Source organism: Paraburkholderia sediminicola, assembly GCF_902859805.1.
Lineage (GTDB): Bacteria > Pseudomonadota > Gammaproteobacteria > Burkholderiales > Burkholderiaceae > Paraburkholderia > Paraburkholderia sediminicola.
This window is the reverse complement of the sequence record NZ_CADIKC010000004.1, coordinates 461,374-518,299: the sequence shown is the minus strand read 5'-3', so window position 1 is coordinate 518,299 and position 56,926 is coordinate 461,374. Positions and strand designations below refer to the sequence as shown.

51 protein-coding genes and 1 pseudogene (2 of these 52 running past the window's edge) are annotated in these 56,926 nt (G+C 62.5%); 28 read left to right on the top strand and 24 right to left on the bottom strand.

Translation table 11 applies throughout. The annotated features are described in order from the left end of the window. The 3 genes from R8871_RS18350 to R8871_RS18340 form a co-directional block, all read left to right on the top strand. Window positions 1-189, top strand: the 3' portion of a protein-coding gene (locus R8871_RS18350; RefSeq protein ID WP_175051707.1) for a molybdopterin-dependent oxidoreductase. 2,733 nt of this gene lie to the left of the window's left edge; the window shows 189 of its 2,922 coding nt (coding positions 2,734-2,922); the start codon falls outside the window, past its left edge; the stop codon is at window positions 187-189. A gap of 92 nt (window positions 190-281) precedes the next feature. After that, window positions 282-1,037 carry a 4Fe-4S dicluster domain-containing protein gene (locus tag R8871_RS18345; RefSeq protein ID WP_175051706.1) on the top strand — a complete coding sequence of 252 codons (756 nt, stop codon included), beginning with the start codon at window positions 282-284 and terminating at the stop codon, window positions 1,035-1,037. A gap of 11 nt (window positions 1,038-1,048) precedes the next feature. Beyond that, on the top strand, window positions 1,049-1,999 hold the full coding sequence (locus R8871_RS18340) for a dimethyl sulfoxide reductase anchor subunit family protein (RefSeq protein ID WP_175051705.1): 951 nt from the start codon (window positions 1,049-1,051) through the stop codon (window positions 1,997-1,999). Between the two features lie 173 nt (window positions 2,000-2,172). Here the strand turns inward: R8871_RS18340 and R8871_RS18335 are convergent, their stop codons facing one another. Both R8871_RS18335 and R8871_RS18330 read right to left on the bottom strand, forming a co-directional pair. Further along, entirely contained in the window at window positions 2,173-4,737 is a 2,565-nt protein-coding gene (locus R8871_RS18335) for an adenosylcobalamin-dependent ribonucleoside-diphosphate reductase (RefSeq protein ID WP_175051704.1), read from the bottom strand. A 390-nt stretch (window positions 4,738-5,127) separates the two neighbouring features. Next, window positions 5,128-5,412, bottom strand: coding sequence for a DUF3331 domain-containing protein (locus tag R8871_RS18330; RefSeq protein ID WP_028197253.1), 285 nt, complete (start codon window positions 5,410-5,412; stop codon window positions 5,128-5,130). A 345-nt stretch (window positions 5,413-5,757) separates the two neighbouring features. Between R8871_RS18330 and R8871_RS18325 the strand changes: the two genes are divergently transcribed. Beyond that, a complete protein-coding gene (locus R8871_RS18325; protein ID WP_175051703.1) occupies window positions 5,758-6,852 on the top strand; it encodes an AI-2E family transporter in 1,095 nt (364 codons plus the stop codon). Window positions 6,853-6,938: 86 nt separating this feature from the next. Here R8871_RS18325 and R8871_RS18320 read toward each other — a convergent pair whose 3' ends face one another. Then, window positions 6,939-7,799, bottom strand: coding sequence for an alpha/beta hydrolase (locus tag R8871_RS18320; protein ID WP_175051702.1), 861 nt, complete (start codon window positions 7,797-7,799; stop codon window positions 6,939-6,941). Window positions 7,800-7,989: 190 nt separating this feature from the next. Next, complete coding sequence (locus tag R8871_RS18315) at window positions 7,990-9,099, bottom strand: OpgC domain-containing protein (RefSeq protein ID WP_175051701.1); 1,110 nt, start codon at window positions 9,097-9,099, stop codon at window positions 7,990-7,992. Window positions 9,100-9,644: 545 nt separating this feature from the next. Here R8871_RS18315 and R8871_RS18310 point away from each other — a divergent pair. Next, window positions 9,645-10,817, top strand: a complete 1,173-nt coding sequence (locus tag R8871_RS18310) for a porin (protein ID WP_175051700.1) — start codon at window positions 9,645-9,647, stop codon at window positions 10,815-10,817. Between the two features lie 82 nt (window positions 10,818-10,899). Here R8871_RS18310 and R8871_RS18305 read toward each other — a convergent pair whose 3' ends face one another. After that, window positions 10,900-11,199 (bottom strand): hypothetical protein, encoded by a 300-nt coding sequence (locus R8871_RS18305; RefSeq protein ID WP_246287617.1) that lies wholly within the window; start codon window positions 11,197-11,199, stop codon window positions 10,900-10,902. 351 nt (window positions 11,200-11,550) lie between these two features. Then, complete coding sequence (locus tag R8871_RS18300) at window positions 11,551-12,138, bottom strand: NUDIX domain-containing protein (protein WP_175051698.1); 588 nt, start codon at window positions 12,136-12,138, stop codon at window positions 11,551-11,553. On the opposite strand from R8871_RS18300, the gene R8871_RS38470 reads away from it, so the two are divergent. The 5 genes from R8871_RS38470 to R8871_RS18280 all read left to right on the top strand — a co-directional run bounded on the left by R8871_RS38470 (window position 12,137) and on the right by R8871_RS18280 (window position 18,287). Further along, on the top strand, window positions 12,137-12,304 hold the full coding sequence (locus R8871_RS38470; RefSeq protein ID WP_246287616.1) for a hypothetical protein: 168 nt from the start codon (window positions 12,137-12,139) through the stop codon (window positions 12,302-12,304). The two genes, R8871_RS18300 and R8871_RS38470, sit on opposite strands and share 2 nt — an antisense overlap. Next, on the top strand, window positions 12,270-13,025 hold the full coding sequence (locus R8871_RS18295) for a DeoR/GlpR family DNA-binding transcription regulator (RefSeq protein ID WP_246287615.1): 756 nt from the start codon (window positions 12,270-12,272) through the stop codon (window positions 13,023-13,025). The genes R8871_RS38470 and R8871_RS18295 overlap by 35 nt, the downstream gene beginning before the upstream one ends. A 446-nt stretch (window positions 13,026-13,471) precedes the next feature. After that, window positions 13,472-16,300 carry a xanthine dehydrogenase family protein molybdopterin-binding subunit gene (locus R8871_RS18290; RefSeq protein ID WP_175051697.1) on the top strand — a complete coding sequence of 943 codons (2,829 nt, stop codon included), beginning with the start codon at window positions 13,472-13,474 and terminating at the stop codon, window positions 16,298-16,300. After that, entirely contained in the window at window positions 16,297-17,028 is a 732-nt protein-coding gene (locus R8871_RS18285; protein ID WP_175051696.1) for a (2Fe-2S)-binding protein, read from the top strand. The genes R8871_RS18290 and R8871_RS18285 overlap by 4 nt, the downstream gene beginning before the upstream one ends. After that, window positions 17,025-18,287: a c-type cytochrome gene (locus R8871_RS18280; RefSeq protein ID WP_175051695.1), complete on the top strand. Its 1,263-nt coding sequence runs from the start codon at window positions 17,025-17,027 to the stop codon at window positions 18,285-18,287. Before R8871_RS18285 ends, R8871_RS18280 begins: the two co-directional genes overlap by 4 nt. 137 nt (window positions 18,288-18,424) lie before the next feature. On the opposite strand, the gene R8871_RS38720 is transcribed toward R8871_RS18280, so the two are convergent. After that, complete coding sequence (locus tag R8871_RS38720) at window positions 18,425-18,559, bottom strand: hypothetical protein (RefSeq protein ID WP_281370239.1); 135 nt, start codon at window positions 18,557-18,559, stop codon at window positions 18,425-18,427. 9 nt (window positions 18,560-18,568) lie between these two features. Between R8871_RS38720 and R8871_RS18275 the strand changes: the two genes are divergently transcribed. After that, complete coding sequence (locus R8871_RS18275) at window positions 18,569-18,985, top strand: hypothetical protein (protein ID WP_175051694.1); 417 nt, start codon at window positions 18,569-18,571, stop codon at window positions 18,983-18,985. A gap of 661 nt (window positions 18,986-19,646) precedes the next feature. Then, window positions 19,647-20,600, top strand: a complete 954-nt coding sequence (locus R8871_RS18270) for a peptidoglycan DD-metalloendopeptidase family protein (protein ID WP_175051693.1) — start codon at window positions 19,647-19,649, stop codon at window positions 20,598-20,600. 169 nt (window positions 20,601-20,769) lie between these two features. Here the strand turns inward: R8871_RS18270 and R8871_RS18265 are convergent, their stop codons facing one another. Then, window positions 20,770-21,588, bottom strand: a complete 819-nt coding sequence (locus tag R8871_RS18265) for an alpha/beta fold hydrolase (protein WP_175051692.1) — start codon at window positions 21,586-21,588, stop codon at window positions 20,770-20,772. A gap of 468 nt (window positions 21,589-22,056) precedes the next feature. After that, window positions 22,057-22,455, bottom strand: a complete 399-nt coding sequence (locus R8871_RS18260; protein WP_175051691.1) for a hypothetical protein — start codon at window positions 22,453-22,455, stop codon at window positions 22,057-22,059. Window positions 22,456-22,908: 453 nt separating this feature from the next. Between R8871_RS18260 and R8871_RS18255 the strand changes: the two genes are divergently transcribed. Genes R8871_RS18255 through R8871_RS18245 form a run of 3 tightly spaced genes read left to right on the top strand, consistent with a single transcriptional unit; the run spans window position 22,909 to window position 26,902 of the window. After that, on the top strand, window positions 22,909-23,364 hold the full coding sequence (locus R8871_RS18255) for a (2Fe-2S)-binding protein (protein WP_054036421.1): 456 nt from the start codon (window positions 22,909-22,911) through the stop codon (window positions 23,362-23,364). Window position 23,365: 1 nt separating this feature from the next. Further along, a complete protein-coding gene (locus R8871_RS18250) occupies window positions 23,366-25,609 on the top strand; it encodes a xanthine dehydrogenase family protein molybdopterin-binding subunit (RefSeq protein WP_175051690.1) in 2,244 nt (747 codons plus the stop codon). A 12-nt stretch (window positions 25,610-25,621) separates the two neighbouring features. Continuing rightward, complete coding sequence (locus R8871_RS18245) at window positions 25,622-26,902, top strand: c-type cytochrome (protein ID WP_175051689.1); 1,281 nt, start codon at window positions 25,622-25,624, stop codon at window positions 26,900-26,902. Between the two features lie 76 nt (window positions 26,903-26,978). Here R8871_RS18245 and R8871_RS18240 read toward each other — a convergent pair whose 3' ends face one another. From R8871_RS18240 to R8871_RS18210, 7 genes are all read right to left on the bottom strand, one after another. Further along, complete coding sequence (locus tag R8871_RS18240) at window positions 26,979-27,635, bottom strand: amino acid ABC transporter permease (protein ID WP_093638600.1); 657 nt, start codon at window positions 27,633-27,635, stop codon at window positions 26,979-26,981. A gap of 2 nt (window positions 27,636-27,637) precedes the next feature. After that, window positions 27,638-28,393 carry an amino acid ABC transporter permease gene (locus R8871_RS18235; protein WP_175051688.1) on the bottom strand — a complete coding sequence of 252 codons (756 nt, stop codon included), beginning with the start codon at window positions 28,391-28,393 and terminating at the stop codon, window positions 27,638-27,640. A 67-nt stretch (window positions 28,394-28,460) separates the two neighbouring features. Further along, window positions 28,461-29,285, bottom strand: a complete 825-nt coding sequence (locus tag R8871_RS18230; RefSeq protein ID WP_175051687.1) for a transporter substrate-binding domain-containing protein — start codon at window positions 29,283-29,285, stop codon at window positions 28,461-28,463. 90 nt (window positions 29,286-29,375) lie between these two features. Beyond that, window positions 29,376-30,449: an ABC transporter ATP-binding protein gene (locus R8871_RS18225; RefSeq protein WP_175051686.1), complete on the bottom strand. Its 1,074-nt coding sequence runs from the start codon at window positions 30,447-30,449 to the stop codon at window positions 29,376-29,378. 49 nt (window positions 30,450-30,498) lie between these two features. Then, on the bottom strand, window positions 30,499-31,395 hold the full coding sequence (locus R8871_RS18220) for an ABC transporter permease (RefSeq protein WP_175051685.1): 897 nt from the start codon (window positions 31,393-31,395) through the stop codon (window positions 30,499-30,501). Further along, the gene (locus R8871_RS18215) at window positions 31,392-32,375 is read right to left on the bottom strand and encodes an ABC transporter permease (RefSeq protein WP_175051684.1); all 984 of its coding nucleotides are present in this window, start codon (window positions 32,373-32,375) and stop codon (window positions 31,392-31,394) included. The genes R8871_RS18220 and R8871_RS18215 overlap by 4 nt, the downstream gene beginning before the upstream one ends. After that, complete coding sequence (locus R8871_RS18210; protein ID WP_175051683.1) at window positions 32,372-33,466, bottom strand: ABC transporter substrate-binding protein; 1,095 nt, start codon at window positions 33,464-33,466, stop codon at window positions 32,372-32,374. Before R8871_RS18210 ends, R8871_RS18215 begins: the two co-directional genes overlap by 4 nt. Before the next feature lie 577 nt (window positions 33,467-34,043). Between R8871_RS18210 and R8871_RS18205 the strand changes: the two genes are divergently transcribed. Further along, window positions 34,044-34,937, top strand: coding sequence for a LysR substrate-binding domain-containing protein (locus R8871_RS18205; protein WP_175051682.1), 894 nt, complete (start codon window positions 34,044-34,046; stop codon window positions 34,935-34,937). A 46-nt stretch (window positions 34,938-34,983) separates the two neighbouring features. Here R8871_RS18205 and R8871_RS18200 read toward each other — a convergent pair whose 3' ends face one another. Further along, window positions 34,984-36,066, bottom strand: a complete 1,083-nt coding sequence (locus tag R8871_RS18200; RefSeq protein WP_175051681.1) for a calcium:proton antiporter — start codon at window positions 36,064-36,066, stop codon at window positions 34,984-34,986. 433 nt (window positions 36,067-36,499) lie between these two features. After that, complete coding sequence (locus R8871_RS18195) at window positions 36,500-36,865, bottom strand: BON domain-containing protein (protein ID WP_175051680.1); 366 nt, start codon at window positions 36,863-36,865, stop codon at window positions 36,500-36,502. A 381-nt stretch (window positions 36,866-37,246) separates the two neighbouring features. On the opposite strand from R8871_RS18195, the gene R8871_RS18190 reads away from it, so the two are divergent. Both R8871_RS18190 and R8871_RS18185 read left to right on the top strand, forming a co-directional pair. After that, on the top strand, window positions 37,247-37,894 hold the full coding sequence (locus R8871_RS18190) for a DNA-3-methyladenine glycosylase (RefSeq protein ID WP_175051679.1): 648 nt from the start codon (window positions 37,247-37,249) through the stop codon (window positions 37,892-37,894). A gap of 269 nt (window positions 37,895-38,163) precedes the next feature. Continuing rightward, window positions 38,164-38,508, top strand: a complete 345-nt coding sequence (locus R8871_RS18185) for a DUF4148 domain-containing protein (protein WP_175051678.1) — start codon at window positions 38,164-38,166, stop codon at window positions 38,506-38,508. 305 nt (window positions 38,509-38,813) lie between these two features. Here R8871_RS18185 and R8871_RS18180 read toward each other — a convergent pair whose 3' ends face one another. Then, on the bottom strand, window positions 38,814-39,257 hold the full coding sequence (locus R8871_RS18180; RefSeq protein WP_054036399.1) for a CBS domain-containing protein: 444 nt from the start codon (window positions 39,255-39,257) through the stop codon (window positions 38,814-38,816). Window positions 39,258-39,491: 234 nt separating this feature from the next. Between R8871_RS18180 and ribA the strand changes: the two genes are divergently transcribed. After that, a complete protein-coding gene (gene ribA / locus R8871_RS18175) occupies window positions 39,492-40,142 on the top strand; it encodes a GTP cyclohydrolase II (RefSeq protein ID WP_175051813.1) in 651 nt (216 codons plus the stop codon). Window positions 40,143-40,513: 371 nt separating this feature from the next. Here the strand turns inward: ribA and R8871_RS18170 are convergent, their stop codons facing one another. Next, entirely contained in the window at window positions 40,514-41,428 is a 915-nt protein-coding gene (locus R8871_RS18170; RefSeq protein WP_175051677.1) for an NAD(P)H-binding protein, read from the bottom strand. Between the two features lie 207 nt (window positions 41,429-41,635). Here R8871_RS18170 and R8871_RS18165 point away from each other — a divergent pair, with 207 nt between their 5' ends. From R8871_RS18165 to R8871_RS18155, 3 genes are all read left to right on the top strand, one after another. Beyond that, window positions 41,636-42,571: an AraC family transcriptional regulator gene (locus R8871_RS18165; protein WP_175051676.1), complete on the top strand. Its 936-nt coding sequence runs from the start codon at window positions 41,636-41,638 to the stop codon at window positions 42,569-42,571. Between the two features lie 105 nt (window positions 42,572-42,676). After that, window positions 42,677-43,771, top strand: a complete 1,095-nt coding sequence (locus tag R8871_RS18160; RefSeq protein WP_175051675.1) for a triacylglycerol lipase — start codon at window positions 42,677-42,679, stop codon at window positions 43,769-43,771. Between the two features lie 4 nt (window positions 43,772-43,775). Next, a complete protein-coding gene (locus R8871_RS18155) occupies window positions 43,776-44,834 on the top strand; it encodes a lipase secretion chaperone (RefSeq protein ID WP_175051674.1) in 1,059 nt (352 codons plus the stop codon). A 28-nt stretch (window positions 44,835-44,862) separates the two neighbouring features. Here R8871_RS18155 and R8871_RS18150 read toward each other — a convergent pair whose 3' ends face one another. The 3 genes from R8871_RS18150 to R8871_RS18140 form a co-directional block, all read right to left on the bottom strand. Next, complete coding sequence (locus R8871_RS18150) at window positions 44,863-45,690, bottom strand: anti-sigma factor family protein (RefSeq protein ID WP_175051673.1); 828 nt, start codon at window positions 45,688-45,690, stop codon at window positions 44,863-44,865. Further along, on the bottom strand, window positions 45,687-46,205 hold the full coding sequence (locus R8871_RS18145) for a sigma-70 family RNA polymerase sigma factor (RefSeq protein ID WP_054036380.1): 519 nt from the start codon (window positions 46,203-46,205) through the stop codon (window positions 45,687-45,689). The genes R8871_RS18150 and R8871_RS18145 overlap by 4 nt, the downstream gene beginning before the upstream one ends. A gap of 144 nt (window positions 46,206-46,349) precedes the next feature. Next, complete coding sequence (locus R8871_RS18140; RefSeq protein ID WP_175051672.1) at window positions 46,350-47,075, bottom strand: anti-sigma factor family protein; 726 nt, start codon at window positions 47,073-47,075, stop codon at window positions 46,350-46,352. A gap of 167 nt (window positions 47,076-47,242) precedes the next feature. On the opposite strand from R8871_RS18140, the gene R8871_RS18135 reads away from it, so the two are divergent. The 3 genes and pseudogenes from R8871_RS18135 (at window position 47,243) to R8871_RS18125 (ending at window position 49,252) form a co-directional block, all read left to right on the top strand. Next, the gene (locus R8871_RS18135) at window positions 47,243-47,509 is read left to right on the top strand and encodes a DUF4148 domain-containing protein (RefSeq protein ID WP_175051671.1); all 267 of its coding nucleotides are present in this window, start codon (window positions 47,243-47,245) and stop codon (window positions 47,507-47,509) included. 114 nt (window positions 47,510-47,623) lie between these two features. Continuing rightward, window positions 47,624-48,715 (top strand): catalase family peroxidase, encoded by a 1,092-nt coding sequence (locus R8871_RS18130; protein ID WP_175051670.1) that lies wholly within the window; start codon window positions 47,624-47,626, stop codon window positions 48,713-48,715. Then, window positions 48,712-49,252 (top strand): annotated as a pseudogene (locus R8871_RS18125) (cytochrome b). Before R8871_RS18130 ends, R8871_RS18125 begins: the two are co-directional and overlap by 4 nt. Here the strand turns inward: R8871_RS18125 and R8871_RS18120 are convergent. Next, window positions 49,249-51,753: a GcvT family protein gene (locus R8871_RS18120; RefSeq protein ID WP_175051669.1), complete on the bottom strand. Its 2,505-nt coding sequence runs from the start codon at window positions 51,751-51,753 to the stop codon at window positions 49,249-49,251. The pseudogene R8871_RS18125 and the gene R8871_RS18120 sit on opposite strands and share 4 nt — an antisense overlap. Window positions 51,754-52,032: 279 nt before the next feature. Here R8871_RS18120 and R8871_RS18115 point away from each other — a divergent pair, with 279 nt between their 5' ends. The 3 genes from R8871_RS18115 to R8871_RS18105 all read left to right on the top strand — a co-directional run. Then, a complete protein-coding gene (locus tag R8871_RS18115) occupies window positions 52,033-52,812 on the top strand; it encodes a DeoR/GlpR family DNA-binding transcription regulator (protein WP_175051668.1) in 780 nt (259 codons plus the stop codon). Between the two features lie 203 nt (window positions 52,813-53,015). Continuing rightward, a complete protein-coding gene (locus R8871_RS18110) occupies window positions 53,016-56,498 on the top strand; it encodes a DEAD/DEAH box helicase (RefSeq protein WP_175051667.1) in 3,483 nt (1,160 codons plus the stop codon). Between the two features lie 375 nt (window positions 56,499-56,873). Then, on the top strand, window positions 56,874-56,926 hold the 5' portion of the coding sequence (locus R8871_RS18105) for a type II toxin-antitoxin system Phd/YefM family antitoxin (protein ID WP_175051666.1). 223 nt of this gene lie beyond the right edge of the window; only the first 53 of its 276 coding nucleotides appear in the window; it begins with the start codon at window positions 56,874-56,876; its stop codon lies beyond the right edge, outside the window.

Here is a 56,926-nt window from a genome sequence, read left to right as displayed (position 1 = left end):
GCCGCGTGGTACGACGTGCGCGTGCGCATCTATCCGGCGGAGGCGGACGCGCGTCATACGCTGCCGCAGTTCGGTGCGATGCCCGCGTTGCCGGGATCGAATGGGGTGATATCGCGGGTCGTGCAGACCTATTTCGCGGGGCGCGGAGAATTCGCGGCACGGCTGCGCGGTGCGGTAGGGCGCAAGTGATGCGGGTTTCGCACGCGAGCAAGGCGAAACCCGGGCGCCGCAGAACCGCGGGCAGCGCGCGAATAACGCAGTAAAGCAGCAAGGAGCCTTTGATGACTCAGATGGCCTTAGTGATCGACCTGAACGTGTGCGTGGGATGCCAGGCTTGCGTGACGAGTTGCAAGGAGTGGAATACGTCGGGTGAGTCGGGCAGTCTCGCCGATCTCAATCCGTACGACGCCGATCCGTCCGGCACCTTCTTCAATCGCGTGCAGAGCTTCGAAGCCGGCAGCTACCCGAACGCCGACACGATCCATTTCCCGAAGTCGTGCCTGCACTGCGAGGACCCGCCGTGTGTGCCGGTGTGTCCGACCGGCGCCAGCTACAAGCGCAAGGAAGACGGTCTCGTGCTGGTCGATTTCGACAAGTGCATCGGTTGCAAATACTGCGCGTGGGCGTGTCCATACGGTGCGCGCGAACTCGATGAAGCGCGCAAGGAGATGACCAAGTGCACGCTATGCGTCGATCGCATTCACGATGAAAACCTCTCTGAGCGCGACCGGCAACCCGCATGCGTGCTCGCGTGCCCGACTTCAGCGCGACTGTTTGGTGATATTCACGATCCGGAGTCGGTGGTGTCGAAGGCAATCGAGGAACGCGGCGGTTATCAGTTGATGCCTGAGTGGAACACGCGGCCGGCCAACCACTATTTGCCGCGTATTACGACATCGGCTTCAGGTTGCGGCAGCGACGGCTGCTCGTGCAAAGGCACGGGGGCGGCCATTGAGGCGCCTGAATCGCTCGACTCACTTGATGCGCAACTCGAACACGGCCAACTGCATCTTGCGTCGATGGCGACGCGTATCTAAAGGACCTCGCCATGAATCCGGCTTTTTCAGTGGTTTTTCTCACGACCTTGAGCGGTGCGGCGCAGGGTCTGCTGATCGCACTCGTCGGCGTGGAGACGGCCGCGCATCTTGGGCTCGTCACGGCGCCCGCGGATGTGTTCTATGTCACCGGCGCGGGCTTGTCGGTCGTGTTGGGTGTCCTGGGGCTGATCGCTTCGTTTTTCCATCTCGGGCATCCGGAGCGCGCTTGGCGTGCGGTTGCGATGTGGCGGACGTCGTGGTTGTCGCGTGAATGTCTGTGCCTGCCGGCGTTTCTTGCCTGCGCGTTTTTTTATGGCGTCGCGCACGGGTTCGGCTCGCCGTGGTCACTCGCGATAGGCTGGCTCGGCGTGCTGGCGAGCGCGCTGTTGTTCGTTTGTTCGGCGATGATCTACGCGTGCCTGCGTTTCCTGCAGGAATGGGCCACGCCGCTGACGCTGGTTAACTTCGTGCTGCTCGGTTGCGCGTCTGGCTTTACGCTGGCGACGGCGCTAACGGCGTGGTTCGCACCCGCGCTGACAGTGGGGTTAGCGATCTGTGCTTGCGTATTGACGCTCGCGGGCTGCGTGAGCCGCTCGGCATCGCTCATGCGCAATGCGCGCTTACGGCCGAAGTCCACCGTGCAGAGCGCAACGGGCATCAAGAATCCGAAGCTCGTGCAGATCTCGCGGGGCTTTACAGCCGGCGCGTTTAATTTGCGCGAGTTCTTTCATGGCAAGTCGGCGGGAACGCTGCGCGGCGTTAAGTGGGGATTTCTGGCGGCCGCGTTTGTTGCACCTATTGTGTTGATCGTGCTGGGCGCGGGACTGCATTCGATTGGTGCGTCGCTCGGCTTGCTGGCGGCTGCGTGTCTCGTGCAATACGCGGGGTTGGTCGCGGAGCGGTGGTTTTTCTTCGCCGAAGCAAAGCATCCGCAGAATCTGTATTACGCGCGAGTCGGCTGATAAGCCGGAAGCTGAACGGGTTCGCGAGGCCATGCGGCCGTGCCTCGCACGATCGAGTTGACCGGCACGCGTCGGTGCCGCGGTACGTTGCCGTGCGCGAGCCAACCTGAAGGGGAGCCGGGTGAGCTTAACCGCCCACCCGGTCGCCGCAGAGGGCGGCTCTCATTTGCTGCTCACCCGCACGCGCCGACTTCACCACACGCAGTACAGAAGTCGCACCCGTCCTTGCGGATCACAGCATTCGCTCCGCACGAACCGCATTTTCGGCCGAGCATGGTGTGCAAGCCTTGCATCCCGCCGGGTTGCAGCAAGGCGGCTTCGTCAGCCTCGCCAGGCGGCGGACGGATGCCGAAATCCGCCGGTAACGCAGTCTCGGCTTTCATTTGCCCGCGCGGCAAACGCGCCAGCATCCGCGACGGCACCTGATTGCCTTCGGCGTCGAGAAAACCGCGCCGATGCAGAATCTGCTGGATCGCAAAGGCGAGCGCCGCCACTTCGGAATCGTGCCAGCGCGGCGTGCGGTGACCGTCGAGACGCTGCACCTCGCCGAGCCGCACCTGCCCGCGATCCCACGACACCTTGCGCATATCCTGCAGGTTGCGCGCGACAAATCCGCCGCGTGCCGCAAGCGACAGCGAACGCATCGTCGCCGTGATCCATTGCTGCGATTCGTCGCGCTGCCCGGTCGGAATGAAGAACTCGATAGGGCGTTCGATCGTGACTTCTTCACCGCCCAGCCGTCCCGTCACTTCGATGAACGACACCGCCACGTAAAGCGACTTCTTGCCGGCTTGCGTCAGATATTCGACCTTTTCGATGATCGCCGGCAATTCACCCTTGGGCCGGTGATCGATCGCGATCCGCAGCGGATCCTGATCGGTTTCGGTCAGCGTATCGTCTGCCTGCTGCGGCGGGCTGACGCTCAGCACCGCGCCGAGCGTTTCATTCGGGCGGTAGGTGGCGAGGCCTTTGAGACCGTTTTTCCACGCGTCGAAGTAGAGGCTTTCGAACGCTTCGAACGGATAGTCCGCCGGCACGTTCACCGTCTTCGAGATCGACGTGTCCACGTATGGCTGCACCGCGGCCATCATGTCGAGGTGGTCGCGTGCCGACATTTCGAGTGCGCTGACGAAGTAGTCCGGCAGGTTTTTCACATCGCCGCCGAGTTCGCGATAAAGCCGATACGCGTAGTCTTCGACATCGAACGACTCGCGGCCGCCGTCGGCCATTACCTTCATGCGTGTGTAGGTCCACGAGAAGGCCGGTTCGATGCCGTTCGAGGCGTTGTCGGCAAACGCGAGGCTGACGGTGCCCGTTGGCGCGATCGACAGCAAATGGCTGTTGCGGATGCCATCCTGGCGGATCGCGTCCTTGATGTCGTCGGGCAGACGCGAGGCGAACGTGCCTGCTTCCAGATAGCGTGCGGCATCGAACAACTCGAACGCGCCGCGCTCGCGCGCCAGTTCCACCGACGCCCGATAAGCCTCGTCGCGCATCAATTGAGCGATACGCACCGCGAAGTCGCGGCCTTCCTGCGAGTTGTAGCGCAGGCCGAGCATCACGAGCGTATCGCCCAGGCCCGTGAAGCCCACGCCGATGCGCCGCTTGGCGCGCGACTCGTCATATTGCTGTTGCAGCGGCCATAGCGTGACGTCGAGCACGTCGTCGAGAAAGCGCACCTGGACGCGGGTGCGCCTGGCGAGGCCGTCCCAGTCGAACGAAGGCTTGCGGCCTTTCATTTGCGCGAACGGATCGATCACGAAGCGCGTGAGGTTCAACGGCCCGAGGTTGCAGCAGCCGTAGGCCGGCAGCGGTTGTTCGCCGCACGGATTGGTGGCGCGGATGGTTTCGACCGCGCGTAGATTGTTGTCCTCGTTCATGCGCGAGATGAACACGATGCCGGGCTCGGCGACGTCGTAGGTCGAGCGCATGATGCGGTCCCAGATCTCGCGAGCGGGACGTTCGCTGTACACCCACAGACCGTCCTCGCGTTGCCGCATGTCGCCGGCCGCGCGCAGCGCCGGCGACGGCTCGCCGCGGTGCACGAGTTGCCAGGGCTGATCTTCTTCGACCGCGCGCATGAATTCGTCGGTGACGCCTACCGACACGTTGAAGTTGTTCCAGCGGCCTTTCGAATGCTTCGCCTCGATGAACTCGATCAGATCGGGGTGATTGCAGTCGAGCACGGCCATTTGCGCACCGCGCCGCGAGCCGGCGCTTTCGACGGTCCGGCACGAGGCGTCGAACACGTCCATATAACTGCACGGTCCGGACGCCGACGAACTGGTGGTATGAACGCGGGCACCCTTAGGCCGGATCGCGGAGAAGTTGTAGCCGACACCGCCGCCGCGGCGCATCGTTTCGGCGGCTTGCAGCAGCGCCACGTAGATGCCGGGCAGACCTTGTTCGTCGACACCCTGAATTGCGTCGCCGACCGGTTGCACGAAGCAGTTGATGAGCGTGGCGGCGATGCCCGTGCCCGCCGCGCTCATGATGCGCCCGGCACCGAGCGCGCCGTGCCGCAGGTTGTCGGCAAAGAGCGCTTCCACCGACTCGCGCAGGGCCTCCGGTTCCGCCTGAGCGACGCCACGGGCGACGCGTTTGAATACGTCGTCGGCCGATTGCTCGTCGCCTTTGGCGTATTTCTCGAGCAGGACGTCCAGCGAGAATTGTTGCGGTGCAACTAGCGGGGCGGGAGAAACCGCTGCGGCGCGGGGTTCGTGCGTGTCTTCTGCCATGGTGTCGCCTCTCGTTTGCCGCGAGACGGCCGCGGCGCGTTCGAATGGGATGCGGGGCATTCATTTAACGCTGCGCGTCTGACCGGTGTGGTGACCTGGCGCAACGGAGATCACCTTAACGCACGTGGCCAAGGGCCGCAATCGGCCTTTTGGAGGCGGGACTGCAGAGTGGCTGCCGACCAATGGCAGAGGCCTTCGCAGCAGCCGTTATGACTACAGGCAGTGAGTTGAAGTTGAAGAGGGGCGCCGGGTGTGTGGGAGAGCGGCTGAAAAAACGGACAGCGCGGCGGAGGACCTGCGCCAGTAGATCGTGAAGAGCGCCTACGACGGCCGGGGCCGAAAGATCACGGCGGCCACATGTCGTCGAGGCAAGGGTAAAAGCAAAAAACTTCAGGCTTCAACCAGTTCGCCCAACACCTCAGCGCAAATCATTGCAGAAGCATTCGAAGGCGCCGGCCGTTCAGCCGGTTTGAACACCGCGTCGCCGCGGCGAATCTTGCGGCGCGTCACGGCGCACGTTCCCGATGTATGCGCCGAGCGCCGCCGCCAACGCTGCTCGCCGTAATGACAGCGCCCCGGTTCGACCCAGCGGATCACCAGCGTGGTGTCGGAGCGCTCGAGAATTTCGATGCGTACGCCATTGGTTCCGTCAAGGGGGATGGACTCTAAGGTCATCATCGTCGGCTCCGTAGTGTGGTGTGCCGAATGTATTCCCGCGCGCGGCAGATAGCCATTGTGTCGCGGTTGAAACACTGTTCCCCAAACAGCAACAATGAAACTTGACATTCACGCTTGCCCGAAACGGCGGGCCTTTGCGGGCGATATGCGCGGTGAATTTGCGATAGCGTGGATTTTTGCAACGCAGTGTTGTACGCAGTGCGACGAGCATGCTGCCTGCGAAGGGCGCCGGTGCTTCCTTTAAGATGTGGTTATTGATGAGCAACCGTGCGACGCAAGTGTAGCGGGTTTGGATTTTTCTGGTCGTCACGCGCGCATATTCACAAGAACTCAAGAGCCCACATGATTTCACGCCCCCCCGAATCGCAGCCCGAATCGTTGCCCGAATCGCCGACACCGCCCGATTGCCTGAAAAAGCAGAAAGCGGCTTCACTCGTCCTGTATGTCGCCCTCGTGTTGCTGGCGCTGTGGGTCGTGCGCGATTTCATTGCGGTAGCGGCCTGGGCGGGCGTCATCGCGATCGCGCTTTGGCCGCTTCTGCGAAAGGTGGAAGGCTACCGCTGGTTCACTGGTCGCACGACGCTGATCGCCGCGGTGCTGACCCTTGCGATTGCGCTGCTGGTGGTGCTGCCGGTCGGCATCGGCATTATCCAGGCGCTGCGCGAAGCCCATGACATGAATGAGTGGTTCAAGGCAGCGCAGGAAAACGGTATTCCGATGCCGGACGTCATCGCACGTTTGCCGTTCGGCGTGCACCAGATTTCAGCATGGTGGCAGGCCAATCTCGCTCAGCCGCTGCGCGATTCGGCGGCAATGAAGGGCTTGCACAGCACCACGGTGATGACGCTCGGCCGCCATTTCGGCGCGCGCGCGGCGCACGGCCTGATGGTGTTCGCGTTCATGCTGGTCACACTATTCGTGATCTTTCAGGCGGGGCCGCGTCTGTCCGGTTCGTTGATGAAAGGCGCCCGGCGCGGCTTCGGCGACGACGGCGCGCAATTGCTCGCGCGCATGGCCGCGGCAGTACGCGGCACGGTGTCGGGGCTGGTGGTGGTCGGGCTCGGCGAAGGGGTGCTGCTGGGCGTCGCCTATTTCGTGACCGGCTTGCCGCACGTCGCGCTGCTCGCGCTCGTCACGGCGATCGCCGCGATGCTGCCGTTCTGCGCGCCGCTCACGTTCGGCGTCGCGGCCCTGTGGCTGTTCTCGCAAGGCTCGGTGGCCGGGGCCATCGGGCTTGCCGTGTTCGGCTCGGTTGTGGTGTTTGTCGCCGAACATTTCGTGCGGCCGGTGCTGATCGGCAACTCGACGCGATTGCCTTTCCTGCTCGTGCTATTCGGCATTCTCGGCGGCGCGGAGACGTTCGGTTTGCTTGGCCTTTTCATCGGGCCCGCGCTCATGACCGTTCTGGTGGTGCTGTGGACTGACCTCGTGCAATAGTTGCATGCACTTGTTTGCACACGCTTGATTGCACGCACTTTTCCGCCGCAATCAGGATTGCTGATTTGCCGGCTTATTTTCCCCGGTTACTTGTCCTGATCGCGCGCCGACTGTTTGACGCAGCCCAGCGTGTATTTCAGCGCGGCAGGCAGCAGCGCGCTCCAGACGTCCCAGGTGTGACCGCCGTCGATGATGCGCAGCGCCGCCGGATTCCCCGCCAGCCGAAGGTGCGTGTAAAGCGATGACGCATCGGCCTGGATCACCAGGTCGTCGTCGCCGGCAGCGATGAACATCGGCAGGCGATACGGCTGGCTCATGTACCGCTCCCATTGCGCCGGATAGTTGAGCGCGCGCCAGACGTGCGGATCGAACTGCCGGTCGCCGAACACGCCGACGCGACGTGCCGCCGAAGCGAGCGGCGGCTCGTTTGCATAGATCGCGGGGCTTAGCAGGAGCGCGCCGCAAAACAGCTCGGGTTGCGTCATCGCATAGCGCAACGCGCCGAAACCGCCCATTGAAACGCCGCCGATCATCCGCCCGCTACGCTGCGTCGCGACCGCGTAGCGCGTTTCGATCTCGGGCAGCAAATCGCCGAAGAAGGCCGTTTCCATCTTCTCCTTGCGATCGACATACCAGTCTGTGCCGCCCTGCGGCATTACGATTGCGACCGGTGGTATCTCCTTGTGCTCGATCAGTGCGTCGGCGGTGGTTTGCAGGTGGCCTTGCGTGAGCCAGTCGTTGGCGTCGCCGTTGTTGCCGTGCAGGAGGTAGAGCACGGGAATGCGTGCGGCGTCGTGGCGATAGCCGGTAGGCAGATAGATCGTGTACACCCAGTCGCGGCCGAGCGCTTCCGAATGGAAGCTTCGGCTGATGACGGTGCTGGCGCTCGCCGGCGCGCCGACAGCGGCGCATAGCGCGAGGAGCGCGGAATGTAGGAATAGACGCATGTCAGAGTAAGAGGCCGCCGCGCAGATTGCGCGCGGCCGTCATGCTATCAGGATCGGCGGTGAAAAATTGGCAAGCGGTAGCGGGTTAGCGGCGCTGCGGTAGTTGTGCGGTAATTCGTCTGGCACGCAAGCGGCAAACAGCAAGCGGTAGCACAGCAAAAGCTCGCGCGCGCATGGGCACGCCGCTCGCTCAGGGCGACGTTCCGAGACGCAAGCTCCAGAGGTGCGTCACGAAGCGCTTGAGTGGTTCGGACGCTCTGGCGACGGCGAACAGCGCGCCGACCGCACATGCATCCGCTATCAGCCCGAGCGGATAGTTCAGATAGCCGTCGGTCGCCGCATACAGCACCGAATCGACGACCAGCGAAATCACGGCGCCCGCGATAAAGCACAGCAGCCCTTTGCGCCCGATCATCCCGACCCATGGCATCCATTGAGCGAGCTTCCTGGCCCAGCCGAGCTGGATCAGGTTCGCGACGAGCCAGGCAATCGCCAGAAAATTGACCGCGCGCAGATAGGAGAGATTTTGCTTAAAGCTGGCATCGAGCGGCTCGCGTTCGATAAAGAGCTTGTAGTAGGCCGCGGCGGCGACCACGGCGAACGCCAGCACGCTGACCAGCCAGCCGAGACGGTGCGCGCTGATCCGCTGATAAACCGGCTGGCAACGTGCCAGCACGCCGAGCACGAACAGCAATTGCCAGGCAAACGGATTGAAATCCCAGTGCATGTCCGGCGCCGCGGGCAGGTAAGCGTCGATCGCCGGCGCGCCTGCCCACAACGCGACGCTGCCGGCCAGCAGCAGCCACGGCTTGCTGCGCGCGAGTGGCAGGATCATCGGCACCAGCAGCGCGAAGAACGCGTACATCGGCAACACGGAAGCGAGATAGGGCTGGCGGCGGAACAGCAGAATGTCGCGCAGGGCGGCCACGGGGGTGTCCATCAGATCGTCGAGATCGGTGGTGGCGAGATTCGGGCCGTCGATGCTGAACGCGCTCAGCACCGCGCTGACCAGCAGCATCAGGCCGGCCGTGATGAGGAAGGCGCGATAGATTTCGAGCGAGCGGCGCAGGAAGCGGCTGCGCGCGGTCGCCTCGTTACGCCGTTCGGCGAGCGCCGCGTAGGCCGTTGCGGTGGCGAAGCCGCCGAGGAACACGAAGACTTCAGCCGCATCGCACAGCGCATAAGCGTGCAGCGTGACGCGCGACAGAATGCTGCCGCCGATGTGATCGACGACGATGATCAGGAGGACCAGCCCGCGGAAAAAATCGAGCTCGATCAAGCGGGATTGCGACTTTTGCATTGTGTGGTGCCAAAAGCAGCCCCGTGCGACGGCGCGCTAGTTCAGCGCAGCAGGCGTCTCACAAAGCTTTTTGAAATTGGATTAGGTGGCGGAGCCGGGCCGCCCGCGGATGCGCAATCCGTGGGCCGAGCCGCCGCGTAGCCGCTTGCACCGGCCATGCGAGGCGCGGCGCAGAGGCCAGTAAAAATGACCCGTTTGAGGGCGTAGAGTTCCGCTGCAGCGCCGCAAAAGCTTTCGATTATATTTCCTTCCATGACAAAACCGCTTCGAAACGCGCAAGGCCGGCGCGGCTAATGCGGCAGCCAGCTTAAGTCCCGGCGCCGCCGCGCCGTTTACCTGAATAAGCGTCGCGAAAGAAGGGGCCGCCCTAAGCAGTGGAGATTTCGCAACGTTTTGAGATATGCGCGCGACACCTGATGGACGGCGACGTAACGGCGTGTGAGGATTTCTTCAAAGCGCGTCGGGGTCGCCAAACGCCTCGAGAAGCGTGAATAAGAAAGCGGTCGGATCGAGTTGTCCCATTACTCGAGCTCAGGGAGATCTTCATGAACAAGCAAGTGTTCGCGCTGGCTGTCTCCACTGCTTTGTCCGCCACTTCGTTAGCGATTTTCTCCCTGCCTGCCTTTGCCCAGACGAGCGTGACGCTGTACGGCGTGCTCGATGAAGGCATCAACTACACCAACAATGTCGGCCGCGGCCATGTCTATGAACTCGCGAGTGGCTATGCGCAAGGCAGCCGCTGGGGTTTGAAGGGCGCCGAGGAACTGGGCGGCGGCCTGAAGGCAATCTTCCAGCTGGAAAACGGCTTCGACGTCAGCTCCGGGCGGCTTAATCAGGGCGGCCGGATGTTCGGCCGCCAGGCGTTTGTCGGTCTGAGCTCGGAGCCATACGGCACCTTGACGTTCGGTCGCCAGTACGACTCTGTGGTCGACTTCCTCGCGCAGACCACGGCCAACGGCAACTGGGCCGGCTCACTGTTCTCGCACCCGTACGATAACGACAACACCGACAACTCGTTCCGTCTCGACAACAGCGTCAAGTACACCAGTCCGTCGATCTCGGGCTTCCAGTTCGGCGGCGTCTACAGCTTCAGCAACGACACCGGCTTCGCCAACAATCGCGCGTACAGTTTTGGCGGCCAGTACATCTACGGCGGATTGCTGGTGGCCGCGGCCTATCTGCAGGCCGACAACCCCGGCAACGGCTCAAACGGCGCGATCACCGCGAACGACGCCAGCTTCATCGCCGCCCGCATGCGCGTGTTCGGCGGCGGCATCACTTATACCTTCGGCCCGGCCACGGCCGGCTTCGTGTACACCAACTCGAATTATCTGGACCCGACCGGCAACGGCTATCTTGGCGTGACGCCGCTCGTGCAGCCGGGCGTGTTGTTGAACTCGCTGAAGTATCAGAACTTCGAGGTGAACGGCAAGTATCAGATTTCGCCGATGCTGTTCGTCGGCGCGCAGTACGTGTACACGATGGAGACTTATGACGCATCGAGCGGCGGCGTGAAGCCGAAGATTCATTCGTTCGGCCTGATGGCGGACTACAACCTGTCCAAGCGCACCGATGTGTACATTCAGGGTGAATACCAGCAGGTAACCGGCGACGCTACCTATTCGATCCTGGACGATGCCTTTACACCCGGCACGCAGTCGCCGTCATCGACGTCGAAGCAGGTGGTGGTGCGTGCGGCGATACGGCATAAGTTCTAGGGGGCAGGGCGTGCCGGCAGTGGGCTGAATGATGACTGTAGTGCCCGGTGTGATGGATATCGCTTTCTCGCATGAAGGAAGATCAATTCATCACGTAGTTCTGAATCAGAATCCCCACTACCACGCCGGCGGGAATGCCGAAGGTTCTGCCGCGAATAGTCGCGGTGAGATCTTCATCGAGTACGAAGCTGCAGCGGCGTTCACGCCAGACGGTCTTATAAGCCAATGGTTTTGCATCGACGACAACGATCGAAATGAGCGCGGTCAGGATGACCTGCTCCAAAGCATGCAGTTTTGCGATAAACGGCGAAAATTCACCGGCATTGCACAGCAATACCATTACGACTGCAGCGATCAGGGCGCCGAAAAAGAAACCACCCATGAATCTGTTCGCTGAATTAAGAGAATCCACTTAAACCTCAAAGCATTCGCCGGCTTTTTGAAGCTGACGAAGTAAAAAATATACTGACGGAAATGGTTTGCCCGTTTAAAGACTGGCCTCGCGGCGAGCGCGAGGCAGGTAGGCTTTAAAGGGACCCGTAAGGATATTTTCTTGACGTTCGTCGGCATATCGTCCGTTTCCCAAAGTCGCGTGGGATCAATCTGAAATGCCGCGGCTTGTGGCAAGGCCGCGGAGAGAACGGCCGTAGCGGGAGCGGGGCGCTCGCCACATTGCGCGTCAGTGGCCATGCGCGCCGCTGGCGATCTCGCCGGACGACGCGCGAGCCGACACTTACCCGCCGAACAGATTCAACTTTGCGTACTGCAACAGCATGATCGTCTTCCCGTCGACGATTTCGCCGCGCTCGACCATCGCGAGCGCTTCGTTCACCGGCAGCTCCAGCACCTCGATATCTTCGCCTTCGTCGGCAATACCGCCGCCCGCGCCGACCTTCGCCACCGCATCATATTCAGCGACAAAAAAGTGCAGCTTTTCCGTCACCGAACCCGGGCTCATAAAGGCTTCGAATACCTTGCGCACGTCGTGTACGCGGTAGCCGGTTTCCTCTTCAACTTCGGCGCGAATCCGTTCTTCGGGCGAGGCTGTCTCCAGCAGACCCGCCGGCGCCTCGATCAGCATGCCGTGATGACCGTTGACGAACGCCGGCAGACGGAATTGCCGCGTCAGCACCACCGTGCGGCGGCGCGGGTCGTATAGCAATAGCGTTGCGCCGTTGCCGCGATCGTAGGTTTCGCGGCTCTGGCGTTGCCAGTTGCCATCCGCTCGTTGATAGTCGAAGGTGGTTTTCTTCAGCACGTACCAGTCGTCCGATAGCACTTTCACGTCGATGATCCGCACCCGTCCGGCGATTTCGTTCATGGCTCGCATCCTGTTCCATTTGTTCCATTGGGAAGCGCGGTCTGCACCGCATGCGATTCATGGTATCGTGCAATATCGTGCAAAAACAAGAAATTTCGTGCAAACTGGCGAAATGCTTTCGGACGGCCACCATGCTCACATCGCAAAGAAAACAGTTGATCCTTGAAGCGCTTAAGCGCGATGGGCAGGTGATCGCCAGGACCTTGAGCGTCGAGTTCGACGTCTCGGAGGACACCATCCGCCGCGATCTGCGCGAGCTCGCCGCCGAGGGGCAGCTTCAGCGCGTACACGGCGGCGCCTTGCCGGCGTCGCCGGCGGCGGTGGACTTTGCCGGGCGCGAGCGCATCGAATCGGCGTCGAAAGCGGAGATCGGCCGGGCGGCGGCGGGCATGATCACGCGCGGGCAGATTGCGTTCATCGACGGCGGCACGACGGCTGTGCAACTGGCGCGTCACCTGCCGCGCGACTTGCGGGCGACGATCGTCACGCACAGCCCGAGCGTCGCCGTCGAACTGGCGGAGCATGCGGAGCTCGAGGTCATCATGATCGGTGGGCGTCTGTTTCGGCATTCAATGGTCAACGTGGGCGCAGCGGCCATCGAATCACTCAGTCACATTCGCGCCGACTTCTATTTCATGGGCGTCACGGGTGTGCATCCGCAAGCGGGCCTGAGCACCGGCGATATGGAGGAGGCTTACGTGAAGCGCGCGCTCGTGGAGCGTGCCGCGGAAACGGTGGTGCTGGCGTCGGCGGAGAAACTCAATGCGGCGTCGGCGTACAAGATCGCGGACGTGTCGGCGGCCAGCACGATCGTCGTCGAGCGGAACACGCCAGAGATGCTGACCAAGCCGTTCGAAGCATTGGGGATCACGATCCTGCGTGCTTAATGAAATACGTTTTAGCAAGTACGCTCGCGACAAAATAGCGGCTATCGCTGATCAGCGACAGATAACAAAAAGCGCAATAAACCCGCTGTTATAACGATTCATACCCAATCCGTTATTTGCGAGATAGCTGACAAAAAATGACGCACCGTGCGTCTAAACAGCGAGATAATCCCGGCCCTTGGCCCCCTGTAGGGCAGGGAAAAGGCAACTCACGGTAGTTCCAGGTAGATCAGATCGACTGCGGCATCGCCGAAGGAATGGCCGCTGCACGTCGCCGGTACGCCCGCGCGCGCAAGCGCCTGCAGCTCGAACATCTCCCTCGTGGTTTACAGCCATTCAGCGCAGGTCTGCCGCGTATAAGCTGAAATGCGGCCGCGCTGCGATGGCTTGTGTTTCGCGTTTGTCCTGCCATTGGGTTGCCGCTGTGTTCACTAAAGGAGAAGTCCATGGGGAAACTCGACCTTTCGCGTCGTAGTTTTCTGAAGGCCAGCGTATTGGCGGGTGTGTCGGTGTATATCGCGCCGATGGGCAGCCGCGCATTCGCTGCGTTGTTCGAAGAAAAAATTCTGACGCCGGTTCAGTGGGACGCCGCCAACGGACAGGCGAAATTCCGCATCGACGGTATCGCCAAAGTGACGGGTTCGAAAGTGTTCGCGCGCGACATCCGCGCCACCGACATGCCGCACTGGCCGCAGCAGCAATCGCACGCTTTCATCCTGCGCACGACGCAAGCCGACCGAAGCTATGAAGGCTTCGACCTGTCGCTGCTGGGCGACGACTTGAAGCCTGACCGCGTGGTGACGGCGGCCGATCTGACGCGCGACGGTCTGATCTTCCCGGCCTTTTACGGCGACGACATGTTGCTGCCGCCGGGCAAGACGCCCGCGTATCTCGGCCAGGCGGTCGCGATCCTGATCTATCACGACTTCGCGCGCTTCCGTTTCGCGAAAGACAAGCTCAAGTTCCAGGATCAGATCATCCGTTACGGCGCGCCAACCGGGCCGCTCGAGCGCGATCCGTGGGGCACGTTCCGCTTCGTGCGCGTCGGCGGCAAGACGCCGTATGACGACGACATCTTCTCCAGCCTGAAAGACGCGCCGGTGTTCCCGAGCATGATGCGCAAGCACCAGCCGGTGTGGCCGGACGGTGTCGAACACGGCAAGCTCGACGAGCAGGGCATGTTCCACGCGGGCCAGATCCAGCAGGAACTGGATCATCCGTCGGCGGACTGGCTCGTCATGGAGCGCGAGTACAACACGCAGTCGATCGACACGGCCGCGCTCGAACCCGACAACGCGAACTGCTGGTACGACGCGGCGACGCAGTCGCTGCACATGGTCGTGCCGACTCAGGCGCCGTCCGAAGTTGCCGACAGCGCGGCCGGCATGGTCGCGAAGTGCGCGTTCCCGGTGAAGAATCTGTTCATTCACCCGTGCTACACGGTGGGCTACGGTTCGAAGGATCACTTCAACGTACCGTTCTACGGCCTCGTCTGCGCGATGTATGCGGACGGCCGTCCGGTGCGTCTTGCAAACGATCGTTACGAGCAGTTCCAGACATCGTTGAAACGCCATGCGTTCAAGATGAACTACCGGATCGCCGTCGATAAGAACACCGGTCTGATGCAATCGTTCAAGGCCGCGATGGAAGCAGACGGCGGTGGTCGCTGCAACTTCTCGCCGTCGGTGGCGATGGTCGGCGCGACGGCCGCGCAATCGATTTATTACTTCCCGAAGAACGATCTCTCGGCGGTGGCGATCGCCTCACGCGCGATCGACGCCGGTTCGGCACGCGGTTACGGCACGCTGCAAAGCATGGCCGCGACCGAGATGATGGTCGACGAAATCGCCGCGCAACTGAAACTCGATCCGATCGACTTCCGCCTGAAAAACGCGCTGCGTTCGGGCATGAAGAACACCCAGGGCGCGGTGCCCGCAGGCGCGATTCGTGTCGACGACGTGTTGCAGAAGGCGAAGGTTCATCCGTTGTGGGTGAATCGCGCGAAGCGTAAGGCCGAGTTCGAAGCCGCGCATCCGGGCAAGCGTTATGGCGTTGGCTTTGCCTGTGTGCAGAAAGACTTCGGCACCGGCGCGGAAACCTCGTTCGCCAAGGTCGAGTTCAGCGCGGACGGCAAGATTGGCTTGCAACATACGGCGGCCGAAATTGGCACGGGCATGTCGACCTCGCAGGCGATCGCTGTCGCGAAGTGGCTCGGCAAGCCGGCCACCGACGTGCATGTCGCGATCACCGATTGGCCCGATCTGCCGGTCGTCACGAGCGGCGATCCGTACATGATGTCGCAAGCAGACCAGGACAAGCTGGCCGCGAATCCGCGCTGGTCGCCGGGTTATGCGTCGCCGTCGAGCGCGACGAATTCGGCGTTTTACTTTACGCACAGCACGCGCGAAGCGGCACGCGTCGTTTTCGCGCACGGCTTGTGGCCGGCGGCGATGGCGATCTGGAGCCAGGGCGGCGGCGGCGGTCAAGCTGCGCCGCTGGTGGTACGCATGGAGGACGCGCGCTGGGTCGACGGCAAGCTGTCCGCCGCGGGGCTCGAAGCGCTGCCGTTCGAACAACTCGCGAAAAAGGCGCATGAGCTGGGTCTGGTCACCGGTGCGACCGTGCACGTGTTCAATCGCTGGCAGTGGACCGAGTCGGACTTCGAGATCGACGGCAATGTCGAGCGGCTGCCGCTCGATGGGCTTGCGCTTCGATATGGCGACAACGCTTCGGCCGATAAAAAGAAACTGCAAACCACGCCGAATCATTACCGCGTGCTCGATCGTCAGCGCGTGTTCATTCCGCCGGTTCAACGTAACAACGCCGCCGTGACGTATTACAGCGCGGTCGGCACGCTGGTCGAGTTGTCGGTGCATGAAGCGAGCGGCAAGGTGGACTTGCTCGCCCACCACTCGATCATGGAATGCGGCAATCAGCTCTCGCCGCAACTTGTGTCGGGCCAGCTGCAAGGCGGCCTCGCGATGGGCATCGGCCATGCGCTACACGAGTATCTGCCGCTCTATGAAGACGGTCCTGGCAACGGGACGTGGAACTTCAATCGCTACCACTTGCCGCGCGCGACCGACGTCGCCGTCTGGACCCAGACCGGCGAAGTGCTGCCGCCGCTCACCGAGACCGACCCGCCGAAGGGCATCGCCGAAGTGGTGATGATTCCGGTGGTCGGCGCCATCGTGAACGGTATCGCGCACGCGATCGGCCATCGCTTTACCGACCTGCCGGTCACCCCGCAACGTATTCAGGAGGTGCTCGCATGACGGCCACCACTCAAACTTCCGCTAACGCCGCGAGCGCCGTTGTTGCCTCGGGCTCTGTTTCTGGCGCTTCCGCTTCTACCGCAGCGGCTGCGGCCTCCGGTCCCGCGGGCGCTGCTAGCGGTAATGCGGGCGCTGCTGCCGGCGCGCCGGCAGCAATCGTAGTCGAGCGTCCGTTGACGCATTTCCGCACGCTGCCGGTGTCGGTCAAGGTGAACGGCGAGATCGTCGGCCCGACCGACGTGCCAGCCGGTCTGATGATGATCGACTTCCTGCACGAGTATCTGCACCTGACCGGCTCGCGCCTCGGCTGCGGCCAGGGCATCTGCCACGCGTGCGTCGTGATCGTCGACAAGCCGGACGGCACCAGCGAAGAAGTGCGCACCTGCATCACGGGCGCGAATTTTTTCCACGGCAAAACCATTCGCACAATCGAAGGCCATGCGAAGCGCAACGAAGCGGGCGAGGTCGTCGAACTGTCGCCGATCCAGCAGAAGTTTCTCGAGCACTTCAGTTTTCAGTGCGGCTACTGTACGCCCGGTTTCGTCAACGCGGCGACCGTGCTGATTGAACGTCTGAAGCGTCAGCCGATTGCCAGAGACAAGGTCGAGCAAACCATCACTGAGGCGCTGAACGACCATATCTGCCGCTGCACGGGCTACGTGCGCTACTACGAAGCCGTGAAGGAGGTGGTGATGACCACGCCTGGCCTCGTAAAGGACGCGGCATGATGACTCCTTCGATGAATGTGCGCCGCGCGCTGCTGTTGCTCGGCACGGCCGCTTTGCTAAGCGCCTGCGGTAAGCACGACGACTCTGCTGCTGCGATGCAGGCCGCTGCCGCAATGGGCCCGCAATCCACCGCGGCCGATCCGCTCGCGCGCGGCCGCTACCTCGTGAAAGCCGCCGATTGCGCGGCATGCCACACCACGTCGGATGGCGCGCCGTTCGCCGGCGGCGTGAAGCTGGCCTCGCCGTTCGGCACCTTCTACGGCACCAACATCACGCCGGACAAGGACCACGGTATCGGCAACTGGAGCGCGAACGATCTCTACAAGGCGCTGCACGATGGCGTCACGCCGACGAAGCAGTTGTATCCGGCCATGCCGTACACGTCCTACCGCCAACTGTCGCGCGCGGATAGCGATGCGATCTACGCGTACCTGATGGCGCAGAAGCCGGCGGCCGTGGCGAACCACGAGCCCGAGTTGTCGTTCCCGTTCAACATGCGCTTTGGCGTGCGCTTCTGGAACTGGGTGTTCCTGAAGGACTCGTTGCCGGATGCATCGAAAGGGCAGTCCGCAGACTGGAATCGCGGACGCTATCTGGCGAGCGCACTTGGCCATTGCGCCGAATGTCATACGCCGCGCGGCAAGTTCGGCCAGCTCGACGGCGCCAGGCCGTTGACGGGCGCGGCGCTCGGCAGGATCGCCGCACCGGACATCACGCCGCATGGTTTGGCCGCACGCGGCTGGACCGCCGCGGACCTGCAGACGTTCTTCGCCACGGGCATTGCGCCACAAGGCTCGGCTTTCGGCGAGATGTATCCGGTCGTGCACCTGAGCAGTCAGTACATGACGCATGACGATCTGCGCGCGATGTCGACCTATCTGCTGGGTGACCAGGCGCCGGCGCCGCAGCCGTTGCAATCGGTCTCCGCCGATGCCGCGCAACTCGAGGCCGGGCGCAATGTGTATCTCGCGGTGTGCGCCGGCTGTCACGGGCTGAGCGGCGAGGGCAAGCCGCACGTCGCGGTGCCGATGCACGGCAACTCGACAGTGCGTCAAAGCGATGCGCACAACCTGATCGTGGCGATGCTCGACGGTATCGGCGCGCAGGACTTCCCGGGCCTCGAGCGGATGCAGGAGATGCCGGGCTTCGCCACGCAACTCAGCGACACGGAACTCACGCAGCTCGCGAACTATCTGCGCGCGACGTATGGCGGCCAACCCGCCGACGTGACGGCCGATGTGGTGAAGGCGTTACGCTGAAGCATGCCATGCGCTGGGCGCTGGAAATGAAGCGCTTGTCGTTATGCAAGAAAGAGCCGGTGCCGATAAGGGCACCGGTTTTTTTTATGTGCTGGCCGGTGAGCCACCAGGCCGCCAGGCCGATGATTGACGTCGCTTCACGCTGATCCTCGTGTCTCCCGCGAATGACGCGCAATGAACTCACGCGTAATGGTCTGCTCAAACGGTATCGCGCCGTAGTCGTCCGGCGGCGCGCCGTATGTTCCGCCGTAGACCGATTCGATGTCCTTCACGGAGACTTCATGAGCAATCTCGCAACGCAGGTTCTTCCTCATCATAGTGACCCTCATTCGGTGGGCGCGCCGCTGGCTTGCGTACAGGGTACGATCAGCAAGGTGTTCCTCAGCCCGGAATTTCACCACGCCGCCGATCACCAGCAATTCGTCATCAAGATCGACACGGTCGTGAAGTTCGACGGCGGCACGCAGAACCTGGTCGGCACCGAAGTATTCGTTGCCGTGCGCTACGGCGACAGCGAAGGGCTCGCGCAGGAAATCCCCGGTCTGCAGGTCGGGCAGCCAATCGAGGCGCAAGGCGAATACATCGCTCAAGCCAGCGCCTATCCCACCGCCGATAACAACAACCCTGTTCTGCCGGTGCTGCATTTCACGCATCATCCGGTCGGCTTCGTGCTGTACCAAGGTCATACCTACAGCTAGGTCATACCAGTCGCTGCGGCCGGGCGGGCACACGCCTGTCTGGCCGCACGCCTGCGCATTTCCCCATCTCAGCTCCGCGTTTCGCGTACCAGTAATTCAAGTTTTCACAGTGTTCTGCCGATAAGCAAACGTAATCGTCCGGCCGTCGGGCGGCGCGGCCCTCTGCAGTCTTCGCGATCATGCGCGTAGAGACGCGAGGCCGGCACCGCGCGTGAAGCACAGACGAAGCTGTTGTGCAGGCTAATGCCGCCAGCGCGGCGGCAACTGAACCAGGCAGGGACCACCACGGCGCAGCGAAGGCTCCGGGACCCTCAGAGCGGACTGGTTGCGCATGCAACCGTGTCTGCAACACCGTACGTAAGGTTTGTATCTGTTTGTGTGGACCGGGACGTTTTTTGCAAAACGCACTTTACAATTCCGCGTGAATTTTAATCGGCAATCTGGCCCTTTTCGCGGAAGATCGGCTGTTTTCAGGCATCCGGGGGTCTGGCATCTGGGCATCCAGTAGGGCGAAAGGGATTGGGTTGGACGGCAGGGCACGGGTGGGCGCCGCACGAGGCGGCCTCGCTGTGTCGCGGCAGAAAGCAGCGCTTCGTCAGAATGCGCGCATCGCACGCGACAGGGCAGCATCCGGCTCGCCAACAATAAGCAGGAGTCGAACATGTTGGGAAAGCGTTTCGACAGAACAATGATGGCCAGTCTGGCTGGCGTGTGGGTCGCGCTGGCGGTCAGCGGTTGTGCGAATGTGGGACAGCAGGACGCACAAACTGGCGCGGCAGCGGGCGCATCGGCTGCGTCCGGTGTGCCGGCTGCGGCTGCCGCGCCGGCTTCCGGTGCGCTCGCAGGTTCGTCGGTCCAGTTGGCCGCCGACGACGGCACGCCGCTTAAGAAGTCGCCGCCACTGGTGTATCGCGTCAAGCGTGGCGACACGTTGGCGCGCATCGCGCAGCATCATCATTGCAGTGTCAGACAGTTACAGGCGTGGAACGGGCTCAAGCCGTCCTCGCGATTGAAGCTTGGGCAGGTGCTGCACGTCGCTTCGCCGGAAACGGTGCGGGCCGCAAACGCGGCAGCCGCCGCTGCGAAGGCTGCCGCTGCGTCCGCGCCAGCGGTTCCGCCTGTCGCACAGCAGGCGCCGGCGGCAACCACGTCGCAGGCAACGGCGCAGTCCGCCACGCTATCGCCCGCGCCCAGCGCCGCCGAGGCACGTGAAGTCGCGCAGCAAACTTCGCGGCATGCGAACGGCGTGTCGCTGGCATGGCCTGCAGGTGGCCGCGTAGTCGAAGCATTCCAGCCGGGCGAAACGCGCGGCATCGAAATCGGCGGCAAGGTCGGTGATCCGGTGCGGGCCGCGGCCGACGGCAAGGTGATGTACGCCGGCACCGGTTTGAACGGCTACGGCAGTTTGATCATCGTTCAGCACAACAAGGACTTTTTGACCGCGTACTCGCACAACCGCAAGCTGCTGGTCAAAATCGGCGACATCGTGCGGCAAGGCCAGCAGATTGCCGAGATGGGCGACGAGAACAACTCGCGCGTGTCCGTCGGCTTCGAGTTGCGCCGCGACGGCAAGCCGGTCGATCCGATGCCCTATTTGCCGCAAGGCCGCGGCTAGGCGCGCCTAAGAATCAGCCGGCGATTTTTCGCCAATACCAAACAGGCAGCGATCCCGGTCATTAATTTGCCAGGGTCGCTGCTTCGTCACATCCTCGCATTCGAGTCCTCCGAGTCCTCCGCGCCTGCTCCCGGGCAGATCAGATCGTCTACCCGTAACGCGCCTTCGCTCAATCGAACCAGCGCAGCGCCGCTGCGACGATCGCTTCGGGCGCATCTTCCTGCACCAGATGACCGGCCTTGGGCACCGCCTGGAAGCGCGCCTCGGGTATGACCGCCGCCAGTTGCCGGCCGCGTTCAAGCGGAATCCATTGGTCGTCTTCGCCCCACAGGATTTGCGTCGGGCAACGCATCTGCGAATAACGTGTTTCGACCGCGTCGGTGTAGCGCTGATCCATCTGGGCGATCTGGCGGTAGAACGCGGCTTGTCCCGTTGCGCCGAGCCACGGTGTCACATAAGGCGCGAGTTCCTCGTCCGGAATGTCGCGAGCAATCGCGCCGCGCACGTAGGCCTTCACAACCGCTTCGTGGATATAGGGCGGCAGCCCGGCAAACGCTGCGCCATGTTCGCGCACGTGCTGCACAAAAGGCGAACCCCATGGTGCGACTGCCACCGGATCGATCAGCGTGAGGCTGCGATAGTCGCACCCGTCAATGAGATGCGCGCGCAGGGAAGTCGCGCCGCCGAAATCATGCGCGACGATGTCCGGATTCGTGAGGTCCCAATGCGCGAGCAATTCCGCCAGCAGCACGTTCTGCACGCCGAGCGAGACGTCCTGAGCGTCGCGTTGCTCGGATTGGCCGTAGCCAAGCAGATCGTAGTAATACACGGTGCGTACTTGCGCGAGATGCGGGGCGATGCGATGCCACACATACGAAGAAAACGGCGTGCCATGAACCAGCACCAGCGGTGGGCCGTCGCCGGTCACGCGAAAACGCACGGTTTGATCACGGAACGTATAGCTTTCAGGAAGCGGCCAGTTTTGCATGATGATGAACGTCGCGAGAAAGTCTGCTTACCTTAGCAGGGTGCTCCGAAGCGCGCTGACCGGCTTTTCGTAACACGCCCGGAAAGCCTCCCGCAAAAGCTCACCTTTGTTTTATTCAGCAAAGCCAGGCAAATTCAAAAGATCGTGCCGAACGGCGTTGCCGGATTGAAGGGTGATTGACGTGGATATCGCGCACTGTTACGAAACGAGCATAAATCACCTTGAAACAAGGTATTTTTGTGTCGGCTGGATTCGGGGAGCCTGGTAATCATCGAGGGCGCGTCGAATCAGTATCCAACGAAACGACGCGTGATCGACCAGAATGTGCGCATGGCAATGGTGAGCGAATTCGGGAGCCGAAGGCGCAATCAATACCGGATGCCGCGCTGCCACGCTTCACTACAGCGACAGCCTCCGGCTAACGCCAGCGAAGCCCAACGAGCCCCAGGCGTAGTAACGCGCCGCCGGTTACTTCGCTTCAGCGCCGCGCAGCAATTGCGAAACCTGGCCGTGGTGATGCAGGATCGCCGGGTCGACTTGCAGGAGCGGCAAGTAGCGCGGCAGGAATGCGTTGTTGGGCTGGTCGGGAGAAAAGAGGCCGGAGACGGCTTCGGCTGCGGCGAGCCGATCGGCGGCGTCCGCTTCCTTGTCGTCGAGAATTTCGTCGACGTTGGCGATTACCGTGGAGAGCGGCGTGAGCCAGCGGAACGCCGAGCCGTTAATGAGCACCTGCAGGAAGGCCGCCGGAGTCACAGGGCCGAATTCCTTTTCATACGCCGCGCGCTCGTGATCGAGAATCGACTTGTGCAGCGCCAATAGCGGTTTGCGAATCTCCGAGAGGAATTGAATGCATTGCTGGTCGTTCATCGTGCCGCTCCTTCGGATAGTCATGCCGGGCAAAGCCGGGCGATCGGGTCAAGCCAGATCCATGCTAACAAAATCGCTCGCAGATCCATCAATAAGATTGATGCGCTCACGCGAAGCGCATCAGATCAAACCAATGCCGCAATGGTAACGCATTGATTTGAATCTCGTTTCACTTCCAGCAAGCATCGCCGCGAAGTCCTTTTCGCCGTGTGGATGCGCACGCGATCATTTCACGCTGTCGGCGAACTTCTTTATCCACGGCTACAATTTCCAGGTCCCTTCCAGTGCACGCGCGCTGCGCATCATTTACTGTACTCATTGCCCTGCAATTGAACTGTAGCCGCATGACGTATTAGCACGGCGTGTCGAATAAACACGGCAAGTCTTTGCGTTTTGGTTCGACGTCTCTGTCTAAACAGTCTGATAAACAATAAACCCCACCCGGAGCCGCCCATGACAACGTTCAACATCAACGGCCAGACGCATACCGTCGACGCACCCCCCGACATGCCCCTCCTGTGGGTTTTGCGCGACCTCGTCGGTTTGACCGGCACCAAGTTCGGTTGTGGTATCGCTCAATGCGGCGCGTGCACCGTGCATCTCGACGGCGTCGCGGTGCGTTCGTGCGTGCTGCCGGCGGCGGCTGTCGGCGATAAGAAAATCACCACCATCGAAGCAGTCGGCAGCACGCCGGCCGGGCAGAAGGTGCAGCAGGCGTGGCGTCAGCTGGACGTCGTGCAGTGCGGCTACTGTCAGTCCGGGCAGGTGATGTCGGCGGCTTCGCTGATCGCGAGCAACCCCAATCCAACCGATGCGGATATCGACGCCGCCATGGCCGGCAACATCTGCCGCTGTGGGACGTACAACCGCATCCGCGCGGCGATCAAGCAAGCCGCGAAGGGAGCCTGACATGTCCCAGGGATTGCTCGATTCACAAAACGGCGCGCAGCCGTTGAACGTGCGCAAGGGCGGCATCTCGCGTCGCACCTTCCTCAAATTTGGCGTCACGGTGGGCGCTGCAACCGGCGGCGGCTTGCTGCTCGGCTTCAGCATGCCGGCCGCGAGTCAGGACCAGAAAACCGGCAAATCGGTGATTGGCGGTGACGCCGACGAAGCGCCGCAAAACGGCGTGTTCGCGCCGAACGCGTTCATCCAGATCGACACCGCGGGCAAGGTCACGCTGGTGATTCCGAAGGTCGAAATGGGACAAGGCGTCTACACGTCGATTCCGATGCTGATCGCCGAAGAGCTTGAAGTGCCGCTCGATTCCGTCACGCTCGACCATGCACCGCCGAACGAAAAGCTTTTCATGGATCCACTGCTCGGCGGCCAGCTCACTGGCGGCTCGACGTCGATCCGCTATGCATGGGAGCCGATGCGCCGGGCTGGCGCGACGGCGCGCACCGTATTGATCAGCGCTGCCGCGCAGCAATGGCAGGTCGATCCGGCCAGCTGTCATGCAGAAGCCGGTCAGGTGATTCATGCAGCGAGCAGTCGCAGCATTGGCTACGGTCAGCTGGTGACGGCCGCAGCCAAACTGCCCGCACCGCAGAACGTCAAGTTGAAAGATCCGAAAGACTTCAAGGTGATCGGCACGGCGGTGAAGCGTCTCGATTCGCCGGAGAAGGTCGACGGCACGGCGATGTTCGGACTGGACGTGCGCGTGCCCGACATGGTCTACGCGGCCATCGCGAACTGCCCGGTGTTCGGCGGCACGCTTGCAAGCGTCGACGATACCAACGCGAAGAAAATTCCCGGCGTGCGCCAGGTTGTCAAAGTCGATAACGCGGTCGCCGTGATCGGCGATCACACGTGGGCCGCCAAACGCGGTTTGCAGGCGCTGGATATCAAATGGAACGAAGGCGCGGGCGCGCAGGTCGGCATGAAGCAGATCGTCGACGATCTGGCCAATGCGTCGCAGCGCAACGGCGCGGTGGCGCGTAAAGACGGCGACGTGAACAACGCGTTTTCAAACGCGAAGACACGCGTCGATGCCGTGTATCAGCAGCCGTTCCTCGCGCACGCCACGATGGAGCCGATCAACTGTACGGTGCACGTGCGGCCCGACGGCTGCGACGTCTGGCTCGGCTCGCAGGTGCCGACGCGGGTGGTGGACGCCGCGGTTGCCGTCACCGGCTTGCCTGCCGACAAGATCGTCGTGCACAACCATCTGCTCGGCGGCGGCTTCGGCCGGCGGCTCGAGTTCGACATGGTCACGCAGGCGGTCAAGATCGGCAAGCAGGTGTCGACGCCGGTGAAGGTGCTGTGGACGCGTGAGGAAGACATCCAGCACGACATGTACCGGCCGTACTACTACGACAAGATCTCCGCGGGCCTCGACGCGAACGGCAAGCCGATCGCGTGGCAGCACCGGATTGTCGGTTCCTCGATCATGGCGCGCTTCGCACCGCCCGCATTCAAAAATGGGCTCGATCCGGACGCAGTGGAAGTCGCCTCTGATCTGCCGTACGACCTGCCGAATCAACTGATCGACTATGTGCGTCAGGAACCGCATGCAGTGCCGACTGCGTTCTGGCGCGGCGTGGGGCCGACGCGCGGCACCTTCGTGGTCGAGAGTTTCATCGACGAACTCGCCGCGCAGGCGAAAGTCGATCCGGTCAAATACCGGCAGGATCTGCTGGGCAAAACGCCGCGAGCGCTGAACGTGCTCAATACTGCAACGCAGGCGGCGAACTGGGGCAGCGCGGTGCCGAAGGGGCAAGGGCGCGGCGTGTCGGTGATGCATGCGTTCGGCAGCTTCTTTTCGATCGTGGTCGACGTTGCGGTCGATCAGGGCGAGGTGGCCGTGAAACGCATCGTGTGTGCGGTCGATTGCGGGATGGTGGTGAATCCGAACACGATCGAAGCGCAGGTACAGGGCGGCATCATCTTCGGCATCACGGCGGCGCTCTACAGCGAAATCACGATCAAGGACGGTCGAGTCGAGCAGAACAACTTCACCGACTACCGGATGCTGCGCATCGATCAAACACCACCGATCGAGGTGCATATCGTGAAGAGCAGCGAGGCGCCTGGCGGCATCGGCGAACCGGGCACGGCGGCGCTCGCGCCGGCTCTGACGAACGCGATTTTTGCGGCCACCGGCAAGCGGCTGCGGCAATTGCCGGTCGGTAGCCAACTACAAACCGCCTGACTGGAGCCCGACATGAAAAACACACTCAAGGGTTTCAGCGCGGCGTTATGCGTGGCATTGCCATTCCTGACGCAAGCCCCGGCGCAGGCAGCCGATCAGGCGCTGGTGCAGCGCGGCGCCTATCTGGCGAAGGTCGGCGATTGTGTCGCTTGCCATACGGCGCCGAAAGGTAAACCGTTCGCAGGCGGCCTGCCGATGACCACGCCGATGGGCCAGATCTACACCACCAACATCACGCCGGATCAGCAAACCGGCATCGGCAGTTACACGGAAGAGGACTTTGCGAAAGCGATGCGCGAAGGCGTCGCGAAAGACGGGCACAACCTGTATCCGGCGATGCCGTATCCGTCGTATGCAAAGGTCAACGACGACGACATGAAAGCGCTGTACGCGTATTTCATGAGCGGCGTGGCGCCCGTGCTGCAGGCGAACCGCGAGCCGGACATCAAATGGCCGTTGAACATGCGCTGGCCGTTGAAATTCTGGAACATGGTGTTCCTGGAGAAGGGCGCCTATCAGGACAAGCCGGGCAAGGATGTCGCGTGGAATCGTGGCGCGTATCTGATCCAGGGGCTGGGGCACTGCGGCTCGTGCCATACGCCGCGCGGCATCGCGTTCCAGGAGAAGGCGCTGGATGAAAGCGGCAGTGCGTTCCTGACGGGCGGCCTGCTCGATGGCTGGTTCGCCGCGAACCTGACGGGCGAGCATAACGTCGGTCTCGGTCGCTGGAACGATCAGGATCTGCAGGCGTTCCTGAAAACGGGCGCCAATCGCCACGCGTCGGCATTCGGGTCGATGACCAGCGTGATCAACAACAGCACGCAGGGCATGAACGATACCGACATCGCCGCGATGTCCACGTACCTGAAATCGCTACCGCCGGCGGGCGGCAGCGGTACGCCGCCTTATACGTACGATCCACAAGCGACGAAGGTATCGCTGAACCGTCCCGCGAACGATGCCGGTGCTCGCGTTTATACGGCGTATTGCATGCACTGCCATGGTGTCGATGGACGCGGGTTTGCGCCGATGCTGGCGCCACTGGCCGGCAATCCGAACGTGCTGGAGAAGGATCCGTCTTCGCTGATCAACGTCACGTTGAACGGCACGGAGGACCTGGTGATCGGCGGCATTCCCGCGCCGTATCCGATGCCGAAATACGCGCCGGTGCTCAACGATCAGCAGATCGCCGATGTGCTGACCTTCGTGCGGGCCGGGTGGAATAACGGTGGGTTGCCTGTCACGGCGGGCGACGTGGCGAAGTTGCGGAAGTCGACCCAGGCGGCTAGATAAAAACGCCGGTCTGATAACGAAAAAACGGCAACCGTGCGAAACGGTTGCCGTTTTTTTACAGGCCCGTAAGACGGCGTTATCGGTGCTGCCCCACCTTCTGCCGCTTCTCCAGTACCCGCGCATACCACGTCAACGGAAAACACATCGCGAAGTAAATCATCGCAACCATGCCGTAGATCGGGAACGGACGGAATGCGGCGTTGGTGATCATCGTGCCGGTCTTGGTCAATTCCGTGAAGCCGATGATCGACGCGAGCGCCGTGCTCTTCACCACCTGCACAAGGAAACCGACCGTCGGCGCCACGGCGATCTTCAGCGCCTGCGGCCAGATGATGTAGCGCAGTTGCTGGCTGAACGTCATGCCCAGACTTGCGCCCGCAGCCCACTGACCACGCGGCACGGCTTCGACGCAACCGCGCCAGATATCGACCAGATACGCGCTGGTATAAAGCGTCAGCGTGACAGTTGCCGCAACCCAGGGCGACACATCGACACCCAGCAAGGGCAGGCCGAAGAACGCCAGAAACAGCTGCATCAGCAAGGGCGTGCCCTGAAACACTTCCACATACACCACCACGATCCGCCGCAACCACGGCAACGGCGACACGCGCATGGCGAGCAGGATCAGCCCGACAATGCCGCCGCCGACAAACGCGATCAACGACAACAGCACCGTCCAGCGGGCGGCGAGCAACAGATTGCGGGCGATGTCCCACAGCGTGAATTCGACCATGATCAGCGCTCCGTCGGCAAAGTGCGGGCGGCGGCGCGCCACATCAGGCGGTCGCGCCAGTTACGCGGCGCGCTGTCGCTGCTGCCGCCGCGAGCCGCGCGGCCCGCGAACAGTCCGCGGCCGAGCCGGTTCATGAGTTGCCGCAACACGATCGACAACACCAGATACGTCGCGGTGATGATCACGTAGCTCTCGAACGAGCGGAAGTTACGCGACTGGATGAAGTTGGCCGCATAGGTCAGATCGGGCACCGAGATCTGCGAGACCACTGCCGAACCGAGCATCACGATCAGCACCTGGCTCAGCAGCGCGGGAAACACGTTGGCGACCGCCTGCGGCAGCACGACGTAGCGAAACACCTGCCGCCCATGCAGGCCAAGCGCTTGCGCCGCCTGCACCTGGCCGCGCGGAATCGAGTCGATGCCGGCGCGCACGATTTCGATCGCGTACGCGCCGAGATTGACGGTCATCGCCAGAATCGCGGCCTGCACTTCGTCGATATGAATACCGAGGCTCGGCAAGCCAAAAAAGATGAAGAACAACTGCACGATGAAGGGCGTATTGCGGATTAACTCGACATAAGTCGCAACCACCCAGCGCGCCCACTTCGGTCCGGCCACCGCAATGCTCGCGCCGCCAATTCCGACGAGACCGCCGAGCAGGGTGGACACGGCGGTCAGCCCCAGCGTGACGGCGACGCCGCGCGCGAGCAGCCCCGCATAGAGGCCGAAGCCGCTGAAATCGAACGCATAAGTCATAGCGTGGCGCTCATCGTGAGGTCAAACTCCGGCGCGGGCCGGCCAGGCCGGTCCGCGCAATAAAGGTTCAGAGGTCGGCCGGCAGCGGCGCACGCAGCCATTTCTGCGAAATCGCGTTCATGGTGCCGTCCTTGCGGGCCTTGGCAATCGTTTCGTCGACTTTCTGCTTCAGACGCGGCTCGTTCTTGTTCAAACCGACGTGATCCGGCGAGCTGAACAGCGAGAACTTCTGCTCCGGATCGTTTGCCGGATGACGCGCCAGAATGGTTGCGCCGACGTCGTTGCCGACTACCATCAACTGTACCTGACCAGAAAGAAACGCCGAAATTGCGCCGTTAGGATCGTCGAATCTTTTTATGGTCGCGCTAGGCGGCGCGATTTTGGTCACGCTCAGGTCTTCCAGCGTGCCGCGCGCAACCGAAATCGACTTGCCGGCGAGGTCGGCGGCGTTCTTCACGGGCAGCGTCTTCGGGCCGAAGACGGCGAGGTAGTAGGGCGCGTAAGGCTGCGAGAAGTCGATTACCTTTTCGCGTTCCGGCGTCTGGCCGACTGAAAGCAGCATGTCAGCCTTGTGGTCGGCGAGGTAGGCCATGCGGTTGTCGCCGGTCACCTGCACGAGTTCGACCTTTGCATTGAGCGCCTTGCCGATCAGGTTGGCGACGTCGATGTCGTAGCCCATCGGCTTCATGTCCGGGCCGATCGAGCCGAACGGCGGGTAGTCCTCGAATACGCCGATGCGTACCGTGCCGGACTTGGCGATGTTGTCGAGCGCGTCCGCATGCGCGGCCGACGAAAAGGCGCACAGTGCGCCAAGGCCGGTGAAGGCGAGCGTCGCTGCGAGGGTGGCGAAGACACGGCGCGCGTTCGATTGAGCAACTTGGGGCTGATTCATGGTCTTTCCTCTGTCGAAAACTCGGTATTGGAATGGGTTTCTGTGAACGCTTCAGCGACGCGTTTCGATGCCTTGCGTCAGCGACACGTTTCAGTGCGCCGCACGGGCGGCGATCAGTTTGCACGCGTGCGGTGGCAATTCCGCGAACACCGGCATGCCGAGCGTAAGGCCCGGCGTTTCGCGCGGCGTGGTCGCGGCAGTCAGCGTGAATCCTGCGCAATCGATCGTGGCTTCCAGCGACGCCCCCACGTCACGGATAAAAGTCACCGTGCCGGCGAGCCGGTTCTGCCCGGCATCGCCGGACGCTGTTTTGACGCAGACATCTTCCGGCCGGATCAGCAGACGGATATCGCTGCTGGACTCCGGCATCCGCGTCGGTTGCGCAACCGCAATGCGCGTTCCGCCCGGCAGACTGACGCTGCCCGCGCCGTCGTAGCTGACCGGCAGGATGTTGCCGAGGCCGATAAAGTCAGCGACGAATTCGCTGACCGGATCGCGATAAATATCGAGCGGCTTGCCGACTTGGGCGATGCGGCCTTTTTCCATTACGACGATTTCGTCGGCCATCGTCATCGCTTCGCGCTGGTCGTGCGTGACCATGATCGTCGTGATGCCGAGACGCTGTTGCAGCAGGCGGATTTCGACCTGCATCGCTTCGCGCAGCTTGGCGTCGAGCGCGGAGAGCGGTTCGTCGAGCAGCAGCAGTTTCGGTTGCGAGGCGATCGCGCGGGCAATCGCCACGCGTTGCCGCTGGCCGCCGGAGAGTTGGGTGACCGGGCGGTTCGCCATGTGCGGCAACTGGATCAGCTCCAGCAGTTCGGCGACGCGGCGCGCTTGCGCGTCTTTCGCGGTCTTGCGCAGCTTGAGCGGATACGCGACGTTCTGCGCCACCGTCATATGCGGAAACAGCGCAAGCGACTGAAACACCATGCCGAAGTCGCGCTGGTTCGCAGGCAGATGCGTGATGTCGCGGCCGGCAAAATTGATGCTGCCCGAGCTCGGTGTTTCCAGCCCGGCGATCATCCGCAAGAGAGTGGTCTTGCCGCAGCCGGACGGCCCGAGAAAGCACACCAGCTTGCCGTCGGGCACGCTCAGATCGACGCTGTCGACGGCATAGGCCGCGTTGAAGCGTTTGGTCACGGCCTGCAAGGTCAGATGGGTCATCGAATGCTCCAGCAAGAAGGCGTCATCGCAGCGCGAATCGAACGGGTGGTCAAAGCGCCACCCCTTCGTCGCCGATCAGCTTTTCGAGCAGCCAGATCAGCGCAAAGTCGATCGCGACGATGAATACGGCGAAACAGAACACGGTCGGATCGAGCGACGACACCGTGCGGCTGTAGAGCCACACCGGCAGCGTCATCGTGTCGATGCCGTACAGGAAGAAGGTCACCGTGAATTCGTTGAACGAGACGATGAACGCGAACAGCATGCCGGCGAGAATGCCGGGGCGCATCAGCGGCAGGATCACGTCGATCAGCGCGCGGCCTGGGCTCGCGCCCATCACGCAGGCGGCTTCCTCGAACTCCGGGCCGATCGAGGCCACCGATGCCGCGCAATTTTTCACGGTGAACGGCAGCGCCAGAATCACGTGCGCGATGATCAGGCGGAACACGCCGAGTTCGACCGGCAGCACGTTGAACACCAGCAGCAGCGACAGGCCGAGCATCACCAGCGGATAGACGAGCGGCAAGGCCACCAGTTGTTCGACGGCGGGTTTGCCGCGAAAACGGTAGCGGCTCAACGCATAAGCGGCGGGCACCGAGACGAGCGTGGCGATGACCATCGTCGAGAGCGCGACGATCAGGCTCGTGCTGAGCGCGGCGCCCATCGAGAGCGAGTCGCTTGCGTCCGGCGAGACGAAGCTGTGCCACGCCGCGCGGTACCAGTGCAGGCCGTAGGCGTGCGGCGGGAATTCGAGCGTGTCGCCCGCGCTGAACGACATGGTGATCATCGTCAGGATCGGCAGTGCGGCGAGGAACAGCACGATGGCGGCGAGCAGCGCGGTGGCTTTGCCGAGCTGGCCGGGCATGGTGGTCGGCAAACGCGGCAGGCGCGGGGGACGCGGTGAACCCGGCCGACGCGTCAGGGGAGTCTGGATCGGCGTGCTCATGCGTGAGGCTCCTCGGCGAGACGTTGCGTGCGGCGCACGAGGCGCTGCGACAGTGCCATCACGGTAAGCGTCGCGACCATCAAGACGACGCCCGATGCGGAAGCGGCCGGCCAGTTCAGCAGGGGCGCCACCTGGTCGTGGACCAGCACGGCGAGCATCGGCACACGGCGTCCACCGAGCAGCAGCGGCACGGCGAAGGCGCTGGCGTTGTACGCGAACACGAGCAGCGCGCCGGACACGAGACCCGGCATGGCGAGCGGCAGCAACACATGACGCAGCGTTTGCCAGCGCGTTGCGCCGAGCGTGGCCGCGGCTTCTTCATACGAGCTCGACACCGCGCGCATCGCGCTCGACAACGGCAGCACAGCCAGAGGAAACGCCGTCTGGATCAAACCGAGCAACACGCCATGTTCGCGATACAGCCACATCACCGGACGGTCGACGAGGCCGCTGCCAAGAAGCGCGTGATTGAGCAAACCGGCCGGCCCGAGAATGATCAGCCAGCCATAACCTTGCAGCAGCAGATTGACGAGCAAGGGCAGCAGCACGCCCGCGAGCAACAGCCGCCGCGCAAGCCGCGACTTGGTGCGCGCCATCGCCAATGCGACGGGAATGGCCAGCAGCACGGCGCAAACCATGCTTTGAAAGGCGAGCCTCAACGTGAGCCACAGCGACTTCAGGAAATAACCGTCGAGGAGATCGGCATAGTTCTGCAGCGTGAAGCCGCGCCATTCATTGCCTTGCGTACCGAAGCTCATGCGCAGCACGACGAGCGCTGCCGCGCCGAGAATGGCCAGAAACAGCAGAATGGGCGCGAGCAGAATCCAGGGGCGCGCTTTCGCGAGCGCCGAGGATGCCTGCTCCTCCGGCGCGCGGGAAGCGGCGCCGGGCGAGCCGGAAGCCGCGCCCGACGCATCAGCCGACGCGGCGTCCGACACCGATGAGGCACGCCGCGAAAAACGCGCGAGCATCGCGGTCATGCCGAGAAAATTTCGGTGTAGCGCTTGATCCACGCAGGCTGCACGACGGCGAGCGCCTTGTCGTCATGCAGGATCGCTTTCTCGGCGATCTGCTGCGGGCTCGGTACGAATGCGCGGCTCTCGGCGGGAATCACCGCCTTCGAATTGACCGGTCCGTTCAGCACGTCGGCAGCCATGCGGCCCTGCACGCCGGCATCGAGCGAATGGTTGATGAAGGCGTGAATCAGATCGCTGTCGGCGGGATGCGACTTCGGGATCACCGTGAACATCAGTTGCGTGGCGAAGCCTTCTTTCATGCCGTAGGTCACGCCCATCTTGTACTCGGGCTTGCGGATCTGGTCCGGGAAAAAGGCCGGCGAATAGATGCCGCCGATATCGAGTGAGCCGGTGCGGAACAGATCGGCCACCTGGTTCGGGTTCTCGCCGAGCGTCATCACGTGGTCTTTCAACTGCATCAGCTTCTTGAAGCCCGGCTCGATGTTCTGCTGCGAGCCGCCGTTCATTTTCGCGGCAATGATCGCGAGGTCCACCGCTTCGGCCCACTCGGGCGGCGGCAGGAACAGGCGTCCGGCGTACTTCGGGTCCCACAGTGCTTCGTACGAAGACGGCGCCGTCTTGACCGTCGACGTGTTGTAAATCAAGCCGTCGGACCACAGCAGATAACCCACGCCGAAGCCGTTCGCGCCCGTGCGGTATTGCGGCGCGACCTCCTTCAGGTTCGGCAGCTTGTCGAGATCGGGCTTCATCAGGAGACCCGCGTCGCCGAGCCCCGCCGCGCCGACGCCGGCCAGCGTGATGACGTCATAAGTCGGGCGGTCGCCCGCGGCCTTGACCTTGGCGACCATGCCGGAGGTGCCGTCGGCGCGGTCCGCGATCACCTTGGCGCCGGTCTTCGCCGTGAAGGTGGCGGCGATGTTGCGCAAGGCGGCGGCGCCGGTGTCGTCCGACCAGGTCAGCAAGCGCAGTGTCTTGCCGGAGAAGTTGTGCTCCTGTGCCCGCAGATTGACGAACGGCATCGGCAAACTGGACGCCGCGAGTGCTGCGCCGATTGCCTTGATGGCCTGCCTTCTACCCCGTTTGATCTCTTGCATGGCGGTCTCCTGTGTTGAACGCCTGTTGCCTGGTGATATTCGCTCTGACCGCTGCCGCTGCATCGCCCATTTGCGCTGCCTGGTTTGCCCGACTGAATTACTCAACCCCACGTACCCAACCTCACGCGATACCGGATGCGTTGCGTGTTGATGCACTCTAGGTTTGCCAAAATCCCTCAACAAACGAAATATGCGCATGGAGCGCATGACTGAATCTCATGGGCCGGCGCTTGTGGGACGCTAGCGGCGGCTTGGCTGTGGTGCGTGGGAACGCCAATCCAGTGGCGTATCGGGGTTAACGTCCATGATTTTTTCGCGCGTGCGGCCCGCCAGGAGGTATGAGGAAAGCTCGGTTCTGGTGCGATGGCTGGCGGCATCTGCCCTGAGTCGGTGCAAGCGGGCGCGGCCACGCCGGAATTGACAGCCGTGTCATGAGCAAAGTGCATGCATATTCGCTCGCGCGCAACGCGTGAAAAATATTCTTATCGCGTATCCTGTGGGTTCAAGGGGCGCGATGGCGCACAACGCCAGCCGCCCACGCAATGACTTTTCCTGATCCCTGACCGGACTCAACCAGATGCGACGTCTCCCGCCGCTCAATGCGCTGCAGATTTTCGAAACCGTGGCGCGGCACCGCAGCTTCACGCGCGCCGCTGACCATTTATGCCTGACGCAGGGCGCGGTAAGCAGGCAGATCATCGCGCTCGAGGATTACTACAAGTTTCCGCTCTTCAAGCGCCACGCGAAAGGCCTGACGCTGACCGCAGAAGGCGAACTGTTGCTGCCGGCAGTCAAGGAGAGCTTCGCGCGTATCGAAGAGATATCGCTGCGCCTCACGCGTCAGCGCACCGATCTCGCGCTGAAAGTGCCGACCTGCGTGATGCGCTGGATGTTGCCGAAGATCATGCGCTTCCAGGCCGAGTATCCCGAGCTGCATGTTCAGATCACCACTACCTGGCAGCACGACGTCGACTTCCAGCTCGAGCCGTTCGACGCGGCGATCATCTATGGCTCGTCACCGGGCGCGGATGTGCAGGCAGTGCCCTTATTCGAGGAGCGTCTGACGCCGGTGTGCGCGCCGGATCTGTTGAAAGACAAACCGTTGAAGGAGGTGGCGGATCTGGCGCGCCACACGCTGCTGCATCCAACGCGCGACCATCGCGACTGGAAGATGTGGCTCGCCAGGGTGACCGAGATGGATGCCGCGAATGCGCCGGCGATCGACGCTGAACACGGCCCGAGCTTCGACACGCTCGACATGGCGACCAACGCCGCCTTGCAGGGCTTCGGTGTCGCCATCAGCGATCTTGCCCTGATCGACGAAGACGTCGCGGCCAAGCGTCTCGTGCGGCCGTTCGATACGGTGCTCAAAACCGGCTGGCGGTATTACTTCGTGTATCCGGATTCAGTCGCGCATCAGCAGAAGCTGAATCTGTTTCGCGACTGGATTGCGGAGCATTGGGAAGAGTAAGGAGCGGGACCGCTCGTTTGCGTAGAGCGTGGCCCGAGCCTTATCGTCAGGGTGCGAAAGACAGAAACAGATAGGCCGCGAACAGCGAAAGATGCACGGCGCCTTGCAGGATCGTCGTGCGTCCGGAACTGAGCGTCAGGGTGCCGACGATCAACGTGAGCATCAGCAGCACGGTTTCCTTGCCGTCGATACCGAGTATGAGCGGCTGAGCGGTCCACAGGAAGACGGCCGCGACCGTCGGAATAGTCAGCCCGATACTGGCCAGCGCCGAACCGAGCGCGAGATTCAGGCTGTTCTGCAGACGATCGGCGCGCGCCGCGCGCACGGCAGCGAGCCCTTCCGGCAACAGCACCAGCGCCGCGATGATAATGCCGACCACCGCCGGCGGCGCACCCGCGTTCTTGACCGCAGTTTCAACCACCGGCGAGAGCACTTTCGCGAGCAACACCACGGCGACTAGACACACTACCAGCAAGCCGCCGGCGGCCAGTGCGACACCAATGCTCGGCGGGGCCGCATGGACGTCCTCGTCGGGCACGCCGGCAAGAAAGTAGTCGCGATGCCGCACGGTCTGGACGAACACGAACACCCCATACAGCACCAGCGACGACACCCCCGCGAACGCCAGTTGCGACGACGACAGAAGCGGGCCCGCACTGGTCGTCGTGTAGTTGGGCATGACCAGAGTCAATACGGACAGGGACGCGAGCACCGCCAGCGCCGCCGCCGCTCCCCGGCTCTGAAAATCCTGCTCGCGATGCCGGATGCCGCCCACCAACAGGCAGATGCCCACGATTCCGTTACAGACGATCATGACCGCGGCGAACACCGTGTCGCGCGCAAGCCCGGCCTTTTCCGGCCCGGACGTCAGCATCACCGAAACGATCAGCGCGACCTCGATCACCGTGACGGCCACCGCCAGCACCAAAGTGCCGAACGGCTCGCCGACGCGATGCGCGACCACTTCCGCATGGTGCACGGCCGTGAACACGGCGGCGCACAGTGCGACTCCGATCAGCGCGAGCAGCAGCCCGTTGCCCGGCACGGCATACGCGATGCCCAGCACGATCCAGGCGACGAAGGGCGCGGCGATGGTCCAGCGGGGCAAAGCGGTCGCGGGAGCGGTCATTCAGGACTTCCTTTAGTTACGTGTTCTTGTTGCTTATACGGATTGATACGACATGCGCGCAGGAGTGTCGACAAGACCTTGGTGTGAGCGAAAATGCTAAACCATTTCGTCAACAATTCACTCTAACGCATTAAATTATAAAGGATAATTCACGGCTGACAGGATTTTGTCAGCCCTCACTACAGATTGTGCCGACGCAGTGGCGAAGATGACAAGGCAACCGGCGGCTGTTCTGCATCTGAAGGATTGAGTGACGCTGGATCGCGCGGATGATGCGGCGCGGTTTCGATGGGCGAAACGCCATCAGCAGATTAAAACTGCCGGGTTGGCAGCGTCAGGCGTCAGGGAAAGAAACCGGGTGTTTCGGTCCGGACGCGCCGCCTCGTGATGAAGCGATGCGTCCGGGTATAGCGTTACAACCGACCGACGCGGTTTATTGGCCGACCGGACGGATCGAGAGGGCGTTCTTGACCGACGTCACGCCCGGCACAGCTTGCGCGGCCTGGGTTGCCAGGTCGACTTGCGGCTGCTCAGGCACTGTGCCGGCCAGCGTCACTGCGCCGCCACGTGCGCGCACGGTGATGTTGGTCACGCTCAGGCCCTTGGTCTTCGACAGCGCGCTACGCACTTTACGACCCAGTGCGCGGTTGGCCGCCTTGGCAGACTTGGCGCTCGTTGCTGAAGAAGCAGCCGTGGGAGCCGCCGGAGCTGCCGCGTCGCTGCTTTGCGCGTACGCATTGATGGACGCCAGAACGATCAGCGCACCGCCGACCATCTTGATTGCCTGGAATGCTTTCATTCAACTCTCTCCTATTGTCATGAATACGACGGCCCCGGGATGGGCCGGTGTACTGCACCAGCGGGTACTTCGGGATCAAATCTGAATGGAACGTTGCTGCGGTCATGCGACTTCTTGCAATCTGTAAGCGGATCAGGCGCGCTTAAGCACACGCATGCCGGCAAAGGCTGTCCTGCAAGCCGGAAACACACGATACTCCAATTAGTGCCATGGTGAATGCGTCGGTGCCTGGAAATGAGGTTTTGGTACAACGAATGGGCCGATGAAGGCAGGCCGATGGCGCTCTACCGCTTGATGCAGCGCGGGTGGCGCGCCCGTTGGCGTGTCCGCTGCGCATCTATCGAACCCAGCGCGTTGCGCTTAAAGACCCGTCCGGATTGCATGCCGAATCAGCCTCTTCCCATCCTCCCATTGCTTCGTGACGATTTACCGCTCGATACCGTCGCGCTGGCGCGTTTCATGATCGGCAAATATCTGGTGCACGAGCTCCCCGAAGGCCGTATGAGCGGTCGCATTGTCGAAACCGAGGCATACCCGCTCGGCGATTCGACCAGTCACGCGTTTGCAGGCCGCCGTCCTTATAACGGTTCGATGTTTCTCGCTCCCGGCCACGCCTATATCCGGCTTACGTACGGGCTTTCGTACATGCTGAACATGTCCGCGGAAGCGGAAGAGGTCGGCGCGGGCATTCTGATTCGCGCGATCGAGCCGCTGGAAGGCTTGCCGCTGATGGAAGCACGGCGCCCTGGCGTGCCGCTGCGCGATCTCGCGCGCGGTCCCGGCCGGCTCACGATGGCCTTGGGCATCGACCAGTCGTTTGACGGCCGCGATCTTTGCAGCGGGCATGGCCTGTGGATCGGTGTGATCGAGACGGGCGATGTGCCGATCGGCGTAACGACGCGCATCGGCTTGTCGCGCGAGATGCATCGGCCGTTACGGTTTTTCGAGCCCGGCAGCGCGTTCGTCAGCGGACCGCGAAAATTGCTTCTGCCGCCGCATGCCGATGCGTTGGCGAATACGCAGAACTGACCATCAGCGTCAGACAACGTGGCAAAACACGCTCATGGGGACGTATTTTCGAACCATCAGACAGAATGGTTACGATCCCGACAATTATTACGGTAAAACGAAGCCTTCAATCAAGTTTGACGGTAAGTTTCGCCACACTCTTGCGTTTTGAACAATTATCTATCTCACAATTAAGGGTTTTCCCGCGATGATCGGGTGACTAGACTGAAATCACTCGCTTCTCACATGGTGTGGCAAGCGAAGCAAAAAACCAGATCTGGAGGTTAGTCATGAAATCGCTCATCAAGGCAATCGCTATTGCAGCCGTTCTCGCCGCCCCAGTTGCTTCGTTCGCTCAGTCGAGCGACCAGCCCACGACCCGCGCAGAAGTCCGCAGTCAGTTGATCCAGCTTGAACAAGCCGGCTATAACCCCGCCGCCAGCAACGACACGAACTATCCGGGCGACGCTCAAGCTGCCGAAAGCCGTGTGCAGGCGCAAAATCCGGCAGTCGCGCAAACGCAGGAACCCGTCGCGGATACCAGCGGTTACGGTGGCGCGGTGAGCGGTTCGTCGCAAACGGGTGGCGTCTTGCAACCGTCGTCCGGCCCGAAGTCGGTTTATTTCGGTAACTAAATTTTAAGTTTGGAGGCCGGCTGGTCCGGCCGGCAGTTGGTCTGATCGAAGCGGGGCGTGCATAAATCAGCTGAGTCAGCTGAGCGCACGTTCCGCGTCTCGCAAGCAATCAGCAGTGTTGGCGGCGAGGCACATGCGCGCTTTATGCAGCGCGCATTCTCCCGGTCCACAATTCAGGAACCTCCGCTGCCGAAAGGTAGCTTCGCCCAACCTTTTTCAAGGATTGGGCTTTTTTTGCGCCACGTTTCGGGCCCGGCCGTGCGCGACGCCCGGCGCGTGGCGCGACTCGCGATATGCCGCGAACCTCAGGGGCGTTCGCCGTGGATATAGAACTCGAGTTGCTGGATGGTGAACTGCTGCTCGGCGATGATGTTCTTCACCAGGTCGCCGATCGACACCATGCCGACCAGGCGGTCGTTTTCAATGACCGGCAAATGGCGCATGCGCCGTTCGGTCATCAGGGCCATGCAATCATCGGTGGTCTGGTCGGGGCGGACAAAGCGTACGGCTTTGCTCATGATGTCGCGCACCGGCGTCGCCTTCGACGAACGGTCCATCAGGACGACCTTGCGCGCATAGTCCCGCTCCGTAACGATTCCGGCGATGCTGTCGCCGTCCGTCACGACCAGCGCGCCGATACCTTTTTCAGCCATCAGCTTGATCGCGTCGTAGACGGAATCGTCGGCCCCGACGGTGAAGACGGTGGTGTTGTTCGGTTTAGTTTTAAGAAGCTGTGCAACGCTTGTCATGGAGCAACTCCGTTTCGCAGTGCAGCACGCCGACGCGGCGCGCTGTCGTGAGGGACAGGCTATTCCAGTATAGGCGCGGCGCGCGGCGGAAGGACCTCGGGAATACCTGTGGCGCGCGTCGGTTTCGTACGCGGCATGCGGGCATCCGGGCGCGGTGTGCCGATTAGCGGTAAACTGCCGGTCCATACCGCATCCCAATTTTGCGGGTTCATGTCAGCACCATTGTCCAACGCCATGCTCACGTCTCACGATCCGTTGCAAGCAACAGACGGCGCACCTAGCGGCGAGTGCGTCGTCCTCGACGCTACCGCCACGCTCCCCACGCGCTACGGCACGTTTACCTCCTACGTGTTTCGCGTGGCCGATAGCGGCGCCGAACATCTCGCGCTCGTGATGGGCGACGTCGCAAACCAGTCGTCCGTGTTGACGCGCCTGCACTCCGAGTGCCTGACGGGCGACGTGCTCGGCTCGTACCGCTGCGATTGCGGCGAACAGCTCGATCTGGCGCTGCGCTACATCGCGGCTGAAGGATGCGGCGTGCTGCTGTATCTGCGTGGCCACGAAGGCCGCGGCATTGGCCTGTCGAACAAGATTCGCGCGTATGCGTTGCAGGAGCAGGGCCGCGACACCGTCGAGGCCAATCTCGATCTCGGCTTGCCCGACGACTCGCGTGAATACGATTCCGCGGCCGGCATTCTGCGCACGCTCAAGGTGACTTCGGTGCGCCTGATGAGCAACAATCCGGAAAAATTCGACACGCTGTCCAAGCATGGCATTCCGGTATGCGAGCGGGTCGCGCTGGCGATTCCGATGCGCGAGGAAAACGAGCGTTATATCCGTACCAAACAATTGAAGTTTGGGCACTACTTCGACGAAAACGAATAACCGACGCATGCACGCCGGCCACCGTTTGCAAACGGTGGCCGGCGTTGTGGCGTCGGTTTTGTCAATGTAGTGCGGCGTACCTACGGCGTACGTATGGCGTATCGAGCCGAGTGGAGCCCGATTCGATTCGAGCCGCGCAGAAAATCAGAACAAGCCAAAGTCGTCGTTGCTATCCGGGATTGCGTTCAGCACTTCCCGAAGCGCTCGCCAGCCTGTCAGTCCCGCAAGACTTGCGCGGATCGCCATCCAGTAGCGAACGCTCGTGGTCGCGCGCGTTCGCGAGATTCGATGCGCCACGATTTTCCGCGATTCCGTCGATGCGCGTAGCAAAGGGCAGGTATGCATGTCATTCCTCCTGATACGGATGCCGTCTAGCGCGCATCTGCATTTACAGCTGAAGTTTCAGCGGCACGTGCCAGGATCGACGCAAACACGCTCTCCAGCGCCGTAGCGCCGTAGCGCCGCTCGCTGATCTCGGTTTCGACGTCGATGCGGCCCGCGTTATGCGCGTCGTAAAGATCCGTGATGAGACGCGCGTGGTTCTCGCTGAGTCCCGCGCCATGGAGCATGGCGGCCCATTCGCCGCGCGGCACTTCGTAGGCCGTGATCTGACGGTGCGCCAATGCACCGAGCGTGCGTGCGACGTCGAACGGGCTGACCCGCGTTTCGCCCTCGATACTCACCACCCGCGGCGATACCTTCGCCGGTCTGTCGTCGAGCAATAGTTCAGCGGCCAGCAGTCCGACATCCTCTGCAGCAACCGTCGGAAACAGCTTGCTCAACGGATGATGCAGGCTCGGCAACACGCCTCTGGCGAGCGCGATCGGCAGCACGCGCGCCCAGTTGTGCATGTGTTCGGCTGCGCGTAGAAACGTCAACTGCGAGTCAATGGGCGCGAGTTGCGTTTCGAGGAGGTGAAACAGCGTCGTGATGCCGGTGCCGCTCGGGTGTTCCGCGCCGTAGTCGGACAGCGCGAGCACGCGTTGCGGCGGATTGGCGCGCAATGCGTTCGCGCTCACGTCGATCATGCGCCGCATTGCGGTGGCGGGATCGGCGTCGGCGTGCGGCAGTGGGCACAGTATCTGTACCGCGTACGCTCCCTCGATAGCTTGCGCGACCGAAGCCGGATCGAGCAGATCGGCGATGGCAATTTCACAGCCGATTTCCGCCAACGCATCGCCTTGCCTCGCGTGGCGCACGACCGCGCGCACTTCGCGGCCCGCCCGGCGCAACGCTGCCGCACTCACTCTGCCTACATTGCCTGCTGCTCCAAAGATCACGAACACGTTGAGCTCCTTGCTGGATCGGTATGCGGCCATGTTAGGCAGACGTGGACGGAGAAGCGCGCGGGCACGGATCGTCATGCGCAGATTCGGATGATTGTTTTTCTTTGTGGCGGCGCAGCAGGTGTACTGAGGCGGTGCAAGCCAAGCGAAAGAGCGAAAAACGCAGCACAATGCACACAGGTTGGCCGCCATCCACGAGGAAAAGCAATGAACGCCGTGACACCGATACCGCAGCCGCACAGTGGCTCCCGCATCACGCTTCTCTCGAGCAGGACGCTCGGCTGGCAGGGCTTCGGCGCGGAACTGGTCAACGTGTCGGCCGGGCTGCACCGGATTCCGGCGTTTAAGTATCATCGCGTGGGTGTGCATGTCGGCGCGCCGGTCAAGGCGCGTTGCATGTGCAATGAGCGCCGCTATTCGCGGATTCAGGCGCATGGCGATGTAGATGTGATTCCCGCAGGCCTCGACGGACAGTGGACCGATGAAGCCGCCTGCACGATTTTCAGCGTATGGATCGGCGAAGACTTCGCGCAGCGGACCGTCGAACAACTCGAATTGAAGACGAGCGAAGCGCGGCTTCGTCCGCAGTTCCAGATGCGAGACCCGCGTTTTCAGTATCTGGCCTGGGCGTTGCGCGCGGAACTCGAAGCGGACGATGCATCCGATCCGCTCTACGCCGAAAGCCTGTGTACGGCGATGGTGGTGCGCCTGATCGGCAGCGCGCCGACGCTCGACAAACTCGAGAATAAACGTCGCACGCTTGCGCCGAAGACGGCCGCTCGCGTGATCGAGTTTATCGAAGCGCACCTCGATCAGCGTCTCACGCTTGACGAACTGGCGGTGCACGCTGAATTGAGCGTCCCGCATTTCAAAGTGCTGTTTCGCGAAACGCTCGGTACGCCGGTGCATCAGTATGTTGTGCAGCGGCGCGTGGAGCGGGCGAGAGCGCTATTGCTTCAAGGCACGCTGAGCGCGAGTCAGATCGCGTTGGAGACGGGCTTCGCGCATCAGAGTCATATGGCGCATTGGATGGGACGATTGTTGGGGGTTACGCCGCGAGAGCTGGTCAAGTCAAGCGCGAATTCAGACAGCATTGTCGAGCTCGACGCCTTCAATGCCCGTCGCATTGCAACACCGCGATAGACTTTAAACACGCACTGCAGCATAAGCAGTTTGGAGTACCGGCTCTATTGCCCTCGATCGATTTGTATAGCTAAATACGCGGACTTCGCAACCGGAGGCCGTCACATGTCGAAATCGAAGGGTTCTCGCATCGTCGCCTGGGCGATCGCGGCCGCTGTCGCCAATGCGCCACTCGCTGTGCTTCTCACAATCGCCACACCCGTTGCCATCGATCACGCAGTTGCCGCGACGTCGGCAACCAGTGCCGACGATTATGCGGCAACCCGCTATCCGATCATCCTCGTCCATGGTCTCACCGGGACCGACAAATATCTCGGCGTGCTCGACTACTGGTACGGCATTCAGTCCGACCTCCAGCAGCACGGCGCAAACGTGTATGTGGCGAACCTCTCGGGCTTTCAGAGCGATGACGGTCCGAACGGGCGCGGTGAACAGCTACTCGCCTATGTGAAGCAGGTCCTGGCCGCAACCGGCGCGCAGAAGGTAAATCTGATCGGACACAGCCAGGGCGGGTTGACCTCACGCTATGTTGCGGCCGTCGCGCCGGAACTCGTCGCTTCGGTCACCACGATCGGTACGCCGCATCGCGGCTCGGAGTTCGCCGACTTCGTGCAGGACGCGCTGCAAAAAGATCCGACCGGACTTTCGACACCGATCATCGGCGCGTTCGCGAATATATTCGGCATCCTGACGAGTAGTAATCACAACACGAATCAGAATGCGGTAGCCGCGCTGCAAACGCTGACCACGGCTAACACCGCGGCCTACAACTTGCGTTATCCGAGTGCCGGCCTCGGTGCGCCAGGCTCCTGCCAAACGGGCGCCGCGACTGAAACCGTCAACGGCAACACGCATCTGCTGTACTCGTGGGCGGGTAGCGCGATTCAGCCGATCTCCGTGCTGGGTATCCCCGGTGCCGCCGACACCAGCGTCGCGCCAATCGATTCCGCCAACCTTCTGGATCCTTCGACACTCGTCCTGTACGGCACCGGCACGATCATGCTGAGCCGCCAGTCGGGGCAGAACGACGGACTCGTCTCGGTGTGCAGCGCGCTCTACGGCAAGGTGCTCGGCACGAGCTACAAGTGGAACCATCTCGACGAGATCAACCAGTTGCTCGGCGTGCGCGGCGCGAATGCGGCCGACCCGGTGGCAGTGATTCGCACGCAGGCAAATCGCCTGAAGACGCAAGGAGTGTGAACGAATGCGGCGATTGGATCGGCAGCGGGGCAGTGCGCGGAGTCAGTGGCTGGTTTTCGTGGCGGTGGGTGCGGTGTCAGCGGGCGCGGCATTGTGGCTGAACCGTCCACCGCCCTCGCATGATGCGTCAGCGCTGCGTGCGGTAAAGGCAGCGAGTTCCGCGCAACTCGCGCTTGCTTCGGGCAAGGACATGGTGGCCGGCGCGTCGATGGCCGGGGCATTGCCTGCTTCGCTCGACGGTTCGTCACCACCGCTTCTGCCAACCGATGGTCGCGGCCACCTCGCGCGCACGCGTGCGGTCCGCGATTTCTTCGATTACTTCCTGACGACGCAAAACGAAATCTCTCCCGCGACGCTCGATGCGCTGGTGCGTCGCCAGATCGCTGCGCAACTCGACAGCACGCCGGCCGCCGACGAAACGGTGACTGTCTGGCAGCGTTATAGCGCTTATCGCACGGCGCTCGACCAGTTGCCACAAACCTCGCCAATCCAAAGCCAAAGCGGCGCAAAGCTGGACCTCGACGCGCTGCAACTCTCGCTTGACCAGCGCGACGGCTTAGGCGCCCGTTTGATGGGTGAATGGAACGAGCCGTTCTTCGGCGCTGAATCGCAGCAGCAACATACGGATCTGGCGCGCCTGCGCATCGCGTCAGATGGCTCGTTGAGCGCCGCTCAAAAAGCGGCGCGTCTTGCCGCACTAGACGCGGCACTGCCGCCGGAAACACGCGCAGCCCACGAACGGGCACGCCAGCAGCAGGCCGCACTCGACGCGATCAGTCAGGCGCAGAAGCAGGGCGGTTCGCTCGATACGTTGCGTGCGCAGATCACGCAGACACTTGGGCCTGAAGCGGCGCAACGCGTCGTGCAGATGCAGCAGGCTGACGACGCCTGGCAAGCCCGCTACGCAGACTATTCAAGCCAGCGCGCGCAGATCGACAAACAGGGTTTGCCGCCTCAGCAACGCGACGCGCAGATTGCGCAGTTGCGCCAGCAGTTCTTCACCAATCCGAGCGACGCGATGCGCGCGGCGTCGCTCGATCGCGGCAGCGGTTCGGCAAACTGAACCCGCTATCGCAGTGTGGCGCGACCTCTCAACCCGGCGCGGCGCCCGTCAATTGCGAGTACACGTCATGCGACAGTTGCAACAGCACCTTGCGATCGATCCCGCCTGACACCGCATAGCCAAAGTCGCCGTCGACCCAGTAGAACACGTTCACCGGCCCGTCCTGATACAGCTTGAACGCCGTGGTATTCGAATTCACCTGACGGTGCGAAATGCACAGCGTCACGCGTTCGCCATTCGGCCCGCGATACATGAACTGCGCGGTCGGTCCATCGGCGCCCGGCAGCAGGCGGCCGCCGGAGAGGTTGAAACCGCTCTTCGAGAGCATTGGCGGATGTACGTTGGTGCCGAGCCGGTTGGACAGCCACTGCACGAAATCCTGTTCGTGATCCGCAGTCATTTCGGCTGGACGGTCGACGGCGGGCATATAGACCACGTGCGCCACCGCGGCCTGCCGCGCAAACATTTCCGAACTGTCCGCACTGACCGGGCGCGTGTCCGAGTGACCGGCGACTGGCGCCACGACATCCTGCCCCATATGCGTGCCGACGCCGATGCCCACGCCCAACACCAGCGCTGCCGCCATCCCGGCGAACTGCGGCCAGTTGGCGGCTATGCGCCAGCGGCGCCCAGTGGCCAGAGGCGTTTGCAGACGCCTGGGTACGGGCTCGCTCAGCACGCGGTCATAGCGTTCATGAAACATGCTGTTCAGCGAGAAATAATCGCTGACGCGTGCGGCCAACTCGGGGTTCTGTTCGAGCGCGCGCTCCACTTCCACGCGTCGTTCGTCGGACAGCGTGCCGTCGACGTACGCGTGCAGGTCTTCTTCGCCGATCGGCGTGTGTTGCTCGCTCATCGCACCACCTGTAATTTTGCACCGGGCTGCGTGCCCGCCATCAATGCCCGAAGCCGCTCACGCCCACGCGAAAGGCGCGACATCACCGTGCCGATCGGAATGTTCAGCGCCAACGCCACGTCGGCGTAGCTCATTTCCTCGAGACCGACCAGCAGCACGACTTCACGCTGCTCCATCGGCAGGCGCTGCAATGCGTAGTCGAGGTCGCGCATTTCCAGCGAACGGGTTTGATCGGACGGCACGGCAAATTCGCTTTCGTGGACGCTGTCGTCGTCGACCGCTACGTGAACCGCACGCGCCGAAGCCTTGCGCGCCTGATTGGCGAACACGTTGTGCATGATCGTGAACAGCCACGCGCGCAAGTCGGTGCCGGGCTGGAACATGCCGGTACGGCCGAGCGCGCGTTCGAGCGTGTCCTGCACCAGATCGTCGGCGAGATCGCGATTGTTGATCAGCGCTCGTGCATAGCGCCGCAAACGCGGCACATGCTCCATCAACTCGTCACGGACATCCATTTTTCATCCCAATCGTGGGGCTTCTCGTGGGGCGCCGGGTGGGCGGCCGTCGATTGAACCACCACGCGCATTTGAGGTGCAAACACGCGTGGGCGCATTTTATTCCGTTGTTTTTGTCGTGTTGCGAAAAAATCTGACGACGGCCTAGTGCATCGTCATCACGTCGGCGGCGCGCATCAGGCCGTGGGTGCGGGCGTCCCCGGCGACCACGAAGCGCTGGCGCTGCGCCGTCCAGGTCAGCAGCCTGATTTCGCCGATGCGCAGGGCGGCCCACTGCGGCTGGGCGGGCGCCAGCAGCGCCAGCGTGGAAATCAGCACGACAGGGCGGTTGTCGCCGTTCAGATAGATGAATTCGCTGGCGCGTTGGAAGGGACCGAGTGATAGGACCCTTTGATCCACAAGCCGCAATCCGATGGAAGCGAGGTTGGGCGCGGACGCATCGGTTCGCGTCGGCGAAGCCGCGGAATACCGTGCGGCGTCGGTTTCCGCCAACGCCATCACGGCCGCATTGTTGAGCGCCTGCCGGGACACCTGGGTGGCGGCGAGCCAGCCGCTCGCGGCTACCAGCGTCAGAACGAGCGCCCCGAGAGCATTCACCAACTTGCCCGGGCGTTTCCCGGTCTTTAGCCGCTCGAGTACGCCGCGCCATCCCTCCGCGCGGGTCGAAACGGGTTCTTCAGTGGCCTGGAAGGCCTGCTGCATCTGCGCGTTGAGCCTGCCGTAGAACGCCACGCGGCGTGCTTCCGCCGGATCCTTGCCCAGATAGTCCTGCAGAAACGCAGCGCGCTCCGGCGTCAGCGTGCCATCGGCATAGGCCTGAATGTCGGCTTCGGAAAGCGGCGAATCGGAGGGCGGGGTGGTTGAGGTCATGGTTTCGGCATTCGTCGGATTTCAGCTATCGAGTGGCGAACACACGCAGGTATGAGTTTATTCCACCTTCGAAGTTTGTTTTTTACGAAGCGCGAAGGCAGGAATAAAAGCCGCGAACCCCTGGTTATCCCTCATGCAAACCCGCACAAAACTCTCTGGAGTTCATCATGAAGAAGATCGCTGTTGCCGCATTGTCCCTCGTCGTTCTCGCCGCTTCGTCGAGCGTTTTTGCAGAAGGCAAGACACGTGCTCAGGTGTACCAGGAATTGATCGAAGCTCAACAGAATGGCCTCGACTATGTCACTGATACATCGTATCCGGAAGTCAATCCCATCTTCGCCCAGCAGGTCGCGCACAACAAGGAAGCACTCGCCGCCAAGGCGGCCGCGAACCATGTCGCGAGCGGCGCCGCGACGGCCGGCAGCGTCAATTGACCTTATCGATAGCCGGCGCGCACGCGGAACGGACGCGCCGGACGTCGAATGGAATAGATCGCCGGATTCGGTGTTTGCCGATGAGTGCATCTATCCGAGAGTCAAGGAGTCGTCGTGACAAAACCATCCGTTCCCAACGCTGCGCCTCCATGCGTGCCATGCCGGCTCGCGGCAATTGGCGCAGTCGTCGCGGTGCTTGCCGGCGGCTTTGCCTATACGGCTGGCTGGCTGACACCCGCGCGGCTCACTGCGCCGCGAATCATCAATACGTTCGAAGCGGTGGCCGGCCAGGCTCATCCCGGCTATCGCCGCAATCATGCCAAGGGCTTATGTGTGGCGGGGTATTTCGACAGTAGCGGCGACGGTTCGGTGCTTTCACATGCCGCCGTATTCGCGCCGGGCCGCACGCCGGTCATCGGCCGCTTCGCGGTTCCCGGCGGCAATCCGTCCGCGCCCGATACGAGCTCGCCGGTGCGCAGCATGGCGTTGCTGTTCCAGTTGCAGAATGGCGAGCAGTGGCGCACAGGAATGAATTCGACACCCGTATTCGCGGTTCATACGCCCGAGCAGTTCTATCAGCAACTGGTCGCGGCGAAACCCGATGCCGCGACTGGCAAACCGGACCCCGCAAAGCTGAAAGCGTTTTATGCCGCGAATCCGGAGACCAAACCGTTTCAGACATGGGTGAAAGCGCATCCGCCGTCGTCGAGTCTGGCGAACGCTGCGTACTACAGCATCAACGCATTCCAGTTCACCGACAGCACGGGCAATACGCGCGCCGTACGTTGGGCGATGGTGCCTGAAACGCCGTATGCACCGATCACCGATGCGCAAAAGGAAGAGAAGAATTTCCTCGAAGCCGACCTCGATCAGCGTCTGCAAAATGGACCGTTGCGCTGGCATCTGATCCTGACGGTCGCGCAACCCGGCGACCCCATCGACGACGCGACGATGCAATGGCCCGACGATCGCCAGCATATCGACGCCGGCACGCTGGTGCTCGATCACACGACGTCGCAGGAAGATGGTGCCTGTCGCGATGTCAATTTCGATCCGACCATTTTGCCGGCTGGTATCCGGCCTTCCAACGATCCGTTGCTCGCCGCGCGCTCGGCTGCGTACGCGCTGTCGTACAAGCGCCGCACGCGCGAAGAATCGTTGCACCCCGAGGTTCATCAAATGAAGTCGAACGGAGAGCGTTCATGACACAGACGCGTACCCATTTCAGTCCGCTCGCGCGACTCCTGCACTGGACCATGGCGCCACTGATCATCGCGATGCTGTTTATCGGCGTGGGCATGGTCGCGACGGTGTCGCGGGCGCATACCACGCTGATCGCGATTCACAAGCCGCTTGGGATAGCGCTGCTGCTGTTGGTGATACTGCGCGTGGGCGTGCGTATCCGGCGCGGCAGTCCGCCATTGCCGGCATACATGCCAGCGCCGCAGCGTATCGCCGCCAGGCTGTCGCATCTCATCCTCTATGCGCTGATGATCGCGATGCCAGCTGATCGGCTGGGCGATGCTATCCGCGGCGGGATATCCGGTCACGCTATACGGTCCCCTGCATTTACCGCCGATCGCGCCGCATAACACGGAGTTGTTCGCGCTACTGCGCGCCTTGCATACATGGCTTGCATTTGCGCTGTTTTCTACCGTGCTGTTGCACCTCGCGGCGGCGCTGTTTCATGGCCTGATCCGCCGCGATGGGGTGTTTTCGAGTATGGCGCGCGGAGGGCGTTAGCCCTTCACCCGTTCCGAGCGCGGATCATAAGGTGCCTTCAGATACACAGTGGCCGGCAGCAGATCGCCGGCGACGTCGATCATGTATTGACCGCCGTTCAGATATGCGGCATCGGCGACGCCGTCCGGATTGTTGATATAGCCCATCGCCACCGGGCAGCCGAGCGTGTGCCCGAACGCTGCCGAACTGACGAAGCCGACCGGCTTGCCGTCACGCAGAATGGCTTCGCCACCCCACAGCATGCGATCGGCGGCGCCGTCAGCGGTGAGCACCACCATGCGGCGGCGCAGTGGCTCGGCGCGCAATTTCAGCAACGCATCGCGGCCGCGGAACGGGATGTCCTTATCGAGCTTGCAGGCGAACGACAGCCCCGCTTCGAACGGATTCGTATCCGGCGTCAGTTCGCGGCCCCACGCGCGGTAGCCTTTCTCGATGCGTAACGAGTCGATCGCGTAGTAGCCCGCATTGACGAGATCGAACGCCTTGCCAGCCTGTTGCAAGGTTTCGTACACGCTGACTGCGAACTCGACCGGCACGTACAGTTCCCAACCGAGTTCGCCGACGTAGGTGAGGCGGGTGGCGCGCACCGTTGCGTAACCGAGATCGACTTCGCGGCTCTGGCCGAAGGCGAATGCCTCATTGCTCCAGTCCGCCTTCGACACGCTTTGCAGCAACTCGCGTGAACGTGGGCCCATTACGGCAAGCACGGCGTACTGGCCGGTGACGTCGACCAGTGTGCAGTGTTTGTCGCGCGGAATTGCTTTTTCGATGGTGTCGAAATCGCGTGTGGTTTGCGCGGTGCCGGTGACCAGCAGGTACTGATCGTCGGCGAGGCGCGTGAGCGTGAAATCCGATTCGTAGGTACCGCGCTCGTTGAGCATGCCGGTATAGATCGTGGTGCCAAATGGCACCGCTACATCGTTGGCGACGATGCCTTGAAGCACGCTTTCCGCATCGCGCCCTTTGACGAGAAATTTGGAGAACGACGTCATGTCGAATAGCGCGACGCCTTCGCGACACGCACGATGTTCGGCGCCGCTCCATGGCAGCCAGTTCTGCTGGCCGAACGCGTAGTCGATCTGTGCTTCTGCGGGTGTCGGTGCGAAAAAGTTGGCGCGCTCCCAGCCCATTTTGCTGCCGAAGCAGGCGCCATCATCGCGGAGCAGCGAATACAGGGGCGAGCGGCGGAACGGCCGTGCGCTATCCAGTTCACGGTTCGGCCACGGCATCGCGTAGTGCAGGCCGAGCGTTTCCTTCACGCGATCATGCAGCCACGTGTCGTTGCCGTTAAAACGCGCAAAGCGGCGGATGTCGACCGGCCACAGGTCCATCGTCGGTTCGCCTGCGACGATCCATTCGGCGAGCGCCATGCCCGCACCGCCTGCTGACGCGATCCCCATCGAATTGAAACCCGCGCCGACAAAAAAGCGCCGCAATTCCGGCGCTTCGCCGAGCATGAAGTTGTTATCTGGCGTGAACGATTCCGGGCCGTTATAGAACTGTTTCACCTGCGCCGTTTCGAGTGCGGGCACGCGTTGCAGCGCATTTTCCATCAGGATTTCGAACTGGTCCCAGTCGTCGGGAAGCAACTGGAATTCGAAGTTGTCCGGAATGCCGTTCATGCCCCACGGTTTCGCGTTCGGTTCGAAGCCGCCCATCACGAGACCGCCCACTTCCTCCTTGAAGTAGATGAAACCATCCGGATCGCGCATCACCGGCAGATCCGGATGCACGCCGGCAATGCGTTCGGTGACGATGTAGTAGTGCTCGGCCGAGTGCAAGGGCACCGTCACGCCGCACAGGCGGCCCACCGCTTTGGCCCATTGGCCCGCGCAATTCACGACGATGTCTACGCCGATCGTGCCTTCTTCTCCGTCCTTGTTGCGCCATGCGAGGCCGCTGACTTCGCGTGCGCCCGCCGTGCTGTTTGCCTTGTCTTCGAGTGCGGTGCGCGTGTGAATCGCCGTGACGCGGGTGTTCTCGACGATGCGCGCGCCACGCGTGCGGGCGCCGCGGGCGAGGGCCTGGGTCAGATCCGTGGGATTCGCTTTGCCGTCGCCGGGCAGCCAGACGGCGCCGAGCAGGTCGTCGGTGCGCATCACCGGCCATAGATCGCCTGCTTCCTGCGGACTGATCACGTCGCATGCCACCCCGTAGGCGCGCGCGACGGCCGCGGTGCGCTTGAGCTGTGTCATCCGCTCGGCCGTGCGGGCCACCGAGAGCGAACCGCATTGCTTCCAGCCGGTCGCGAGGCCGGTGTCGGCCTCGAGTTCGGCGTAAAGGGCGGTCGAGTAACGGATCAGTCTGGTCATGCTTTCCTGCGCGCGCAGTTGGCCGACGAGGCCGGCTGCGTGCCAGGTCGTGCCGCACGACAACTGACCCTGTTCGAGCAGAACCACATCGGTCCAGCCCAGTTTGGTCAGGTGATAGGCGACCGAGCAGCCAATGATGCCGCCGCCGATGATGACGACACGGGCGTGGGTGGGGATAGATGTGGACATGTGTGGGAATTCTTTGGGTGAATGCGCACAGCTTGCCGCAAAAAAACACAGAATGCAACGATTCCGTGGATTCGTTGGGATAGCGCTTGCGTCACAAATTGGTCATGGCGAAGCGTTATGCGGCATGCGTTAAAAGGTCGTTTACATTGCACAACTGCATTAGCGGGAACGGGTCTAGCGAATCTCGATGTGTGGTTTTAATTGGCAATGTGTGGATATTCATTCCGCTAAAGTGTGCGTTTTTGATAGACTCCGTCCGTCAGTCATCGCCTGAACCTTATGTTCTCCACCCAACGCCAAGCCGAAATCCTGCGACTCGTCCGCGAGCAGCGCACCTGCACGATCACTGATCTCGCCGGCCGCTTCGAGGTTTCCGACGAGACCATCCGCCGCAATATCAAGCCGTTGATCGCGGACGGCCTGCTTATCAAGGTCCACGGCGGCATCATGCTGCCCGAGCGGCTCGATGAGCCGCCGTTCCAGCGGCGTATGGTGGTAAGCCGTGAAGGCAAGCAGGCGATTGGCGCTCGCATCAGCGAGCTGGTGCGGGACGGCGATTCGTTGATCCTCGAGGGCGGCACCACCTGCCTGCACATCGCTCAGGCGCTCGCCGTGCGCTCGCGGCTCACGGTGGTGACCAATTCCATCGAAGTCGCCCGTGTGCTGGCGCCGCGCAACGGCAACCGGGTGTTCATTGCGGGTGGTGAACTGCGTGCCGACGACTCCGCTGCCGTCGGCGAAAGCGTGCTCGCCTTCCTGCGGCAGTTCCATGTGCGCTATGCAATCGTCTCGGTCACCGCGATTGACGCGCAGGGTCGTTTCATGGACGCACTCCCCGCCGACGTCGCTTTTTCGCTTGCCGCCTTCGCACAGGCCGAGCGGCGCGTGGTCGCGGCGGATCATGCGAAATTCGGTCACAGCGCGCTGGTACATGCTTTCGGCCCGGATGCGGTCGATCTGCTGGTCACCGATGAGGCGCCAACGCCGGCGCTCGCACAGGTGTTCGCGGCGACAGGACTGGAAGTGAGCGTCGGGGCATCCAGCGACTCAGAGCGCTGAGCGAAGCCAGGCCACCTGTGCCCCTGGCACCGCCTTCAAAGCCGTCTCCACAGCGAATTGCGTCCAACGCGTAAAATGGCCGGTTACCACGGGCAACCTATGCCGGGCTGAAACTGCGCGGGCAGTCGCCATTCATCGCCTGCCGCCCCGATTCTGCGTCCGCGTGCAGTTGCCGCCGCCGGCTTGAAAAGGAATGGACCCTGATGTCGTCAGTTTTCTTCGATCGGGAACGGATTACAGAATGGCTTGGAGATCAGACTGTCGCCAAGGCGCGTTCGGTCGGCGCGGTCACGAACGTGAAATGGGACGGCGCGAGGCTCAGCGGCTATGTGCAGGGCTCACGGGTGCTGCCCTATCACACGCAGGTGCGGTTCCGTACTGATGGCGGCAGACCTTGGGCGCAGAGCGAATGCAGTTGCCCGGTCGGCCGCAATTGCAAGCATGTTGCCGCGCTGCTGCTCGCCGAGCTCGAGTATCACGACGAGATGGACCACATCACCAACGTCGACACTGGCATCGACTCCGATGAGCACCCGTCCGCCGATTACCTGCAGGCGCCGTCCGGAACAGCGATGCAGCAGCCGTCCGGCGTGCGTCCCGAACTGGTCAGCTGGCTCGAGCGTTTTCGCGCGCGCGCCGAGGCCGCCGATGCGGTCGCCCAGAAGGCGGGTGCCGCGCGCACCCAAACGCTGGCCTACCTGCTGAACTGGTCCAGGTTCCACATGCGCCACGAAGTCGTGCTGTACCGGGCGCACTGCAATCCGGACGGCACGATTGCCGAAGTCGACGAGCCTTGGGGCAATGTGGAAGCTGCCTTGCTCAAGCAACCCAGATTTGTCTCCGACGAAGACCTGTCGATCCTGCGCGGCCTGTGGCTCGGCCGCTCGCGCGAGGATTTCGGCCAGTTCATTCTGCGCGGCACGAGCGGCGCGGAGATGCTGCAAAAGCTGATCGCCACCGGGCGCCTGTTCTTCGAGTTCAAACCGGCGCCAGGTCACGAGGGGCCGACTCCGTTGTCGCGCGGCGCCACCCGGCCTGGACGGATCGAATGGGAACCGCTGGCGGATGAACGCCTGCGGCCTGTCTTGTGCACCGAGCCGCGCGCCACCATGGTGCTGCCTACGGAGCCCGTCTGGTATGTGGACGGCGTCGCGAATGAAGCGGGCATCGTCGAATCGTCGTTGCCGTTCCAGCAGTTGCCCGATTACCTCGCCATGCCGCCGATCTCGCTCGCCGAAGCGCCGCTGGTCGCCTCGGTGTTGCGCGAGATCGCGCCCGATTTGCCGCTGCCGCCCACGCACGACGCCTCCGCGATCCGCGTGATCGACGTCGATCCTGTGCCAGTGCTCACGCTCAATAGCCACGCGCTGCCGTCAACGGCCAAGACTGGGCAGCGCAAGTCAGAGGCGGTCGAGCTGGCAGGCGTCAGCTTCGATTACGACGGCGTCAGCATCAATGTCGACAGCAGCGTCACCCTCGTGCCCATGCCGGGCGGCGACGTCATCCATATCCGCCGACGCTACGAAGCCGAGAAGAAGCGCTTGCTCGAGCTGCGCAAGACCGGGCTGCAGAAAGTCCCGACCAGTCGCGTGTACGCATCGCGGCTTTTGCCTGACACGATGCTCGGTCTGCCCGATGCCGAATCCTGGTCCGCCTTTGTCAACGACGCCGTGCCTGAGCTCGTGAGCAAAGGCTGGCGCGTGACGATGGCGCCGGAGTTCCGCTACAACATCATCGAGATCGACGCGATCGACGGCACCGCGCAGCAGGCGGGCGACGGCTGGTTCGATCTGGAGATGGGCATCCGCATCGGCGAGCGCAATGTGCGGCTCGAGCCGCTGCTTGCCGATCTGTTCCGGCGCGACCGGCGCTGGCTCGGCGGCGCGCTTGAAGCCATCGCCGACGACGAACCGATCGAGCTGAAGACCGAAGAAAACAAACGCCTGCGTTTGCGCGCCGACCGGCTGAAACCGGTGGTGCGCGTGCTGGTCGATCTGTTCGACGCACTGGGCGGCACGTTGGCCGAAGGCGCGCCGCTGCGCGTGCCTTCCGTCGATGCAGGCCGGCTCGAAGCATTGAACAGCACCGGTCGCTGGCAATTCCAGGGCGACGATTCGATCCGCCAGCTGGCGCAACGTCTGCAGGCCGGCCCGGGCTTGCACGAGGTGCCGGTGCCACGTGGGCTGAAGGCGGAGTTGCGCGCGTATCAGCAGCAGGGCCTGAACTGGATGCAGTTTTTGCGCGAACATGATCTGGCCGGCGTGCTCGCCGACGACATGGGTCTCGGCAAGACCGTGCAGACGCTCGCCCACATCCTCGCGGAGAAGGAAGCCGGGCGGCTCAACCGTCCCGCGCTGATCGTCGTGCCGACCACGCTCGTGCACAACTGGCGCGAAGAAGCGCGGCGCTTCGCGCCCGAACTGAAAGTGCTGATACTGAACGGCCCGCAGCGCAAGGAGCGTTTCGAGAAGATCGGCGAGCATGACCTGATTCTCACGACTTACGCTTTGCTGTGGCGCGATCAGAAGGTGCTCGCCGAGCATGACTATCACCTGCTGATCCTCGACGAGGCGCAGTACGTAAAGAATGCCACCACCAAAGCCGCGCAGGCGATCCGCGGATTGCGCGCGCGGCATCGGCTGTGTTTGACGGGGACGCCGCTGGAGAACCACCTCGGCGAACTGTGGTCGCAGTTCGACTTTCTGTTGCCGGGCTTCCTCGGCAGCCAGAAAGACTTCACCAAACGCTGGCGCAATCCGATCGAGAAGAACGGCGACGGCGTGCGCCGCGCGCTGCTGGCGCGCCGTATCCGGCCGTTCATGCTGCGCCGTCGTAAGGACGAGGTCGCGAAGGAGTTGCCGGCCAAGACCACCATCGTCTGTTCAGTCGATCTGGAAGGCGCGCAGCGCGATCTATACGAAACAGTGCGCACGGCCATGCAGGAGCGGGTGCGTGCGGCGGTCAGCGCGCAGGGGCTCGCGCGCAGCCACATTATCGTGCTCGATGCCTTGCTGAAGCTGCGTCAGGTTTGCTGCGATCCGCGTCTCGTGCGGAAAATCAGGGTTGACGAGGCGCCGGGGGAAGCGGGCGTTGCCGAGAAGCGCGGTAGAGTGGAAAAAGCGGAAAAGGTCGAAAAGGGCGCACGCGTCACGCGTTCGGCCAAGCTGGACTTGCTCCTGTCGATGCTGCCCGAATTGATCGAGGAAGGACGGCGCGTGCTGCTGTTCTCGCAATTCACCGGCATGCTGGCGCTGATTGCCGAGGCGCTCGAGGAAGCCGCGATTCCCTATGTCATTCTGACAGGCGACACGACCGACCGCATCACGCCGGTCGAGCGCTTCCAGCAAGGCGAGGTGCCGTTGTTCCTGATCAGCCTGAAGGCGGGTGGCGTGGGTCTGAACCTGACCGCTGCGGATACCGTGATTCATTACGACCCATGGTGGAATCCTGCCGCCGAGAATCAGGCGACCGACCGCGCCCATCGGCTGGGACAAGACAAGCCCGTATTCGTCTACAAGCTGATTGCCGCGGGCAGCATCGAAGAAAAGATCGTGGAGTTGCAGGAGCAGAAGGCGGGACTTGCCGACAGCATTCTCTCCGAAGACGCCGCCGGCGCAGCCAAGTTCTCGGACGACGACCTCGACGCGCTATTCGCGCCGATGCCTGAGATTGAAAGCAGCAGGTGAGAAGTGCGGGCCGCGTGCGCCGCGGAAATTCCGATAGCGGCGTGACGCGCTCCTAAAGTGCCAGGTTCCCCGCCAACGCACCAATCTTTTAAATTCAAGCAACCGATCTAACAATTCTTAAACGATTGTGTTGCGCCTTATTCAGCGGGAATGTTGGGAGAAAGCTACGCTAGAACCTACGCAGGGCAACGTAAGGGTCTTTGATCACTTTTGTGGACTTTTAAGTTCAAAATCGCCCGTTGTCAGTTGCAACCCGCTTGTCTATAGTCCGCCACCTGAACAGGTCGGGCTAACCAGCGCGCTGCATCGCCCATGACCCGCGAGGCGGGCGAAGCAGGATGAGGTGAATTCATGGGGGCAAACGGAGGATCAAACATGCGCCTGTCAGACCACGTAAAACCAATCAGCTACCTGAAGAGCGACGCAGC

Bases quoted from the DNA above. Each gene is read 5' to 3' on its own strand.
- R8871_RS18345 (WP_175051706.1), top strand. From the start codon at position 282: ATGACTCAGATGGCCTTAGTGATCGACCTGAACGTGTGCGTGGGATGC.
- R8871_RS18340 (WP_175051705.1), top strand. From the start codon at position 1,049: ATGAATCCGGCTTTTTCAGTGGTTTTTCTCACGACCTTGAGCGGTGCG.
- R8871_RS18335 (WP_175051704.1), bottom strand. From the start codon at position 4,737: ATGGCAGAAGACACGCACGAACCCCGCGCCGCAGCGGTTTCTCCCGCC.
- R8871_RS18330 (WP_028197253.1), bottom strand. From the start codon at position 5,412: ATGACCTTAGAGTCCATCCCCCTTGACGGAACCAATGGCGTACGCATC.
- R8871_RS18325 (WP_175051703.1), top strand. From the start codon at position 5,758: ATGATTTCACGCCCCCCCGAATCGCAGCCCGAATCGTTGCCCGAATCG.
- R8871_RS18320 (WP_175051702.1), bottom strand. From the start codon at position 7,799: ATGCGTCTATTCCTACATTCCGCGCTCCTCGCGCTATGCGCCGCTGTC.
- R8871_RS18315 (WP_175051701.1), bottom strand. From the start codon at position 9,099: ATGCAAAAGTCGCAATCCCGCTTGATCGAGCTCGATTTTTTCCGCGGG.
- R8871_RS18310 (WP_175051700.1), top strand. From the start codon at position 9,645: ATGAACAAGCAAGTGTTCGCGCTGGCTGTCTCCACTGCTTTGTCCGCC.
- R8871_RS18305 (WP_246287617.1), bottom strand. From the start codon at position 11,199: ATGGGTGGTTTCTTTTTCGGCGCCCTGATCGCTGCAGTCGTAATGGTA.
- R8871_RS38470 (WP_246287616.1), top strand. From the start codon at position 12,137: ATGGCTCGCATCCTGTTCCATTTGTTCCATTGGGAAGCGCGGTCTGCA.
- R8871_RS18300 (WP_175051698.1), bottom strand. From the start codon at position 12,138: ATGAACGAAATCGCCGGACGGGTGCGGATCATCGACGTGAAAGTGCTA.
- R8871_RS18295 (WP_246287615.1), top strand. From the start codon at position 12,270: ATGCTCACATCGCAAAGAAAACAGTTGATCCTTGAAGCGCTTAAGCGC.
- R8871_RS18290 (WP_175051697.1), top strand. From the start codon at position 13,472: ATGGGGAAACTCGACCTTTCGCGTCGTAGTTTTCTGAAGGCCAGCGTA.
- R8871_RS18285 (WP_175051696.1), top strand. From the start codon at position 16,297: ATGACGGCCACCACTCAAACTTCCGCTAACGCCGCGAGCGCCGTTGTT.
- R8871_RS18280 (WP_175051695.1), top strand. From the start codon at position 17,025: ATGATGACTCCTTCGATGAATGTGCGCCGCGCGCTGCTGTTGCTCGGC.
- R8871_RS18275 (WP_175051694.1), top strand. From the start codon at position 18,569: ATGAGCAATCTCGCAACGCAGGTTCTTCCTCATCATAGTGACCCTCAT.
- R8871_RS18270 (WP_175051693.1), top strand. From the start codon at position 19,647: ATGTTGGGAAAGCGTTTCGACAGAACAATGATGGCCAGTCTGGCTGGC.
- R8871_RS18265 (WP_175051692.1), bottom strand. From the start codon at position 21,588: ATGCAAAACTGGCCGCTTCCTGAAAGCTATACGTTCCGTGATCAAACC.
- R8871_RS18260 (WP_175051691.1), bottom strand. From the start codon at position 22,455: ATGAACGACCAGCAATGCATTCAATTCCTCTCGGAGATTCGCAAACCG.
- R8871_RS18255 (WP_054036421.1), top strand. From the start codon at position 22,909: ATGACAACGTTCAACATCAACGGCCAGACGCATACCGTCGACGCACCC.
- R8871_RS18250 (WP_175051690.1), top strand. From the start codon at position 23,366: ATGTCCCAGGGATTGCTCGATTCACAAAACGGCGCGCAGCCGTTGAAC.
- R8871_RS18245 (WP_175051689.1), top strand. From the start codon at position 25,622: ATGAAAAACACACTCAAGGGTTTCAGCGCGGCGTTATGCGTGGCATTG.
- R8871_RS18240 (WP_093638600.1), bottom strand. From the start codon at position 27,635: ATGGTCGAATTCACGCTGTGGGACATCGCCCGCAATCTGTTGCTCGCC.
- R8871_RS18235 (WP_175051688.1), bottom strand. From the start codon at position 28,393: ATGACTTATGCGTTCGATTTCAGCGGCTTCGGCCTCTATGCGGGGCTG.
- R8871_RS18230 (WP_175051687.1), bottom strand. From the start codon at position 29,285: ATGAATCAGCCCCAAGTTGCTCAATCGAACGCGCGCCGTGTCTTCGCC.
- R8871_RS18225 (WP_175051686.1), bottom strand. From the start codon at position 30,449: ATGACCCATCTGACCTTGCAGGCCGTGACCAAACGCTTCAACGCGGCC.
- R8871_RS18220 (WP_175051685.1), bottom strand. From the start codon at position 31,395: ATGAGCACGCCGATCCAGACTCCCCTGACGCGTCGGCCGGGTTCACCG.
- R8871_RS18215 (WP_175051684.1), bottom strand. From the start codon at position 32,375: ATGACCGCGATGCTCGCGCGTTTTTCGCGGCGTGCCTCATCGGTGTCG.
- R8871_RS18210 (WP_175051683.1), bottom strand. From the start codon at position 33,466: ATGCAAGAGATCAAACGGGGTAGAAGGCAGGCCATCAAGGCAATCGGC.
- R8871_RS18205 (WP_175051682.1), top strand. From the start codon at position 34,044: ATGCGACGTCTCCCGCCGCTCAATGCGCTGCAGATTTTCGAAACCGTG.
- R8871_RS18200 (WP_175051681.1), bottom strand. From the start codon at position 36,066: ATGACCGCTCCCGCGACCGCTTTGCCCCGCTGGACCATCGCCGCGCCC.
- R8871_RS18195 (WP_175051680.1), bottom strand. From the start codon at position 36,865: ATGAAAGCATTCCAGGCAATCAAGATGGTCGGCGGTGCGCTGATCGTT.
- R8871_RS18190 (WP_175051679.1), top strand. From the start codon at position 37,247: ATGCCGAATCAGCCTCTTCCCATCCTCCCATTGCTTCGTGACGATTTA.
- R8871_RS18185 (WP_175051678.1), top strand. From the start codon at position 38,164: ATGAAATCGCTCATCAAGGCAATCGCTATTGCAGCCGTTCTCGCCGCC.
- R8871_RS18180 (WP_054036399.1), bottom strand. From the start codon at position 39,257: ATGACAAGCGTTGCACAGCTTCTTAAAACTAAACCGAACAACACCACC.
- ribA (WP_175051813.1), top strand. From the start codon at position 39,492: ATGCTCACGTCTCACGATCCGTTGCAAGCAACAGACGGCGCACCTAGC.
- R8871_RS18165 (WP_175051676.1), top strand. From the start codon at position 41,636: ATGAACGCCGTGACACCGATACCGCAGCCGCACAGTGGCTCCCGCATC.
- R8871_RS18160 (WP_175051675.1), top strand. From the start codon at position 42,677: ATGTCGAAATCGAAGGGTTCTCGCATCGTCGCCTGGGCGATCGCGGCC.
- R8871_RS18155 (WP_175051674.1), top strand. From the start codon at position 43,776: ATGCGGCGATTGGATCGGCAGCGGGGCAGTGCGCGGAGTCAGTGGCTG.
- R8871_RS18150 (WP_175051673.1), bottom strand. From the start codon at position 45,690: ATGAGCGAGCAACACACGCCGATCGGCGAAGAAGACCTGCACGCGTAC.
- R8871_RS18145 (WP_054036380.1), bottom strand. From the start codon at position 46,205: ATGGATGTCCGTGACGAGTTGATGGAGCATGTGCCGCGTTTGCGGCGC.
- R8871_RS18140 (WP_175051672.1), bottom strand. From the start codon at position 47,075: ATGACCTCAACCACCCCGCCCTCCGATTCGCCGCTTTCCGAAGCCGAC.
- R8871_RS18135 (WP_175051671.1), top strand. From the start codon at position 47,243: ATGAAGAAGATCGCTGTTGCCGCATTGTCCCTCGTCGTTCTCGCCGCT.
- R8871_RS18120 (WP_175051669.1), bottom strand. From the start codon at position 51,753: ATGTCCACATCTATCCCCACCCACGCCCGTGTCGTCATCATCGGCGGC.
- R8871_RS18115 (WP_175051668.1), top strand. From the start codon at position 52,033: ATGTTCTCCACCCAACGCCAAGCCGAAATCCTGCGACTCGTCCGCGAG.
- R8871_RS18110 (WP_175051667.1), top strand. From the start codon at position 53,016: ATGTCGTCAGTTTTCTTCGATCGGGAACGGATTACAGAATGGCTTGGA.